Origin of the sequence: Oceanicola sp. 22II-s10i (genome assembly GCF_002210105.1) — a bacterium.
In the GTDB taxonomy this organism is placed as follows: Bacteria; Pseudomonadota; Alphaproteobacteria; order Rhodobacterales; family Rhodobacteraceae; genus Pseudooceanicola.
Genome location: NZ_AQQU01000017.1, coordinates 1 through 46,177, shown reverse-complemented (window position 1 = coordinate 46,177; position 46,177 = coordinate 1). Strand labels below are relative to the sequence as shown.

Sequence of the window (46,177 nt, the reverse complement as noted above, 5' to 3'; positions counted from 1 at the left end):
CAGGTGGGACATTTCTACTTTGCAGACCGGGTGACATTTCTACTTGGTTGCAACACGATATGCAGCCGCAAAGCTAGAGTGTCGCCCCTGAACAGAAGCGGAAGCGGCCTGTGCCCTGCCCGGCTGCGCTTGCGACAGCACCCGGAGTGACACGTCCACTCTGCAGAACCGGCGATATTTCTACTCGATTGCAACAGGAATCGTCATCCGGGCAAGTTCCATCCCGAAATACATAAACGGATAAAATAACCATGTAATTCAATATGATATGATGAAGCGCCCTTCCGTGGGTCGGACGCTGAACGAGCGTCGCGAGATAGCTCATGTGCTCTGGGCGAAGCTGCAAAAGGCCAAGCATCGCCCGATGCTTGGCCTTTACCGCCCACCGGACACCCCATCGGGTGCCCGGCGACCGTCATTCCGCCGGTTCGGGCACCATCTCCGCCGGGTCCGTATAGCCCGCCTCGCCCTCGAAGGGGCCGTCCACCACGCGCTGCAGGCTGTAATCGGTCAGCAGCTTCTCGCGGTGCCATTCCTCGGCCATCGGGACATGGGCGAATTCGTGGAAGCACGGCGTGCCCAGCGTCCAGTGCAGCAGCTTGGCCTGGCGGTTCTCGCCGAATTCGTCCGGCAGCCAGTTCCACACCTTCGGCAACTCGCCGATCTCGTCGTCCCTGAGCCAGGTGAACCGGTGCAGCTGCGCGCCGGTGCTGTTCATGACGAACTCGGGCGTGACACCGGCGTTCGACGGGTGGCCGCAGTTCCACAGCACGACGCTCGACCAGTTCTTGCGGGGATAGTTCTGGTTCTGCGCCCCGAGGTACTTCACCTCGCGCTTGGTCTTGTAGTCGTGGTGCACGCACATCACGGCCTTGGAGTCGTCGCACAGGGCGAACAGCTTGGCGACATCGTCGCGCAGCAGCATGTCCCCGTCCACGAACAGCGCCCAGCCCTTGTAGCCCATCAGGTGCGGCACGAGGAACCGGCTGTAGATGAACTGGTTCGAGCCGTCGGTATGGGTTTCGGCATAGGCGCCGAGGTTCTTCAGCGCGAGCGGCGAGATCGCGAGCGGCTGCGTCGCGTGCCGGATGAGACTGTTGGCGCAGACGTGATAGGCAATGGCCTCGCGCGGGTCGTATCCTATGAAAACGTTCAGCATGAAGGGCTCCCTGCAAATGATGCGGGAAGGTTCGCAGAGTCTGCGCTGCAACACGTTGATCTGAATCAAGCCGACAGGGCCGGCCGGATATGCGCATATCGACCTAGAGCCGGGCGCGGCCGTGCGTGAAGGTGGCGAGACAGACGGCCGGAATTTCGGCAGGAAGCGAGACGGGGAATGATCCATACCGGACAGGCCGTGACGGGACCGAAGGCCAGACTCAGCCGCAGGGGAGTCCTTGGCCTGATGGCCGGCGCCGCGTTTGCCGCGCCAGGCCTGCTCAGGGCCCGCGGGCCGCTCTTCGCCGAGGATTTCGGCACCAACCACCGGCCGGGCCTGACCGACATGTCCGCGACGCTCCAGCGCGGTCTGGACGCGCTGGCGGGCAGTGGCGAGGCGCTGCACCTGCGGCCGGGCGTGGATTATGCCCTCGGTGCCATGCTGAAACTGCCCGAGGGGACCGGCCTCGAGGGCAACGGGGCGACGCTGCTGCCGCGGATGTACACCACCGACATCACCGCCGACCGCGCCGCCGCAGGGGCGCTGATGATCGACGCCAGCGGCGGCCCAGACCCGGCCCGCCCGGCCGAGGGCCTGGTGCTGCGGAATTTCCGGGTGCGCTCGGACCTCGCGGATGGACAGGTCTGCGACGGGATCCGGGTCTTCAACAGCGCGCGTCCGCTGATCGAGGGCATCGATTTCGAGGGCCGCCTGTTCATCATGATCCGCACCGGCACCCTGAAGGGCGGGACGATCCGCCATGTGACGGCCAGAAACAGTCACTATTCAAGTGATTTCGGCGGGTCCATCACCCGCAAGAACGCGCAGATCACCGTGCTCGACGTGGACGAGATGAGGCGGAAGGGCATTTCGTCCGAAGGCCTGTCCATCCACGCGATCTCGGGCAGGGATCTCTACCAGAGCGGCGCGGCGCTGTCCGCCGTGGGGGTGTACCAGTCGGATGTGGTGAATTCCCGCGGTGTCGGCCACCGGATCACGGATATCTCGGGCTACAACCTGGGCGAGGTCGTCGATCATTTCGGCACGCGGGCCACAGGGGGGAATTTCCGGGGCGAACAGGTCGTCACCACGCTGAAGCTCGTTCACGGGGCTCAATTCAACACGTTTGAGGGTATTTGGGGGCGTGATGAGTTCTTTCAGACCCTCATCTTCGCGGGAACCGTCTCTGGAGAAACCTCGCACAACGTTGTCAGTGACGTGACCAGCCGCGGGCTCGACCCGGACGGGCGGTCCAGTGCGAGTTACGGGACAGCCTGCGTCCGGTTCGAAGGCAGCCGGGGGGGCTGTCGTGACAATCGGGTACTTGGGCTGCTCGCCGAACCGGGCCAGGCCAAGAACATCGTGATTGCCGCGGGCGAAGGCCTTGCCGATAATCTCGTCGAGGGAATTTCGCGTCTCCGTGACGCGCGGCTCACGAATTACGGCAATGTTCATGCGGGATGCCGCGTGTTCGAGACGGTTTCGACCGACCTGGAGGTGTTCAGGTCGGCAGATGCCGGGCCGATCCCTGAAGGCGTGGAGACGCCGGTGCGTTTCGACGCGGTGCAGAAGGACACGAAGTCAGAGTTCGATATCCGGAGCGGCGCCTGGGTTTGCAGCGTACCGGGACGCTATCTGGTCGAGACGGGAGTCGGGCTTGGCCCCGGGGTGAAGCATGTGCTGCGGATCGTGCTCTCGTCACCGGGCCGCCCTGCCCGAAAGCCGGTGGAATGGACCGCGGAGGGTCAAGACTCTCTAAGGCAGGTTATTGATGTCCGGGACGGGGACCGGCTGCATGTGGCGATCGTTCCCGACAGATCGGTGCGAATAGAGGGCGGGCAGACCACCTATCTGCGCATCTGGCGGGGGAGCTGATCGTTGCGGACATGGCCCGCCGCGCATCCCGGCGCGCGGCGGCCTCAGTCTGACCCGAAAAGATCGCGGGTGAAGACCCGGTCGGTCACCTCGCGGAGCTCGTCGGTCAGGCGATTGGCGATGATCACGTCCGCCTCGGCCTTCAGCCGGTCCAGATCGTGTGTCACTTCAGAGCCGAAATAGGGCTCTTTCGCCATGCCCGGCTCGTAGATCAGGATCCGCACGCCCTTGGCGTTGATCCGTTTCATGATCCCCTGCACGGAACTCTGGCGGAAATTGTCGGACCCGGCCTTCATCACCAGCCGGTAGATCCCCACCGTCTTCGGCCGCCGGGCGAGGACCTGTTCGGCGATGAAATCCTTGCGGGTGGAATTGGCGTCCACGATCGCCCGGATCAGGTTCTGCGGCACGGCGGAATAATTCGCCAGCAGCTGCTTGGTGTCCTTGGGCAGGCAGTAGCCGCCGTAGCCGAACGACGGGTTGTTGTAATGCGCGCCGATCCGCGGATCGAGCCCGATGCCCTCGATGATCTGGCGGCTGTCCATGCCATGCGCCAGCGCGTAGCTGTCCAGTTCGTTGAAGAAGGCAACCCGCATGGCAAGGTAGGTGTTGGCGAAGAGCTTGATCGCCTCGGCCTCGTCCGGCCCGGTGAACAGCACCGGCACATCCGGATCGAGCGCGCCCTCCTGCAGCAGCGCGGCAAAGCGCCGGGCGGGCTCGGTGTCGGATCCGACCACGATGCGCGAGGGGTGGAGGTTGTCGTAAAGCGCCCGGCCCTCGCGCAGGAACTCGGGGCTGAACAGGATCCGGTCGGTGCCGAGCCGTTCGGAAAGCTCCCGCGTGAACCCGACCGGGACCGTCGACTTGATCACGATCCGGGCGTTCCCCGGAGCGGCCAGCACCTGGGAGACCACCTGTTCGACCGAGGAGGTGTCAAAGAAATTGCTCCGCGGGTCGTAGTTGGTCGGGGTCGCCACGATGACGAAATCGGCCTCGCTCACCACGGAGGGATCCGTGGTGGCGGTCAGGTCGAGCGGCCTGTCGGCGAGGTAGGCCTCGATCTCCGGGTCGGCGATCGGGCTCCGGCGGGCATTGAGCGCCGCGACCCGCTCCGGGTTCACGTCGAGCGCGACGACACGGTTGCGCTGCGCAAGCAGCACCGCGTTCGACAGACCGACATAGCCGATCCCGGCGACGACGATGTTCAGTGCGGACACGGGCTCTCCTCTGGCCGGCGGGCGGCCATCATGTCTTGGACGGTTGCTTCGGTGCCGCGGCCGCCGCCTTCTTCTTTTCGGGCCCCGCCGCCTCGGCCGTTTTCGCTTCGGCCGCTTTCGCCTCGGCCCATTTCTCTGCAAAGCCGCTCATCGCGCTCAGCTTTTCGGAACGGACATCGTTGGGGATCAGGGTCAGGAAGCGTTCCACCATCTGCGAGATGACGATGTCCGGCTTTTCCTCCTCGATCAGGCGGAAGTCGAAATGCGGCTGCCAGAGCACGACGAGGCGCGAGAACCCCTGGGCGATGAAATCCGACACGGATCCGACGCCGCCGAAGGAATCGGCAAAGAACATGCCGCGCGGCAGCGACTTGTCCGCGCCCTCGAACACCAGGATGCTGCCGGTGTTGCTGATCTTGGTGCTGAAGACGACCTTGGCCTGACGCGACTTGACCCGCTTGAGGATCACCTCGGATTCCTGCGGCGGGGTCAGCTTGCGGCCGAGATCGCCGTAATGGCTCTGAGAGATGAGCTCTATGTCCATCGCCGAGAGCGGTCCGACCTCCACCCCCTGTTGGCGGCAGGCATCCAGCAGCATTTTGGCCTGGCGCTGGCCGCCGAGATCGTTCCAGTGGGTGTCGGTCTTGGAATAGGTCTCGGCGCCGCGGAACTTCTCGGGTCGATAGATCAGGTCGATGCCGGCGGATTGCAGCTGGCGCACCGGGCGGTTGTCGCTCAGGCGGATACCATCGGGCAGGTGGTCCTTGAACACCGCCTCCTTGTTGGGGGCGACGGCGAAGATGTAGCGGGATCCGATGGATTCGAGCCAGGCCCGGCGCAGCATCAGGGTGATGCGCCACGCCTCGACATCCTCGGGGGCGAGCGGCCTCTGCCCCGTCATCTGGTCGATGACGTGGTTGCTGTCATTGGTCAGGAAGAGCCAGTCATTCTTGCCCTTCAGCACCATGTGCGCCTTGCCCGGTTCAAGCGTCTCTGGTTTTGCCATCGTCGTCGTCCTCTTGTTCGTGCCCTGGATACCCTAGGTCCGGCCCAGAAGCTTGGAAAGCCGCCCGCCGCGGCCGGGGCCCGTGCCGCCCGCCGGCATCCGCGTGCCGCCCGATGCCAGGCTGCGGACCGGGCGGCATTGCAGGCCCGCCGGGGCGCTGATCTGCGAGACCGCACCACAGCGTCCGTCCGCGGTCAGGATCAGCAGCCTTGCGTGGCCCTCGGCCGGCAGCGCGATGCGGAACCCGGCCTGTTCGCCGTTCCGCGCCTCGGGATGGGCGGCCTGCACGTCGGGGCGGGACACGATGTCGTGCCGGAGTGCATGGACCCGGTCGCCGACCAGGGTGATGAGCGCGGCCGGTGGCGAGACGCTGCGGCGATCGAGGCACCATCCCTCCAGGCTTTGCCCGCCGTCGCGGGTCGTGATCCGTTCCAGCGATCCGAAGAACAGGGCGGGTTCCATCGTGTAACGGGTTTCCGGGGCGCTGGAAAACACCAGCGTGTCCCCGTCGATCCTGACCTGCTCGCCATGCACGGGCCCGGAGCCGCGGAACGGCGTCTGGCCCTCGGCCAGACCCGGTGCGGCCGCCCCGGACAGGGCCGGGGACCCGGCGGGGAAGCCGGGTGTCTCGAGGGGACGGACCCCGGCCGGGCTGTCGCCGGTCAGGTACCAGGGGCGGAAGTCGATATCCCGCGCCACGGCGCTGTTGCCCTGCGCCGCGTCGCGGAGGCGGCGCAGCAGGTAATCGGTGTCCTGCGCGACGGTCTGCGGCACGAACATGCGATCGAGATGCGCGGCGACCAGCCGGTCGAGGTCGCGGCCGTGGTCGGGCCGCGCGTCGGCCGGGGCCAGCGCGATCCGCTCCTGCAACCAGCCGCCACCGTCGTAGATCGCCTGTCCGCGCGCGATCACCGGCACCCCGAGCACCATGGATTCGAAGCCGACCGAACTGTTGATCGTGATCGTGTAGCGCGCGCGCGCCATGGCATGGACGGACAGCGCCGCGGCCGCGCTGCGCGGCAGGATCACCGCCTCGGGCCAGTGCGTCGCCGCATGGTCGAGCGCCTCGACCTCGCGCCGCAGGTTGTAATGGCGGCTGGTGGCGCCCGGATGCCCCTTGATCACGGCGGTATAGCCCATGTCCGACACCATCCGCATCGTGTCGTCCAGAAACGCCAGCGGGCTGTCGAAGCCGGAATGCATCAGCGTGTTCAGGTCGTCGGCAAGCTGAAGCGGAATGTAGACATAGGGCCGGTCGGGCAGCAGCCCGGCCGCGGCGGGCTGGTAGGTCAGCGGGATATCCAGCAGCGAGGGGGTGCGGGTCTCGTCGCCCGGCTGCCGTTCGCACCAGGCCAGCCAGGATTGCGCGGCAACCGGCGGATCGGTGTCCGCGTCCCCGGCCTCGAGCCGGTGCCGGACCTGCGCGCGGATCGCGGCATTGCCGTTGGTGCCGTCGGTGTCGAAATAGAATGTCGCGGGAAACGGCGCCCGCGTCGGGCCGAGCTCGCCATGCAGCACCCCGATGCCCTCGGCCGCGGCAAAGCTGCGCACGGCGCCGTTCTCTGACCACAGCAGGATGACGTCGATCGGCGCCTCGGCATGCAGCCGCTCCAGGATCGCGCGGTAGAACGCCGTGATCCTGCCGTCGCCGCGCACCAGCTTGAGCCATTGCGCGATCGTGTCGTCGTCCCAGCGACGGAAGTTGCGGGTGATCCCTTCGGATTCCGCGTCGGTCGGCGTGCAGACATGCGGCGCATAGACGGCGTTCTCGGCCCGGATCTGTGCGGCTGCCTCGGTGTTGCAGAACATGCGCAGGTCGATCTTTCCGGCCTCGGCCAGCCGGTGCAGGACCGGCCCGATCATCCGCGTCGGATGCACGTGTTCGGTGTAGGTGTTGCGGATCGGGCAGGGCTCGACCCAGTAGAGCACGTTCAATGCCCGGCGCTTCCAGGACGGTCTGTCCTCAGTCATTGCCGGTCCCCAGGAAGGTCGCTTCCCAGCGTCCCATCTCCACCGGCAGTCCGCAGAGGTCGACGATGGCCCGTGCGGCCTCGCTCCGGGTGGCCGCGTCGGGCAGGTCGGCGCGCAGCGCCGCGGCCCAGTCCTCGGGCGTGCGGCACTTGAACAGCAGCGGGCTGTCGAAGCGGTCGATGTCGGGGATCGGGGTGGCCGCGACCGGGATGCCCAGCACGGCGGCCTCGAAGAACTTCAGCCCGCTCTTGCACTGGGTGAAGCGGTTCCACAGCAGCGGGCCCAGCACCATGCGGCAGCGTATGAGGAGCTCCGGCATGGCATGGAACGGGCGCACCCTTTCCCGCACCACCCGGTCGGCGAAGGGCGCCAGCGCGGACGGCAGGCCGACCGGACCGACCAGCAGAAGCCGCGCGGCGGGCCGTTCGCGCAGGTAGTCCGCGATCTCGCCCGCGATCATCTCCAGATCCGCATTGTGCGAGGCGGTGCCCGAGAAATAGCCCAGTTCGAACACCGGATCCTGCCGTTGCCCGGCAGCACCATGCAGGCGGGCAATGTCCAGATAGATCGGGTCGAGCGCGTTGTGGATGACGGTGGTGGCGCCACCCAGATGCTCCTCGGCCTGCTGCGCCAGCGGCACGGTCGAGACCGAGCGCCGGGGGACCATCGTGCCGATCTCGGCATTCGAGGCGAGCGAGCGTGCGACATTGGCCAGCGGCTCGCCGCGGTCGAGCACGGCCGGCGTCTCGGCGGCGGCGGCGACGTTGAAGACCAGGTCGTCGTAATCGGCGATCAGCCGCTGCCGGTCCCGGTTGCGCAGCACGTAGCGCAGCATCGTCTCGGTGGTGTTCGGGCGGTGGAAGACGATGGTCCCCGCGGTCTCGAACGGCTCGGGATCGCGTTCGAAGACCTGCTGGGCCAGCAAGGCGACCCGGCGGCCGCGGCGGCGCAGGAACTCGGCGGGATTGAAGGCGCGGTAGCGTACGGAGGGATCGTAATAGGGGCGATCCACCCGTCCGGTGTTGGATACGAAAACGATGTCGAAACTCACGTTTCTACCTTATTTTTCAGTAACGAAACACATGGGCGCGGCGCCCTGGCGCGGGCGTCTGGGGGGGCGAATATCCGAATAGTCCATCGCATGAACATCTTCCCGAGGCAAGCGAGACAAAAGCTGTTCCCAAGTCTTGGCCTCGGGGATGGCGTGATGCTAAATCTTCCGCGTAACAATGCGGCAGGACGGAATGACAGCGAGAGGAACCGGGCTCAAGAGCGGCTTTGCCCGTCTGGCGGACCGCATGGCCCAGGCGATGCCGGTCGCGGGCCCCGAGGGGATCGTCATCGGTCCCTCGCATGTGGTGCGCTGGCGCCATGCGCATCGTCACGGCATTCTGCCGGGCCTGTTCACCACCACCCATTTCGTCGGCGAGGGCGGATTGCCGGTCTGGCACCGCGGCAGTCTCGACGCGGTCCTGCAACGGCACCGCCCCGGCCTGCCGATCTTCTTCATCCTGCCGGATTTCCGGTTCGGCAATTCCATCCGGGCGCAGGCGGCGGTGTCCTGCGGCCGGTTCTACGCCGGGCATTCGCTGATCCGGCACGAGCTGATCACGCCGGGCAACGATGCGCTGATGTACCGCCACCATGTCGAGAACCTGATGACATGGCGGGCGATGTTCGGAACCGACCTGCGGCTGTTCGACTGGACCTCGCTCGCCACCGCCGTGGTCCATCTGGAAGAGCAGCGCTATCTGGAACAGGGGCAATACGCCAATCCCCATTACCTTCAGTGGCGCGACGTGGATTGCGCCCGCACCGGGGCGGTGCCGCACCAGATGCAGAATCTTCAGCCGCAGCTGCCGCGCCTGCGGCGGCTGTTCACGGACCGCAGCCTGCACCCCTCGCCCCTGGGCTTTCTGCTGCTGCATCACATCGCCGCCGGAAATTCCTTCGCCAACGGGCTGAAACGCGCGGAGGACGATGTCTCGGACTGGATCGCGACATTGGCGGATCTGGTCGAGGGCGCCATCGGCAAGGCCGCGCCGGTGCGGGTGACCGGGACCTCGGTCTGGATGGACTGGGTCGGCCGGGTGCTGAGCCAGGATCACCTCGACCGGCTCGCCGCGGCGGGGCTCAGGCTGGAGCCCGGCGGCAAGCCGGGCGCAGGCGACGTGATCGTGACCGACGAGATCGGCGTCACCTCGGGTCTGAAGCGGGCCTCCGCGGTGATCCGCTGGGGCGCTTTCGCCCGGACCGTCACCGCCGACCGGCACAAGGCGAACCGGCACCTTGCCGTCGAGGGACTGGAGCCGCAGGCCGAAATCGAGCGGTTCCAGCGCGGCGAGGGGGACTGGCTGTCGCGCATGTTCGCCCTCCGGCGGGAGGAGGCGCTCGTCGATGCGGGGGGGGATCTCGCGCCGACCTACATGGGCTTCGGCACCGCCCTGCTGGCGATCGCGCTCGAGATGCGGCTGCTGGCCTCGGCGGCGGCCTGAGAACCGGAGCTCAGAGGCGCCCCAGGATGGCGGCCACCCAGAGCGCGAGATCGCTGAGCCTGCCCTGCCGGTAGACGCCGAGATCGCTGAGCCCGCGCAGCCGACGCGCCAGCGGCGCATCGAGGGCCGCGGCGAAATGTTCGAGCATGGCGCGGCGCTCGGGCCGGAACCGGTGGGCCGAGATGCGCAGCACCTGGATGTTGCGCCGGTTCCAGTCGCGGTAGGTGCCGTCGAGGATCATGCCGATCCGGCGCAGCTTGGCCCGCATCCCGTCGTTGGCGCCGACCTCGTTGGCATCGTGCTGGCGGTAGAACAGCGCGGGCCGGTCGTCATGCGCGATCCATCCGCCGCAGCCGGTGACGATCTGGTAGATCCACCAGTCGTGCGCCACCGGGAAACTGCCCGCCATGGTCGTTTCCTGCGCGGCGGCGCAGATCAGCTGGCCGCCCGCGGGATTGAGCAGGATGGTGTTGCCCGCGACGATGTTCTGAACCAGCGCATTCGAAAACCCCGGCTGGCGCGGGCGCGCGACCGACAGGCGGCGGTTCCCGAGCTGCGCGTCGGTGATCCAGGTCCGGCTGCAATGCAGCGCCGGGGTCTCTGCCGTGCCGGTCAGCAGGGTTTCCAGCCCGTTGCTGATCCGTTCCGGCAGCCAGACATCGTCCTGGTCGGAAAAGGCCAGCCAGGTTTCGTCCGTCATATACTGCGCCGCCGCGGCGGTCAGATGCATGAAGTTGCGCGCCGACCCGGCCTGCGGCCCTGCGATCCGGCGCACCGTGTGACCCCGCGGGGCCATCCGCGCGGCAAAGGCGTCGATGATCCGGTCGGATCCGTCCTTGGCCCCGTCGACCGAGACCAGCAGGCTCCAGTTCGGATGGCGCTGCGTGGACAGGCTCTCCAGCTGATCCTCCAGCGTGGCCGCGCCTTCGTGCACGGCCATCAGGATCATCACATGCACCGCCGCGTCTGCGGATGTCCGGTCCGGAGCGGCGGAGCGGTCCGCCGCGGCGCCGAATGGGGTGAGATGCGTATTCAACGAGGCTCCGCGGCTCGGTTTCTGGCTGGAGATCGGCCAAGTCTGTCAGCACCCTATCCGCACCGTGGCCCCGGCTCAATGGCGCGCGGCACGGCCGGACCGGGCCGGGTCAGCCGTCCTGTGCGAGACGGTAAAGGTAAAGACCGTATTCGTTCTTGGCGTAGCGCCCCGCACGTTCCAGCAGGGCGGCGCGGTCGATCCAGCCCGCCGCATAGGCGATCTCGTCGGGGCTGCCGGTCTGCATGCCCTGCCGCCGCTCCAGCGTGCGCACGAAATTGCCCGCGTCGAGCAGGCTGGCATGGGTCCCGGTGTCGAGCCAGGCATAGCCGCGCCCCATCCGCTGGACCTTGAGCAGGCCATCGGTGAGATACATCTCGAGCAGCGAGGTGATTTCCAGCTCGCCGCGCGGCGAGGGCTTGACCTGCCGCGCCCGTTCCGGGGCGGAGGCATCGAGGAAGTAGAGCCCGGTGACCGCGTAGTTCGAGGGCGGCACCTCGGGCTTCTCGATGATCGAGGCGGCGTTGCCCGCGTCGTCGAAGGCCACCACGCCGTAACGTTCGGGATCGGCCACGTGATAGCCGAAGACGGTGCCGCCTTCCGGTTCCGCATCGGCGGCGGCCAGCAGCGCCGGCAGCCCGTGGCCGAAGAAGATGTTGTCGCCCAGCACCATCGCCGAGGGCGCGCCGTCGAGGAAATCCTCGGCCAGGATATAGGCCTGCGCCAGCCCGTCGGGCGAGGGCTGCTCGATATAGGTCAGCCGGATCCCCCACTGGCTGCCGTTGCCGAGCGTACGCTCGAACTGGGCGCGGTCCTGCGGGGTGGTGATCATCGCGATCTCGCGGATCCCCGCCAGCATCAGCACGCTGAGCGGGTAGTAGATCATCGGCTTGTCGTAGACCGGCAGCAGCTGCTTCGACACGCCGAGCGTGATCGGGTAGAGCCGGGTGCCGGAGCCACCGGCCAGGATGATGCCCTTGCGCGCGCTCATGCCGCGTCTCCCTCGTAGGTGAAGGGGCTGTTCCAGTCCGCGAAGCGCGGCGCCGCCTCGTCCTTGCCCGACAGCACCACCGGCGCGTCCGGATCGAGGCCCCAGTCGATGCCGAGGTCGGGATCGTTCCACAGCACCCCGCCGTCGCAGTCGGGCGCGTAGATGTCCGAGCACTTGTAGAGCAGTTCGACATCCGGGCTCAGGGTGGCGAAGCCGTGCAGGAACCCCTTGGGGATCAGCAGCTGGTGGCCGTTCTCTGCCGAGAGCTCCGCGCCGACCCACTTGCCGTAATGCGGCGAGCCCTTCCGGGCATCCACCGCCACGTCCATCACCCGGCCGCGCGCCACCCGCACCAGCTTGTCCTGCGCATGCGGCGGCGATTGGTAGTGAAGCCCGCGCACGGTGCCGGGCATGGCGCTCATCGAGTGGTTGTCCTGCACGAAGTCGATGTCGATGCCCCGGGCCTTCAGGGCCTCGCGGTTCCAGCTTTCCATGAACCAGCCCCGGTCGTCGCCGAAGCGTTTCGGCGCGAGGAGCAGCACACCCGGAAGCGCGGTTTCGGTGATGTTCATGCGATTGTCCCTTTTTGATCTGTCGGGCCCTGAGGGGTCAGGTCGTGGCGGGCGGTGCAGCCTTCAGCTCGGCCAGAACCGCGTCGAGGCTTGTCCGCCAGTCCGGCCGCGCGATGCCGAAACGGTCCTGCAACGTGGTGCAGTCCATCCGGGAATTGGCCGGCCGGTGCGACGGCGGCGTCTTCTGCATCGCCGCGAACTCCGCGGTGGTGATCTCCTCCACCTGCGTGGTCATCCCGGCGCGGGCGAAGATCTCGCGCGCGAACCCGGCCCAGTGGGTGTCGGGCGCGCCGGAGAAATGGAAGGTGCCGCCCTCGGTCCCCCCGGCCATCGCGCGGGCCATCACCAGCAGGGCCGCGGCGATGTCGGCGGCGGCGGTCGGACCGCCGGTCTGGTCGGCCACCACGGTCAGGCTGTCGCGGGTCGCGCCGACCCGCAGCATGGTCTTCACGAAATTCCCGCCATGGGCCGAGAACACCCAGGAGGTGCGCAGGATCGCGTGGGGTCCGCCCGCGGCGCGCACGCCTTCCTCGCCCGCCAGCTTGGTGCGGCCGTAGGCCCCCAGCGGGCCGGTCGCATCGTCCGGCTTCCAGGGGGCGGTGCCGGTGCCGTCGAAGACGTAATCGGTCGAGACATGCAGGAAGGGCACCCCCTGCCCGCCCTTCGCGGCGGCGCAGATCCGCGCCATCTCGGCGGGCGCGAGGGCGTTGACCGCGTGGGCGGTCTCTTCCTCGGTCTCGGCGGCGTCGACGGCGGTCCAGGCGGTGGCGTTGATGACGGCGTCGGCGCCGTCGACCAGCGGCGTCAGCGCGGGGGCGATCTGCGCCGGGTCCGACAGGTCGGCGGCGGCCCGGTCGATCAGGGTCAGGGTCACGCCGGCGGCCGGGGCCTGCCGGGCGAGTTCGGTGGCGACCTGTCCGGTCCGGCCGAAGACGACGAAATGCATCAGGACGCTCCGGTCTCTTCCGGTTCGGCCACGGCGGAGGGCGCGGTGCCGAGCCGCTGGCCCACCCCTTCGCGCGCCTGGAGCGGACGCCACCAGTCTTCGTTGTCGAGATACCAGCGCACGGTCTTTTCCAGGCCCTCTTCCAGGGTGACCGAGGGGCGCCAGCCCAGTTCCTCGCGGATCCGGGTGGGGTCGATCGCGTAGCGCGCGTCGTGGCCCGGGCGGTCGGTGACATGGGTGATCAGCTCGGCATAGGGCTCCGCCGCAGGCTTCAGCCGGTCGAGGATGGCGCAGAGCATGTGCACGAGGTCGATGTTGCGCGCCTCGTTCTCGCCGCCGATGTTGTAGGAGCGCCCGATCTCGCCCTTTTCCAGCACCGTCAGCAGCGCGTCGGCGTGATCCTCGACGTAGAGCCAGTCGCGCACGTTCTCGCCCTTGCCGTAGATCGGCAGCGGCTTGCCCGACAGCGCGTTCAGGATCACCACCGGGATCAGCTTTTCCGGGAAGTGGAACGGCCCGTAATTGTTCGAGCAGTTCGTCATCACGATCGGCAGGCCGTAGGTCTCGTGCCAGGCCCGCACCAGGTGGTCGCTGGCCGCCTTCGAGGCCGAATAGGGCGAGTTCGGCGCATAGGGCGTCTCTTCGGTGAACTTGCCGGTCTCGCCCAGGGTGCCGAAGACCTCGTCGGTCGAGATGTGATGGAAGCGGAAGCCCTCGGGCCGTCCCTCGGCCATCCAGTAGGCGCGGGCGGCCTCCAGCAGGTGGTAGGTGCCGTTCACGTTGGTCTCGATGAAGGCGCCGGGGCCGTCGATCGAGCGGTCCACGTGGCTTTCGGCGGCGAGGTGCATGATCGCGTCGGGCCGGTGCCGGGCCAGGATCGCGTCCAGCGCCTCGCGGTCGCGGATGTCGGCATGTTCGAAGGCATAGGCCGGGCTGTTGCCGACCGAGGCCACGTTTTCCAGGCAGGCGGCGTAGGTCAGCGCGTCGAGATTGACGATCTCGTGCCCGGCGGCAATTGCCTGGCGCACCACGGCCGATCCGATAAATCCGGCGCCGCCGGTAACTAGAATCTTCATACGTAAATCCTCTCGCCTTCCTCTAAGCTGGCTTATCAGAGGCTTGCAAGGGAAGAGGGGAAAAATCTGCGCCGCCGGGGAATCCCGCCGGTCTAGCTGCTTGCAATATAGGAAATCGATCCCAGCAGGCTGCACGATCCGGTGGGCAGATCGTCCCAGAGCATGTCCGCGCCGTTGGTCGCGAAAAGCGTCATGTTGATGCCGCTCAGCCGGCCCATGGGGGCGCCCGATCCGGGGAAGGTGATGCCGGAGTGGCGGATGTCGGCGCTGTAGCAGGGGCTACCGGAAAAGGGAAAGCTCTCGATCCTGGCGTTGCCCGCCCCGCCGGTGCCCTTGGCGGTGATCGTGATCTCGAACGTGGCCAGCACGAAGCGGCCGATCTTCACGTAGCTGCCCGAGGCGCTGTAGCTCGCGCCGGACGGGGCGGTCCCCGAGGCGCCGAAACCGGGGCTCCAGCTGCCTTCGGCATAACAGTCGAGCGTGTTCGCCTCGGCCACCGGGGCGGGCGTGGCGGGAAACCGCAGCCCGGCGCCCGGCCGCATCGCGCCGGTGGCCGCATCGATCCGCAGCCCCTCGGTCCAGGCGCTGCCGTCGGCGCTGACCTTGACCGAGAAATCGTCGCCGCCGGCCAGTCCGAACTCGGCCCGGCCCGACCAGCCGGTCTGGAACACGACCGACGCGGTGTCGCCGGGGGCGGCCTTGTTCACCGTCAGCCGGTGGTCGCCGCCGTCGTGGCTGAACAGCGATCCCGCCGCCGCAACCGCCAGCCGGGTGGCGCTGTCGGCGGTGGCGTTCAGGCCCAGCAGGTCGGCCTGTTCGGCATTCGGCACCGGCGCGAAGACGCTGCCGGTCCAGACCCGCAGCCCGCCGCCGCCCGCAGGGGCGGCCAGCCAGCCGGGATGCGGCGCGACAAAGCTCCATGCCGCGCCCCGGAACACCGCCAGCATGCCGCCCTGCCCCGCCCAGGCCCCGGTCGGCGCGGCGCCGAGCGCGTGGATCTCGCCCTGCGCGGGGGCGCCGGGGGGCTCGGCCGCGTCGAACCCCGTCACGGCAAGCTGGACGATGGTGTCGAGCCGGGCCAGCGCCTCGTTGTGGGTGACGTGTTTCTGGGCCTGCGACGGCTGGATGAGAGGCAGGGAGAGCCGGGCGGTGCTGTCGGACATGGGATCCTCGCGTTCAGACGCGGCGCATCCTGTCCGAGGGCCGTTAACCGCCGGTGCGGAGAGCGACCGTTGCGCGCCCGCGCCGGCCCTCCGGCGCCTCCGGTTCGGGGGCTCGGCATAGTTTCGCCGCAACGCAGCACGGATCTCCAGATTGCGATTTGTCATGAATCGCTTATCAAAGTAGCATTTGATGCGTGCTGCGGCAGCGGTCGGGACTTGAGGTTGACGTCCACCCCCGTTTGGCCGATGTCCGTGGCAGGTCCCTGAATTATAAAAACGGTTGATTTGAAATGAATATCGCTTCCGACCTGACACGGCTGACAGAGGCGGCGACAGCCGCCGCGCAGCGGGTTCTCCAGATCGAGTCCGACGCGATCCGGGCGCTTGCCGCTGCCATACCAGAGGATTTCAGCCGGGTGATCGACGTGATCCTCGCCTCGCGCGGACGGGTGATTCTGTCCGGCATCGGCAAATCCGGCCATATCGCGCGCAAGATCTCCTCGACCCTCGCCTCGACCGGGACGCCGTCGTTCTTCGTCCATGCCGCCGAGGCCAGCCACGGCGACCTGGGCATGGTGACCGCCGACGACGTCTGTATCCTGATCTCGAATTCCGGCGAGACCTCGGAACTGGGCGACATCATCGCCCATACCCGGCGTTTCGCGATCCCGATGGCCGCGATCAGCAGCCGTCCCGACAGCACCCTGATGCGCGCGGCCGATTACCGGCTGCCGCTGCCCCCCGCGCCCGAGGCCTGCCTGATCGGCATGGCGCCGACCACCTCGACCGTGCTGACCATGGCGCTCGGCGACGCGCTGGCGGTGGCGCTGATGGAGCAGCGCGGCTTCGTGCGCGAACAGTTCCGCACCCTGCATCCCGGCGGCAAGCTGGGGGCGCAGCTGGCCACCGTCGGCCAGCTGATGCACGGCGCGGGCGAGATCCCGATCGTCAGCCCCGACACTTCGATGGGCGACACGCTGCTGTCGATGACCACCCGCGGCTTCGGCATCGCCTGCGTGGTCGAGGACGGCCGCCTCATGGGGGTGATCTCGGACGGCGACCTGCGGCGCGCGATGGACGGGCTGATGGACAAGACCGCGGGCCAGGTCGCCACGCGCACCCCCAAGGTGGTGCCGCCCGAGATGCTGGCCGCCGAGGCGATGCGGGTGATGAACCAGGGCAAGGTGACCACGCTGGTGGTGACCGACGCACAGGAGGCCCCCGTCGGCATCCTGCGGATCCACGACTGTCTGCGCGCCGGAGTCGCATGAACACCACCATACTGATCCCGGCACGCTACGCTTCGAGCCGCTTTCCCGGGAAACCCCTCGCCACCCTCACCGGGGCCGATGGCACCAAGACCCTCGTGCAGCGCAGCTGGGAGGCCGCCTGCGCGGTCTCGGGCGTCGACGCGGTTTATGTCGCCACCGACGACGACCGGATCCGCGACGCGGCCCGGGACTTCGGCGCCGAGGTGATCATGACCGCGCCCGAATGCGAGAACGGCACCGTGCGCTGCGCCGACGCGCTGGAGCGCGCGGGGCTGGAAAGCGATCTGATCGTCAACCTCCAGGGCGACGCGCCGCTGACGCCCGCGTGGTTCGTCGAGGATCTGATCGCCGCGATGAAGGCCGACCCCGCCGCCGAGGTCGCGACCCCGGTGGTGCGCTGCGACGCCCAGACCTACGGCCATTTCACCGAGGACCGGCAGGCGGGCCGGGTCGGCGGCACCACGGCGGTCTTCGATGCCGAGGGCTTCGCGCTCTACTTCTCGAAAGAGGTCATTCCCTACATCGACCCGGCCAAGCGCGGGGCGAACTTCGGCCGGGTGTTCCACCATGTCGGGCTCTACGCCTACCGGCCCGAGGCGCTCAGGGCCTATACCGGCTGGACTCCGGGCCCGCTCGAGGGCCTCGAGGGGCTGGAACAGCTCCGCTTCCTGGAAAACGGCCGCAAGGTCCGCTGCGTCGAGGTCGACGCGAAGGGCCGGGTGTTCTGGGAACTCAACAACCCCGAAGACGTGGCTCGCATAGAAAGCATCCTGACCGCATGACCGACCAGTCCAATCCGTCCCGCATCGTCGAAATCGGCGATATCCGCATCGGCGGCAGCGAGCCCTACGCCCTGATCTCGGGCCCCTGCCAGCTGGAAAGCCTCGACCACGCCCGGATGATGGCCGAGAAGATCGCCGAGGCCTGCGCGCCTTCGGGCACGAAGTTCATCTTCAAGTCGAGCTACGACAAGGCCAACCGGTCGTCGATCACCACCCAGCGGGGGCTGGGGATGGAGAAGGGGCTGGAGATCCTCGCGCGCATCCGCGAGGAATTCGGCTGCCCGGTGCTGACCGACGTGCACACCGCCGAGCAATGCGCCCCCGCGGCGCAGGCGGTGGACGTGCTGCAGATCCCCGCCTTCCTGTGCCGCCAGACCGACCTGCTGCTGGCGGCGGGCGAGACGGGCGCGGCGATCAACGTCAAGAAGGGCCAGTTCCTGGCGCCCTGGGACATGGGCAACGTGGCCGACAAGATCGCCTCGACCGGGAACGAGAAGATCATGCTCTGCGACCGCGGCACGTCGTTCGGCTACAACACGCTGGTGACCGATTTCCGCGGTCTGCCGGTGATGGCGCGGACCGGGTGGCCGGTGGTGTTCGACGCCACCCATTCGGTGCAGCAGCCCGGCGGACAGGGCACCACCAGCGGCGGCCAGCGGGAATTTGCCCCGGTGCTGGCGCGGGCGGCCTGCGCGGTCGGCGTCTCGGCGGTTTTCATCGAGACCCACGAGGATCCCGACAACGCCCCGAGCGACGGCCCGAACATGATTCCTGTCGCGGAAATGGGCGCTCTGATCAGCCGTTTGCGGCAATTTGACGATCTCGCCAAGATAGGGGGGTGACCCCGTCCGGAGAATTTGATTTCTCTGGCCCTGATCAGACATCGAGAGAACATTTTATCCTGCCGGAGACCGCCGCGTGTCGTCCGGAGACGCAGAGTTGAAATCATTGCTGATCGTGCCGGGGACCGGCGCGCGGAAGAAAGTTAAGGAGCCCGATGCATGGCTGACGGACTGGACGAGCAGCGCCTGCCGGATGATTTCGATCCGGAGTGGTATCGCAGGACTTATCCTGACGTGGCGGCCACCGGTCAGGATCCGATGCAGCATTACCTGAGGATCGGCCGGATCATCGGCCGCGCGCCGAACGCCGCCGCACTGAAGGCGAAACAGGAGAACCGCGTCGTTTCCCCGTCGACCGATCTGCTCGACACCGTTCTTTCGGCCGCCGCCGCACCGGCGATCGGGCATCCGCCCTCTGCCGAGGACAGCCCCCTGATCCCGGCTCCCGGCGGCTTTGTCCGGCCCGTGCCGGGGCCCGCGCCGACCGCGGCGCTCCCCCTGTCCGAAGGCGAGACGACGCCGCTGCTGCGGGCCATCACCTCCTCGGACGCCAAGGCGCTGTGCGGGCCGCTCAGGCTCTACGCCGCCCTGGTCGGCGCCGATCCGGCCGTGCTGCTCGACCGGACCGAGCCGCGGATTCAGGCGGGCGCGCTCGATCCGCTGGAGCCCGACGCCCTGCCCGCCTGCGCGACCCCGGCCCTGCGCACCGGACCCTCGGCGCTGGAGGACATATGGCTGGCGGATTCCGGCAGGCTGCGGATCCGGCTGGGAGATATCGAGGCGGACCGTGGCGAGGGGCTGTGCCTGAGCGCCTTTCAGGCCCCGGCTTCGGCCGCGGACCGGCCGGTGCAGGTGGACCGGCAAACGCTGGTGGCCCAGGGCGTGGCCTGGATCGACATCGAACTGCGCGATCCGCTGATGCCGGTTCTGCTGGAGCTGTCGGACCGCACCGGGGCGACGCTCGGCCTTGCGCTGTTGCCCTTCCCCTCGCTGGTGCGCGGCGGCCTGCATTATCCCGAGCTTGCCGGGCGGCTGACGGGCCGGGACGGCCTCATGCGCGGGTTCTGGGCGGTGTCGGACAGCTATCTGCGCGCGCGGTTCTCGGCCCCGCCCGCCCTGACCGACCTGCGGATCGACACGGCGGGCGCCATCGGGTCCGAACCGGCCTTCGATCCCGCCGTGCAGGCCTGGATCGAAAGGATCTTCGGCCTGAGGCTCGGCGCGCTCGGGGACACGGCCCGGCCGCAGAATCCCCGGCTGGCCGCCCAGCTCGGGGCGCGGCCGGACGACGAGGCGGGCGCCACGGAGGGAACCTGCCTGATCCTGCCGGGCGATGCCGTGCCCACCATCGCGGCGCTGCTGTCCCCCACGCTGTCGGTCGCGCCCGGAGCGCGGGCCGCGGGCGCCTTCCTCGTGGGCGACGCGGACACCCGGCGTCCGCGCTGGTCGGTCTCGCTGCCGCTGGCCGCCCTGCCCGTCCTGCCCGATCTGCAGCCGCAGACCGGGATCGCGCCGGCGCCGCTGCTGGTCGGACCCCGGACAGGACCCCGGACGGCTGCCGCGGCGGATCCGGTCGCGGCCCTGAAGCCGCTGCACCTGTCGATCGCCTGGCGGCCCGGCGGCACCGCTTCGATGCCGGAGATGGCGATGCCCGTCGCACCTGATGCGCCGACGCCGATCCTGCCGCTTTCCGACGCGCCCGCCCCCGGCGGCCTGACGCTGGCGCTGACCGCCAGCGACCCCGAGGAGACCGGCCGGTTCCTCGAGATGCTGGTCCGGCAAACCGGCCACGACCGGATCGACGTCATCGCCGGTTTCGACGATGACGCGCCGGCCACGGGCGACATGACGGCGTTCGAGCGGCGCGATGCGCTGCGCGCGGCGATCGCCGGTGCGGTGCGGGGCCGGATCGAGGTGCTGCGCGAGGGCCGCTGGCCGGATGTGAAACGGATCGCCGACTTCGCGGGCGGGGGCATCGTGCTGTTCGCGGGGGACGATATCCGGCTGCCGGACACGCGGACCTTCGCCACGCTGTCCGCGCTGCTCGGGGCCGACGGCACGATCGGATCCGCGGCCTGCGCGGTGCTGCGCGAATCCCAGAAGGGCAAGAAGACGATGCTGAGCATGGCGACCGGGGGGCTGTTTCCCTCGCATGTGTCGCTGATGACCGCGCCGCAGCTGATCTTTGCCGAACCCGACTGCCTGCCGGTGCTGCCGAACGCCACCTATCCGGTCGCGGCCAATGCCCTGCGCTTTGCGCTGGTGCGGCATGCGGCGCTGGTCGCCGCGCTGCCGCTGATGCAGGAAACCGCCGGCCCGAGCGCCGACATCGCCCTGGGCCTGGGGCTGGGGGCGGCGGGATATCACAGCCTGTGCTGCTCGGCGGTGCGGGTCGGAACGGAGCTGCCGGAAGGGCTGGCGCGGGACGAGATGGACCCGGTCGGACTGTCCGCCGTCCTGCCGCAGGCATGGGACCGGACGCTGGCCTCCGTCACGCTGCTGCGGCAGATCCTGTAGCGCGGGGGTCGGGCATGAAGATCGCGATATTCATCCCGAACGAGCAGTGGAGCGGTTCCGCCGGGGTCCGTATCCGCTATGACCGGATCCGCCCGCTGCTGGCCGCCGCCGGGCACGAGATGGAGCTTTTCGCCATCGACGCGGTGCGCGACGGCAAGGGGCTGGATGCCGACATCTGCCTGCTGTCGAAATGCAACGACGCGCGCGCGATCGCGCTGGCCGCCCGCCTGCAGGCCAGCGGCAAGCGGGTCGGGGTCGACATCTTCGACGATTACTTCAGCCAGACCGAGGACCCGCGCTTTGTCCACCTGCGGGTCTGGTTCCGGTCGCTGCTGCCGCATCTCGACTTCATCCTCTGCGCCACCGAGGCGATGCGCGGCCTGATGCACGATCTCGCGCCGGGCCTGCCCTGCCACGTGCTGAACGATCCGCACGGCGGCTACGATCCCGCCCTTCTGGCCGAACGGCTCGAGGCCAATGCCGCCCGCGCCCGCGCGACCCGGACTCTCGAGATCGGGTGGTTCGGGACCGGCGACAACCCGCATTTCAGCGTGGGTCTGCAGGATCTCGCCGCGATGAGCGGCGCGCTGGCCGGATTGCGCGGCGGCGGCTACCGGCCGCGGCTGTCGATCCTGACCAACAAGCGGGCGATGACCGTGGACCGGCTGGAGCTGCTGTCGCGGCTGCCCGTCCCCTATCGCCTGGAGGAATGGACCGAAGAACGCGAGACCGCGCTGATTTCGCGCAGCCTGGTCTGCTTCCTGCCGGTCAACGCCCAGAACTTCAGCGTGGTCAAGTCGCTCAACCGCGGGATCACCACGCTCACCAAGGGCGCGCAGGTCCTGTCGGCGGGATACCGGCTCTACGATCCGCTGGAGGAATTCGTCTATCGCGACGCCGCGGAAATCGTCGGCGATCTCGACCGCAACCGGCTGCGGCTGCGCAAGGACACCCTGTCCTCGTTCTCGCGGCTGATGCGCGATCTGGGGGATCCGGCGGGCGAGGCCGTGCGGCTGGCCGATTTCCTGTCCGCGCTGCCTGTCCGGGCGGTCCCGGGCGCGGCCCCGGTTCTGGCGGTGATCCACGGTGTGGCCAGCACCGGCGACATCCACAAGACGGTGCAGAAGCTGGACTGCCTGTCCGTGCCCTGCCCGGTCAACCGCGTCCGGCTGAATTTCGACGTCGATCCCGCCTTCGATCCGCGCGGCGGCCATGTCGATGTGGCGCTGTCGGAGCGCGCGATGGCGGCACTGGCGCCGCGCTGGCGCGACCGGGTCCGGCCGGGTCAGGACAAGGTCGCGGGCCGGCTCCGCCTGGATGCGGCCGATCTGCCGCAGCTCCGTCCCGTGCGGCCGCAGCTGCGGCGGTTCCGCCATCTTCTGGCGCTGGAGCGCTACCACGAGGATCTCGCGCTGGTCGGGGCCCTGCTGGACCTTCTGTTCGACGATGTCCGGGTCTTCCTGTCGGAACGCAATTCCCCCTATCTGACGCGGCTGCCGCACCCGGCCGGCCGCGTGCCCGAACGGATGGCCGCCGAATGACCGCACCCCGCCCCGTCATGGACCCGACCGCCGGACGCAGCGTCGTCTTCCTGATCAATCTGGTGCAGGACGTGAACATCGTGCGCGGGATCGCCTATCTGGCGGCGCGCGAGACCGATGCGCGCATCCGGTTCTTCGTGTCGCAGCGGTTCTTCGGCCGCGACGCCCAGGGCATCTGGCGGGATCAGATCGCGGCGATGGCGCAGGATCTCGGGGCGGACATCCATACCTACGGCGAGGCGGCCGAAGCCTTCGCCGCCCTGCAGGGCGGGGCCGGCATGATCTTTGCCGCCAGCGAGTCGAGCCTTTCGGCGCACAGCGACACCACCGATGTCTTCCGCGTCGCGCCCTCGTCCTACCTGACGGTGACGCTGCAGCACGGGTTCGAATGCGTGGGCTTCCTGCAGAACCGCGAACACGTGATCGCGCACGGGCGCAACATCACCTGGGGTGCGGACATCGTGTGCAGCTGGTCCGGCCGGGCCGAACTGACCACCTCGACCGCGGCCTCGCAGCGCTCGAAGCTCTATGTCACGGGGCCCTCGACCCTGTTGCAGCGCCCGACTCCCGGCGACGCGCACCCGCCCGTCGACGGCGGCATGATCTGCGAGAACCTGCATTCGGTCCGCCTGCGCGCCTCGGGCAACCACGGCGCCTCGTTCATGGAGATCTTCTCGGATTTCTGCGCCGACCTGGCCCGCCGCGACCGCCGGGTCACCCTGCGGCCGCATCCGGGCGGACAATACGTGCTGAAGAACAACGTGGCGCTGCCCGACAACGTCACGCTGAACAACCTGCCGATCTACAACGTCGATCTGGGCCGCTACCACTACGGCGTCTCGGCGCCCTCCACCATCGTCACCGACATGGTGCTGGCGGGCATCCCGACGGCGGTCTGGACCGATCCCGGCGGTGTGATGGATGCGGGCAATTACGGCGCGCTGACCCAGATCAGCACGCTCGAGGACTGGATCGCCTTCGAACGCGACGCCGAACTGCGCCCCGACATGATCCTCGCCCGGCAGAAACGCTATCTGGACGGGCTGGGGCTGGTGACCGACCGCGACGAGATCTACCGCCGCTTCGCCAGGCTGCTCATCAACGGGCTGGGCGCCGCGCCGCTGCCCGAGGTCTGGACCGAGGACAGCGCGCCGGTGCCGCCCGCGGCGACCCCCCCGTCGGTCCCGGCAACCGTTCCGGCGGTTGCGGCCCGCGCGCCCCGGCGGCGGCATATCCTGTTCGTGTCGAACGGGATGATACCGACGTTGCAGCTGTCGTTTCTCAAGCCGCTCTCGCCGCTGTTTTCGAATGGCACCTTCACCCACGAGATCCTCACCGAAACCGACATCATCGACCGGTTCGGGACCGAACGGCGCAGCGGCAGTGCCGGGGACTGGTTCGAGGCCCGCCTGCGCGAGGCGAAGCCGGACCTGATCGTCTGCTCGCGCTACAGCGGGCCGCATCCCGACCGGATCCTGAAGGTGGCGCGGGAGACCGGGGCGCCGGTGATCTACCATGTGGACGACGACCTGCTGAACATCCCGCCCGAGATCGGCGAGAAGAAGTATCGCATCCACAGCGATCCGAAGCGGACCGGCACGGTGGCCGAACTGCTCGGGAGCGCCGACCTGGTCTATTGCTCGACCCCGGCGCTGAAACAGCGCTTCCGCACGCTCGGGTTCACCGGGCCGATGGTGGCGGGGCGGATCTACTGCGCCTCGCGCCTGCTGCGGGAACCTTCCGAGGGCCCGACCCGGCGCATCGGCTACATGGGCTTCGACCACGCGCATGATTTCGAGATCGCCCTGCCCGCCCTGGTGTCCTACATGCACAGGCACCCGGAGGTGAACTTCGAGCTGTTCGGCTCGATCCCGATGCCGGACACGCTGGCGGCGTTTGGCGCGCGGGTGACGGTGGTGGAGCCGGTGCGCGACTATGCCGAGTTCCTGCTCAAGCTGGCCGAGCGGGCCTGGGACATCGGGATCGCCCCGCTGGTCCGCAGCCCGTTCAACGCGGTCAAGGCGAACACGAAATGGGTGGAATACACCTCGGCCGGGATGGCCACGATCGCCAGCCGCGGCCTCGTCTACGACGATTGCGCGGGCGGCGGCCGCGGGCTTCTGGTCGGGGACGAGGGCTGGGAGGCGGCGCTCGACCTGCTGACCGACCGGCCCGACCTGCGCCGCCGGATCGCCGGGGCGGCCCAGACCCATGTCCTGCTCGGATATTCCGACGCCGCGCTGCGCGCGCAGATCCTGTCGGTGTTCGACCACGCCGACGCCCTGAAGCGCAGCGGTGACGCCGGTGCCGCGCCGCCGGACCTGTCCGGGCTGCGGCGGGCGCTGACGCCGGAGGCGCTGCGCGATCACCTGATGCCATCCTGATGCCGGAGGCCCGATGACAGCCATGACCATGATTGCTTCTCGCCCCGCCTCCGCATGGGCACCGGAACGGCTTCTGGTCGTTGCCGACAGGGTCGGAGCCACACAGGAGATCAGCTTCGCCCAGCCTCTCGCCTCGCGACCCGGTGACATGCTGGTCTATTTCGACAAGAACCTCCGCCAGAAAGAGGCCATCCGCGCCCGGTTCGACTATGTGCAGCCCACGCTTCTGGTCCTGTCGCGCTATACCTACCAGAACGGTCTTTACTGGGCGCAACTGGCACGCCAGGCCGGGATCCCGGTGATCTTCCATATCGACGACGACCTGCTGCAGGTCCCGATGAGCCTCGGACCCGAGAAATACGCCGCCTACAACGATCCGGCCCGGCTCAAGGCCCTGCGCGACAACATGGAGGCCTGCGACCTGCTCTATGCCTCGACCGCGCCGCTGGCCGAGGATCTGCGCGGCCACGGCATCCGGGTGCCGATCGTGGCGGGCGATATCTATTGCTCGGTGGACCTGGACACGGCCCCGCCGCTGCCGCCGGCCACCGGGCCGGTGATCGGATACATGGGCAGCGGCGGCCATGCCGCGGATCTCGAGATGATCGAGGGGGCGATCGCCCGGCTGATGCTGCGGTTTCCGACGCTGCGGTTCGAGATCTTCGGCACCCTGCCGATCCCCCGGGCGCTGCAGCCGTTTTCCGACCGGGTCGGGCATGTGACACCGGGGATGCTGGACTACGACGATTTCATCGCCCTGCTGCGCCGGCTGGGCTGGTGGATCGGCCTCGCGCCGCTGGAGGACAACCGCTTCAACCGTTGCAAGGCGGATACGAAATGGGTCGAATACAGCCAGGCGGGTATTCCGGTGGTCGCCTCCGACCTTCCGGTCTATCATCGTGCCTGCGCGGGGGGCGCGGGCTTTCTGGCCGGGGACGAGGAGGCATGGTACGGGTACATGGAGCGGCTGATCCTCGATCCGGGCCGCCGCGCCGAGACCACAAGCAGGGCTGCACAGAGATTGAAAACCGTCTATCAGAGGGAAAACCTGACCCGACAGGTGCTCGAGATATTCGGACAGGTTCGCGATCTGACCCTGCACGATCAAGTGACGACACCCTGATAGCCCCGCAGGTGGATGACCAAAAGGAATACCCGTGAAAGACGAAACAGCCGACCTTATCAATTATGGCGTGCATGTCCTGAACGCTGCCCCCTGTCCCGAACAGGCGACTATCTTCGCCTTCGGGCTGGGCCGGTCGGGGACCACCATGCTGTCGCGGGCAATGGCCGAGCTGGGCATCTTCATGGGTGAGAAGATCACGCCGCAGACCCACGAGGACAAGGATATCCAGCTGGCCATCAAGGCGCGGGATATGAAGGCATTCAAGCAGATCTGCCGTCGCCGGGACGCGGACCACGACCGCTGGGGGTTCAAGTGTCCGGCCGCGCGCGGCGACGTCTCGGGCCTGGCGTCAAGGATGCGGAATCCGCGCGCCATCGTCGTCTTCCGCGATATCGTGGCCATTGCCCTGCGCAACAGCATCTCCGTCGATGCCGAGGTCATCCCCGGCCTTCAGGCCGCCGCGAAAGCCAATGTCGCCCTGATCGACGAGGTCATCAAGGCCGAGATCCCGACGCTCGTGGTCTCCTACGAAAAGGCGCTGCAGTATCCCGATCGTCTGGTGATGGCGATCGCGGCCCATTCCGGCATCGAGATCTCGGAGGAGCGGGCAAGGCAGATTGCCCGGGACCGGGTCGCCAACGGCGATCCGACCTATCTCTACGGGGCCAGCAATTGAGCGTTCGGACATGACCCGGCGACCTCTGATCAGGGCGTGACGGCGATGGATCAAGCCCCGTCCGAGAACCTCACCAATCCGGGTCTGCACATACTGAACCCGTCCCCCTGCCCGGCACAGGCGACGATTTTCGCCTTCGGGCTGGGCCGCTCGGGGACCACCATGCTGGCGCGTGTCATGCAGGACCTCGGTGTGTTCATGGGGGAAACCGTATCGCCGCAGTTTCTCGAGGACGCGGATATTCTGGCCGCCGTGAAATCCGGGGATCTGGAGGCGTTCGAGAGGATCTGCCGGGTCCGGGACGCGGACCACGACCGCTGGGGGTTCAAGTGCCCGGCCGCGCGCGGCGACGTCTCGGGCCTGGCGGCACGGATGCGGAACCCGCGCGCCATCGTCGTCTTCCGCGATATCGTGGCCATTGCCCTGCGCAACAGCATGGAAATCGATATAGCGACCGTCAAGGCCCTCAGGAAATCGGCCAAGTCCAATGTGCTGCTGCTCAAGCAGGTGACACGGAACGCGATACCTGTCCTCCTGATCTCCTACGAGAAGGCATTGCAGTTTCCGGAACAGATGGTCCTGGCCATTGCGGATCATTGCGGTCTTGAGGTGTCGTCCGGGTTGGTGGCAAAGATCGCTGCAGAGGCCGTTTCCAACGGCGACCCCAGATATCTGACCGATCAGGCATGACCCGGTCGCCGCCCGGGATACCGGCGGCAAAATTTCGGAACAGCGAACGTCTCGATGGCAAAGAAGAACGACAAGAAGAAATCAAGCAAGTCCCCGGAGAAGACGACGGCGCTGTCTGCGTCCCTGTCCGGCGCGCTGCCGGGCCGGGCGTCGGACACCACGCTGTTCAGCCTCTTCAGCCTGCCGACGATCCTGACCCGGCCGACCTATCTGGCCAAGTCCGCATGGCTCGAACACGTGCCCTTCGCCTTCTGGCTGATGGAGGCGCAGGCGCCGCGGATCTTCGTGGAACTGGGCACCCACTGGGGGGTGTCCTATTTCGCCTTCTGCCAGGCGGCCGAGCGCATGGGGCTCGACCTGCGGGCCTTTGCCGTCGACACCTGGGAAGGCGACGAGCACGCCGGGTTCTACGGCCCCGAGGTGTTCGAGAAGGTCAGCGAACACAACAACGCGCTATATTCCGAATTCTCCCGTCTGGTCCGGTCCGGGTTCGACGAGGCGCGTGAGCATTTCGAGGATGACAGCATCGACCTGCTGCATATCGACGGCTGCCACGATTACGATGCGGTGAAGGGCGATTTCGAGGGCTGGCTGCCCAAGCTGTCGGACCGGGCGATCGTGGTGCTGCACGACAGCAACGTGCGCGAGCGCGGCTTCGGGGTGCACCGGCTCGTCCGGGAACTGCGCGCGCGTTATCCCGTCTTCGAATTCACCCATGGCCACGGGCTGGCGGTGATCGGCGTCGGTGCGCAGCGCAACGCCAGCTTCGAGCGCCTGTTCGCGACCGAGGACGATCCGGTGGCGCGCAAGGCGATCCATGCCACGTTCAGCCGCCTGGGCCGCGCCTGCGCAGATTCCCAGATGGCCCGGCACAATGCCGAGGAACGTCGCGCCGCCGAGGCCGAGGCCGAATGGCTGGCCCGGCGCGTCGGGGAGCTCGAGGCCGTGCTGGGCGACCGCGCGCCCGCCGTCCAGGTGTCGGCCACGGCACCGGCGCGCATCGCCGCGCCCGACAGCGGGGCAGAGGCGGAGCTGAGGGCGGAGATCGCCCGGCTGTCCGCAGCCCTCGCCCAGTCCGAGGACCGCCTGGCGGCGACATCGGCGGAGACCGCCGCGACCCCGCCTGACCCCGCGGTGCCCGATGCGGACTACGAGCATCTGCGCGCCGAAAGCCGGGACGAGATCAACCGGCTCTCCGAGGCGCTGATCGCGGCGCAGGACGCGGAACGGGCTGCGCTGGAAAAGCTCGAGGCCCTGCGGGACGCGGGTCCGGTCCCCGCGCCGCACGATCCCGCGCCCGAGACCTTCAGGGCCCGCGAGATCGACCGGCTGACCACCGAGGCCGAGCAGTTCCGGGCCCGGATCGCGGAATTGCAGGGCGATCTTCACGACCGGCACGAGGAGATTTCGGCGCTGAGCCGCATCGTGATGACGCTGCAGGACAACGAAGCCTCCTCCGAGGCCCGCGTGAACCAGGCGCAGCGCGATGCACGCGCGGCAGAGCAGGCCGCGGAGCAGGCGGTGGAGCAGGCGCGGCGCGACCTGGCCGAGATGATCGGACGGAGCAAGACCGCACAGGAGAAAGAAACCGAGCTGCGGCGCGCCCTGACCGAGGCCGAGGATCAGCGGGAGATATCCGAGACGCGCCGTCAGGATCTGGCAAACGACCTTGAGACCATACGGGCCGAGAATACTCAGATCCGGGCGGCTCTGGCGAAGGCGCGCGAGGACGTCTCGACGCTGACGCAAAAGGCGCAATACTGGGAGTTCGAGAACGAGGCCCTGCGCAAGAGCACCTCGTGGCGGCTTTCCGCGCCGCTTCGGGCTGCTTCACAGGCAATTCGCCGCCCGAAAAAGGATTAGATGGCATCCGGCCGGAGAGAAGCGTGGCGTCCCCGAAACATTGGATTTATAAGAAAATCGGCCAGACCGTATGTGAGAACGGGACCACGCCAAACACAAGATCCCGCCACCGCGCGGTGGCGGAACACACCTCTAGCACAGATGGCGAAAGGCTATTGATATGACGAAGAAGCTGAAAGTTTTTGTCGGCTGGGATTCACGCGAGGACATCGCATGGCAGGTGTGCCGGCATTCCATGCTCCGCCACGCCTCGCAGGATCTCGAGATCTACCCGCTCAAGCAGCCGACCCTGCGCGAACTGGGGCTTTATACCCGGCCCAAGGACAAGGCCTCGACCGAATTTTCGATCACCCGCTTCCTGACCCCCTACATCGGCGCGCATGACGGCTGGTCGATCTTCGTCGACTGCGATTTCCTGATCACCGACGATATCTTCAAGATCCTCGACGAGGTGGACGAGGACAAGGCGCTCTACTGCGTCCAGCACGACTACACGCCCGCCAACATGGTCAAGATGGACGGCAAGGAACAGACGGTCTACCCGCGCAAGAACTGGTCGTCCTTCATGATGTTCAACGGCGCGCATCCGGACGTGAAGAAGCTGACGCCCGAACTGGTCAACGGCTCGGAGCCGGCGTTCCTGCACCGCTTCAGCTGGACCGACGACAGCCAGCTTGGCGCGCTCGACCTCAAGTGGAACTTCCTCGAGGGCGAATATCCGCAGCCCGACAAGACCCCGGTCTGCATCCACTACACCAACGGCGGCCCCTGGTTCGAGAACTGGCAGGACGTGATGTTCGGCGATCTGTGGACCGCCGAGCGTGACATGTATCTTGCCTCGGACGCCGCAGCACATGCCGCCGAGTGAGCGGGAAGCGGGCAGCGCGTTCCGGGCTGCCCGCTTCCGGACAAGGATCCCGTGGCCCCGCATCGCCGGGGCCGCGTGCAAGGGCCGGTTCCGCGCGAACCGGTGGCAGCAGCAACCAAGAGATATTTGATGAAAATTCTTGTAACCGGGGGTGCCGGCTTCATCGGGTCCCATCTCGTTCCCCTTCTGCGCGATCACGGTCACGAGGTCCGGATCCTCGACACCCTGTCGCCGCAGATCCACGGCGAGGTGCCGCAGGGGCTGGACTGGATGGCCCGGACGGGGGCTGAATTCCTGCGCGGATCCGTCACCTCCGCCGCCGATATCGAGAAGGCCCTCGACGGGATGGAGGCGGTGGTTCACCTCGCCTCCGAGACCGGCACCGGCCAGTCGATGTACGAGATCGCCCGCTATACGGATGCGAACGTCCAGGGCACCGCGCTGCTGATGGACCGTCTCGCCGCGGGCGGGCACGGCGTCACCCGCGTGCTTCTCGCCTCCTCGCGCTCGGTCTACGGCGAAGGCGCCTACATCCGCCGCGACACCACCGACGGGCCCGACGGGCCGCGGATCACGCCCCCCGCCCGCTCGGCCGAGGCGCTGCGGGCGCGCCAGTGGGATCCGGTCTGCCCCGAGACCGGCGCGCCCCTGACCGCCGTGCCGACCCGCGAGGACGACCGCACCGCGCCCTCGTCGATCTACGCCGCGACCAAGCTGATGCAGGAGGACCTGGTCCGTATCAGCTGCGACACGCTGGGCATCGGCTACGCGATCCTGCGGCTGCAGAACGTCTATGGCGAGGGCCAGTCGCTGAACAATCCCTACACCGGCATCCTGTCGATCTTCTCCACCCGGATCCGGCGCGGGCTGCAGCTGCCGATCTTCGAGGACGGGGCCGAAAGCCGCGACTTCGTGCATGTCTCGGACGTCGCCGCCGCCTTCGCCGCCGCGGCCGAGCGCGCGGATCCGGCCAACGCGGTGATCAACGTCGGCTCGGGCCGCGCCACCAGCGTGCGCGAGGTGGCCGAGAGCCTCTCCCGCGCCTTCGGGGCCGAACCGGACCTGACGGTCACCGGCCAGTACCGGCTGGGCGACATCCGCCACAACATGGCGGACGTGAGCCGGCTGAAGGAGATCCTCGGCCTGACCCCCGCGGTGTCTCTGGACGAGGGCCTCGGCCGCTTCGCCGGCTGGGTCGGCACGCAGCCGCTGCCCGAGGACCAGCTGGAAAAGGCGAACGCGGAGCTGGCGAAGCGGAAGATGATGGGGTGACGGACGTCATCCTGCATATCGGTCCTCACAAGACAGGGACATCGGCGATCCAGAGCTATCTGGACCGCCACCACGACCGGCTGCTGGCGGCCGGTGTGGATTTCCCGATGCTCGGACGCGCCGAGAACGGCTTTCCCTCGCACCGCCACTTCGCGGCGCTGTTCCGCATGGCCGGGAACGAGCTGCCTCCGCTCGGCTTCGCAGCTCGGGTCGCGGAAGGGGTCAGCACGGCGCCGCTCGCGATCCTGTCTTCCGAAGATTTCTACTACTGCTCGACCCGTATCGCCATGAAGCGGGTGCACAAGCGCATCGGCGTCCCGAAACAGGTCATCGCCTATCTGCGCCAGCCGACAGGGCATCTGCTGTCGCTCTGGCGCGAAGGGCTGAAACAGACCGTCACGACCTCCCTTCGCGGGTTCAGCAAGGCGCAGATGCGCGCGCTCTCCAACCCCAACCGGTTCGCCTATTTCCGCATGCAGGCCAATTTCGCCGTCTGGGACAGGCTGTGCCCGGTGACGGTGATCCCTTTCGGCGGGGACGATCTGGTCGGCGGCTTCTTCCAGGCCTGCGGCCTGTCCGATCTCTACCTGCAGGACGAGAGCGAAACCGAGAATGTCGGGGCCGAGGACAGCGTCGTCATCTGCCAGCTCATGGCGAACCGGGCACTTGCCGGCGACAAGCTGAGCCGGAACGACTACAAATGGCTCAAGCAGCGCCTGCGCGATCCCCGCGCCGCCGAGGCCCTGCGGCCGATCGAGCCGCATATAGAGCGGCGAGAGGAGGATCTTTCGACGTTCCTGGCGCGCTGCCGCGCCCACAATCCTGCCTTCGCCGAGGCCTGGGAGGGAAGCGCGGAGTCCCTGACGGTGCCCGTCGGGATCGATGGCGTCATACTGAAGGATGTCACGGCCCTGCTGCAAAACCTGGAACCGGCGCCTGCCGTTTGGCCCACGGAAAGTGTCTCATGAGAACGCGACGAGCCATGCGCCGTCTCGGAGCGCTCTAGTCGTGTTCGTGGAAGCCGCCTTCCACCGACCCGGCACTGTCATCTGTGCGCTCCGCTTCAGGAATGACCGACGTGGTGCGTAGCGTGCTGCTGCATATCGGAGACGGCAAATGTGGCAGCACGTCGATCCAGGCAGCCCTCTTTGACGCCGGTGCGGAACTGTCGAAAGAAGGGGTTCTTTATCACGCGGAAAAACGGGTGGGAGGACAGGCCCCTCTGGCGACCTTGATCGGCGTCACGGCCCGGGCCGAAAACATGGAAAGGCTTCGCGCCAGGTCCCGCGAGACCCTGAGAGAGATCGGAAGACGCGCCACCGAACATGATGCCGCAATACTGTCCGGTGAAAAGTTCATCCGGGCCAATCCCGGTGATTTCATCGGGATGCTCGGCGAGGTTTTTCCCGAACTCGAAACGATCACGGTTCTGGCCTATGTTCGCGATCCGCTGAGCATGTATCTTTCGGTCGAGCAGCAGCGGCTGAAAGCGTCCGCCTGGTTCGCCCCGCCGACACAGGTAAGAGACATGAGCAAGGCCCTCTCGCGATGGCGCAGGTCTCCACGCGTCAACCGGATGGAGGTGCGCGCCTTCGACCCGCAGCGGTTCCCAGAGGGTAGCGTCGTTCGGGATTTTGAAACGGTCCTGCAAGGTTGGCGCCCCGGCCTGAAAACCCGGTTGCCGGACATCCGGGAAAACGCCTCCGTAACGGCAGAGCAACTGGTCCTCCTGCAAAGGTTCCGGGCCAAGTTCTTTCCCGAAGTGACAACCTTCGGGCGCGAGACCGAGGGCCTCCTGCTGTTCTTTCACGACCTTAACCGGGGCGGGTCGCTTCTCAACAAGCCCACGCTCAGTCAGGATGCCGCCGATGTCCTGACAGTTTGCTCGACCGACATGGTTCGGCGCCTCAATGCGACCTATCCCAGCCTCGATCTTCCGGTCAGGACGCCGGAATCGACGCCGGTTGAACGGTCCTGGGATCGGATCGAGGACGTGCTTGAGACTGTGGACTGGCCGGTGGTCGATGCTCTGATTGCCCTGATTCCAAAGTGGACCCCTGCGCTGTCCGATGGACCGACCGAGGAGGCGAGATCAGCTCTTTCACTGTTGAGCGATCTGCAACCCGAGAACCCCGGCCATGCTGCGGCAGCGACCGGGCGGTACTGGCGGAACTCAGGTCTTGTCAAGGGAGCCGACGCCCTTGATCTTCTCGAGATATGACGGCCCGAACAGGGAGAGCCACCTCCCGTTGCCTGTGGCGTTTTCGGGCCATGCGGCACGTTCAGTTATAGAGCCGCTTGAATGCACTTCCTTTTTTCAATTACTTCGATGGTGGATCACTGCATCCGCGACAAAAACGCCCGGGAGGCAGGCGACTGCGACCCCGGCAAGGCACAGGAATGCATATGACATCGCGTAAGATCCTCGTCGTCGGCAACAGCCATACCCAGATGGTTGCAAAGGCAGAAGCCTTGAGAAAGGAGGGGCCCGATTACGTGAGCAAAGGTGATGTCACTGTCCGCTGGCTCAAGACCCAGCGTCATGGCGACACGCCGATCGAGCAGGCAATGGAGGAAATCGCGGCGCTCGGCCCGGATGACCTGCTTGTGCTGACCAGATTGGGCACGCTGCATAATGTGCTAGGCCTTTTCGTGCATGACCGGCCCTACGTGATCCTGAGGGCCGGCCAGAAGCCACAAGACGACATGGAAGGCTACGAGGTCCTGCCGGTTGCCACGCTGCGCAGCAGTCTTGCGGAGGCGATCTCGAAAGAAACGCTCCTTCGGGAGATGCGCGATGCCGCCCCCTGTCGGACGATCCATTACTCCTCGCCTCCGCCGAAACGCGAGCTGCGGAGTGATGGAAAGCTCCGCACCCTCGACTCGGGCGAGCAGGTTCGCATGAAATTCAGCGATATCTGGACCAGGCTGGCCTTCTGGAACATCGAGACAGAGGTAGCAAACGAGTTTCTCACGGAGATCGGGATCGAGATCTGTCCGGTTCCCCCGAAGGCGTTCGACCCGGACGGCTTCCTTGCCGAACCCTTCTGCGGGTCCGACGCCACCCATGCGAACCAGCGTTACGGAGCGAGACTGCTGGATTATTTCGAGTCGCTTTGAGGGCCCGCGCTTCGATGGGATCGCCGGTCTCGATTGGGGAGAGTGGACGAAAATATCCGCATTCGCGGCATCAGGGCGCCGAAGTGAAAGAGTGAAGCCCGGCATTCGTTGCAACACAAGCCCGACTTGAATAGGTTTGAAGGGGAGAGACTTCCGGTCTGTTCAAAAGGAATTTTTATCATGACCGACCATCCCTACAAATCCCTTCCCGACAAGGCCTTCTGGCGCCGCTCCGTCTCCGCCCCCGAGATCGGCGATGTCGATCCGGTCGGCGTCTTCGATCTGAAGATCACCCCCGAGACCAAGGTGGCCACCGCCGGCAGCTGCTTTGCCCAGCACATCGCGCGGCACCTCAAGTCCTCGGGGTTCGACTATTACGTGGCCGAGCAGGGGCATCCGCTGATCTCGCCCGGCGTGCTGTCGGCGCATAACTACGGCACCTTCTCGGCCCGCTACGGCAACCTCTATACCGCGCGCCAGCTGCTGCAGCTGATGGACCGTGCCTATGGCCGCTTCACCCCCGCCGAGGGGCCGTGGATCGATCCCGACGGCACCGTCCGCGATCCGTTCCGCCCGGCGATCCAGCCCGGCAACTTCGTCTCGGTCGAGGAAATGGAGGCCGACCGGAAACAGCACCTCGCCGCCGTGCGCGAGATGTTCGAGACGCTCGACGTCTTCGTCTTCACCCTCGGCCTGACCGAATGCTACCGCAGCAAGGAGGACGGCGCCGTCTTCCCGCTCTGCCCCGGTGTCGAGGGCGGCGAATTCGACCCTGACAAGTACGAATTCTACAACCAGGGCGTCGAGGACGTGGTGGGCGACATGACCGAGTTCCTCGCCAGGCTGCGCGAGGTGAACCCGAAGGCGCAGGTGATCCTGACCGTCTCGCCGGTGCCGCTGATGGCCACGGCCGAGCCGGGCGCGCATGTGCTGTCGGCCACGACCTATTCGAAATCGGTGCTGCGGGTCTCAGCCGAGATGCTGCGCAAGGCGCATGATTTCGTGCATTACTTCCCGTCCTACGAGGTGATCACCGGCGCCTACAACCGCGGTGCCTATTACGCCCGCGACCTGCGCAACGTCACCGAGAACGGGGTCGGCCACGTGATGGGGCTGTTCCTGAAATACGCCACCGGGGGCACGCCCGCCGCCGCCCCGCGCAAGGCCGAGGCGCCGCAGGAGGACAGTTTCCTCAAGATGTCGCAGAGCTTCGTCGAGGTGGAATGCGAGGAGGCCGCGCTCGACCGCGGGTGAGGTAACGGCAAATCGATCACGATCCGACCCGCGGGCTGACGGAGCAGCGGAATTGCCTGGCGGACTCCCGGGCGAGAGGCGTGATGAAGACGCCTCTCCGCCCGCAGGGAAGGTGTGCTGGCTGGCATCTTACCCCAAGAGCGGAAATACTTGGCTGAGATACATCCTAAACGAAATCTTTGGCTATGATGATGAGGGCAAATCCCGGGTCATCTCCTTTCTGAAGGCATACCCGGCGAACGCTCCGCTCGTGTCCCTGCGCGGTCAGCAGTCAAAGCTGCTCAAGACCCATCTCCATCCTGTCCACCAGCGCATGTCGCTTGTCCCGGATGAGTCCATAGCGGCCATACTCATTCGGCGTCATCCTCTCGATATTCTTCTGTCAGCGCTAAATTATGCGAAGTTGCGGGACCAGAGCAAATTTTTCCTGAAGGGCAATGTAAAATCCGTCGAAGCCATCATTGCCGATGGAGAATTCCCGCATTACATAGATTTGTTTTCGAGAAATGACGGATTCCCATTGTTTTCGGGATCATCCGGCGCGATGTCGAAGTACCTGGGTCGGTGGCGCCAATTGGGCGTGAAGGTTCCGATACTCGAACTCCGGTACGAAGATTTCACCGCCGATCCGAAATCCGGTCTCCGAGAGGTGGCAGCTTTCCTGCAAATCGATCTCAGCTGCGCGGAAATCAAGAGAATCGTCGAAACGGTGGACCAGATGACCCAGAAGAATGACCGGTTCTTCTGGAAACGGAGAGCTTACAATTTTACCCATATGCTGCCGCAGGAATTGGTGGAATTGTTCACAGACACATGCAAACCCCAGTTGGCAGGTTTCGGCTATTGAGTCAGCGCAGGGCTTGACTTTGTCAGGCGTCGTGGGTCTGCTTGAAATTTCCCTGACTACGTCCACACTATCCCACATCCAATTATTTGACCTAGTCAGCTGAAAATTTCTCAAAGGTGGACGTTCAATGACAGCAAATGTTCTTCACATTGGCACACATAAGACCGGCTCGTCGTCCATCCAGGCTTTTCTGACTAACAATCGATCCGCTCTGGCGGCCCGCGGACTTGACGTGCCGGTGTTCCGGGGAGACGAGACGTCCAAAGGGCACCAACATATGGCCGCCGAGTTTAGGGGCCTCAGTTCGGGGCCTCCGCCCGAAGCCCCCGCCCGGACAATCGAGAGCCTCTCCACGCGGCTCTCGCCGCAGCCGGCAGGCACGAACGTACGGCTCTTCTCCGCCGAGAACTTTTATCTTTGCAGGCCTCCCCGCATAGAACTCATCCGGGACTGCCTCGGCGATCAGACGCGGATCCTGTGCTACTTGCGCGAACCCGTGTCCCATCTGCGTTCCATGTGGATGCAGCACATTAAACGCAAGCGCCTTCCTCAGTCCTTTCAGGACTATGTTGAATCCGCCCAGTCGCATTTTGCCAGCGGCATGTCCTACTATGATTACGACGCCCGGATGTACTTGTGGCGGAGGTATTTCCCCGACGTCGTTGAGGCGATCTTCGAGCCGATGGAGAATGCTCTCTTCTTGCGAAAATTCCTCGATCTCTGTGGACTCGGTACGGTGGACAGTGCCGGACTGGCGATACGCACCCCAGGGAATGTCGCGCTGCCTGATGGCTGCTCCAGCCTCTTGCAGCGGCTCAATGCAATGGTGGCGGCGGGCCAGCTCGATACCGCGACCCGGGATTTCTATGTCGGGTGCGTCCGGCGCAATGCCAAGCATTTCAACGATCTGTTCGAACCTGCACTATCCATGGCCGAATACGACTTTTCAGATTTCATGGACCTTTTCAGGCAGCATAACCCGCGCCTTGCCCCCCGTTTCGAGTCCTCGAAGACGGTCCTGACTTTTGCGGAGCTGGGCGGCATGACCGATGGCGAGATTCTCGATATCATGGCCAGCGAGCACGCCAAAACCGAGGCTTAGCGCGCTCGCGCCTGGATCCTAGCCTGGCTCGGTGCGTTCATTTCCGCCGCATCGTGTAACTCATCCCCGGCGCCAGTGGCCCCTCGACCACCGTCTCGGCGCCGTCGGCCCAGCGGACCCGCAGCTCCGTCGCTGCCCCGGCATCGCCCATGCCGAAATGCGCGACCGGGGCGTCGAAGGACATGAAGCCGCCGCCCAGCTGGATCTCGCGGGTCTGGGTGCGGCCGGTGTCGTCGGTCAGGGCAATCAGCGCGCCGATCCCGTCGCGGTTGCCGGCGTGATCCTCGAGCCTGACCATCAGCGCGGGCGCCTGCGTGTTGTTGCGGAACAGCACGACCGGTCCGTTCACCGGGTGGGTCACCATGTCCAGATCCCCGTCCCCGTCCATATCGAAGGCGGTGGCGGCGGCGGTCATCAGGTAATCTTCCAGCCCGAAGGGGCCCGAGGCCTCGTCGAAGGTGCCGTCGCCCCTGTTGTGGAAGAACAGGTTCGAGGGCGAGACCTCGTTCGGGACCCATGTGCCGTTGACGATATAGACGTCCTGCAGCCCGTCGTTGTCGAAATCGGCGATCTTGGTGTCCCAGCTCCAGCCGCCGACGTCCAGTCCGCGGGCCACCGCCTTGTCGTCCCAGGCGTCGCCGTTCCAGTCCAGGAGCACGTTGGAGCGCTGGACCTGCTCGATCCCCGCCGCCGCCTCGGCCTCGGTGAAGGCGCGGGCGGGCCGGAAATGCACCTCGCAATAGGCGCGCGGCACCGGCTGGCTGTCGGGGATCAGGGCGCAGATCGAGGGATCGCGCTTCTGGATCGCGAGGTCCTTGATCAGCATCGCCTTGCATTCCGCCTGGTAGCGCCCCTCGAGCTGCTGGCAGCGCGAGGCGTAGGTCGGGTCGAAATTGTTGCCCGACTTGTACCAGGTCTTGATCTCCATGTTCTGTTCGCAGGTCGCCTTTGCCGCCGCATCCGCGATGCCGTCGCAATAGCGCCGGAGCGGCTGCATCTTCAGCTTCTTCGACACGCCGGATGAGCGCCCGGCGATCTGCGCGAGGTAGATCTCGGGCGTGCCGTCGTTCATCAGATCCGCCGTCTTGACCGCCATCGTGGTGTTGGTGACATGCGGGATCAGCGCCTCGCCATGGGTGATCATGGAAAACCCGCCCGCCCCGTCGCCGCGGTAGAAGTAATCGGGGATCTCGAAATCGTTGCCGACGATCAGGTCGCCGGTGCCGTCGCCGTCGAAATCGGTGAACAGGATCGACAGCGTCTCGCCCGGAATGCCGGGCAGTTCGGTGAAGCGCTCGCCCGACAGCCGCCCGTCATCGTTCCAGATCACCCGGTTGCGGCTTTCCTCGCCGGGGATGCGGCGATACCAGCCCGCCGCCCAGTTGCCCAGGGCCAGGTCGAGATAGCCGTCGCGGTCCGCATCCGCCAGCGTCAGCGCGATCGACAGCACCGCGTCCTCGCGGTTGGCGATCGGGCGCGGCGGCTCGGCGCCGAAGGCCCCGTCCACGTTCCGCCACAGCCAGTTGCCCTGCATGTAGGTCGCGATGACGAGGTCGGGAAAGCCGTCGTTGTCGATATCGGCGAGCGCGGCGTTGAAGACCGGCATCCCGGCCAGCGGGCCGAGCGGCGCGTCGATCCGGGCGAACTGCCCTGTGCCGTCGTTGTCGTAGAGATAGAGCCCCGCCTCGGTCGAGGCGATGACGAGGTCCGGGTCGCCGTCGCCGTCGATGTCGCCGGTGGCGACGCTGCGGCCCTCCCAGAACGGCGGCCACATGTCACGGAACGAGAACTCCAGCGGCTTGTCGATCCCGGCGGCGGCGGCCTCGATCCGGGTAAAGCCGGTGTCGGCCGCGGGCGAGGCCGGGGCGAAGGGCGTCGCGGTGACCGCGATCCGGTCCGCATCCGCGCTGGTCACCCTGCCCTGCGGCATGTCCGAGGCGGCGGCGCGGGTGACGAACAGCCCGGCGAGGTCGCTCAGCAGGCCCGGCTCCGCCGGCGCCTCGAGGCGGCTTTCCTGCAGCATCCTGAGCGCCCGCTCGGTCTGCCAGTCCTGATAGGTCTGCGCGCCGAAACCGGCCAGCATGCCCAGCACAGCGATGGTGCCGCCCAGCATCCACGCCGCGCGCTGGCCGATCGCCTGCGCCACGATGAAGAAGGAATAGACCGAGAAGCTGCCGAGCGTGAACAGCAGCCCCATGACATAGCCATGCGCCAGCCCCGCCGACAGCATCACGCCGGCAAAGACCACATCATAGGAAATCGGACAGGGCAGGAAGACCCCGACGAGGCAGATCAGCACCAGCGCCCCCATCCCGAAGGCGAGCCCGGTCACCAGGTCCTGCGGCAGGAGCACCGTGACCACCGCCCCGAGGAACCCCGCCAGCAGCATCAGGGGCACGGTCAGCAGGATGATGTAGCCGAGGTTGCGCGCATAGGTCACCGCCACGCCCAGAACGGCGGCGAAGATCGACTCGCTCTGCGGCGGATCGGCGGCCAGTTCCGCCGCGCTCCAGGGCATCGGCTTGATGTCGGGGCCCTTGATCTGGGTGACCGGCAGGAACCGGCAGATCAGCGGCACCGCGACGAGGATCACCAGCAGCGACAGCGCGATCTTGGTCACCGCCATGTAGAACGGCATCAGCGAGAACAGCATCGTCAGCACGATCACGTTCAGCGTCGGCGAGGCGATCATCGCCGAGAGCGTCGTCTCGGCCCTCATCCCGGCGGAATACATCCCCTTGGCGATCGGCGCGGCGCAGTTCACGCAGACGCCGAGCGGCGTGCCGATGGCGAGCCCCAGGAAGGAATTGGAGAAAGACCCGCGAAAGCTCTTCTGCCTGAGGTAGGCCGCCGCCGTCAGGAAGGCCGCGGCGAAGAGCACCCCGAAGGTCATCCCCTTCTTGTTGGTGAAGATCCAGTTCAGCGTGGAATAATAGATGTGCTCCCACGTGCCCATGTCCGGAGTGATCGGGTATTTCGCCTCGAAGCTCAGCCCGTCCTCGAGCTGGATCGCCCCGGACATCAGCAGCTTCTCGTTCAGCGCCGGATAGCGCGAGCCGGTCCAGAACATGTAGGCCAGCACGGCGACGATGATGAGGGCGAGGAAAAAACGTTTTTCGTAGGGTTTGAGGATCAAAGAGTTCATCGGAATACCTCCGGCGTGGAATACTGGCAGACTAGCAGCCTATGCCCTGTAATGGGAGACTTATGCGACGTCCGCGGCTACGAGGCGTCGAACCGGTCGTCGAACAGCGGTCGCCCTGTTCCCATTGCCTGGATCTGGGTCTCGTCCAGCATCGATCCGTCGAGCGTGGCACGGTACCAGGTCTGCCGCGGATGAAACCATGGCAGGCGTTGAGCCGTGAAGCCGAAGCGTTGACAGAACTTCAGGACCGACTCCTCCTTGAACGTGACGACACCCGGATAGATCCAGCCTGTCGCCCGTTCGCCGGGCGGTACCTTCTTCTTCTGTTCTTCCGGGGACACGACGGTAAACAGAAGCTGCCCACCCGGATTGATAACCTTGGCGAGCCGTTTCAGCGAGCGCAGAAACAGGTCCTTGCCGGTGTGGGAATAAATCGACTGGGCGACGACGAAATCCACCGGCCCGCCGATGGCGGCGGAGGTCACGTCCGGATCGCTCAGGAACAGCGGTTCCTTCAATCGCAGGATGTCCTCACCGATCTCGTCTGCAAGGGCAGCCTGCCAGAGCCAGCTGTTCGGCTCCACCCCGACATAGCGCCCCGGCAGGAGGTACTGGATCAGGAACCGTCCCGCCCGCAGCGATCCGCAGCCCAGATCCATCAGGCGGTGATCCTCGCGCAGCCCCAGGCCGGTCAGCAGGCGGAACTGCGTGGCCCCCATGAAATCGTATTGGGCCACGGGTCCGACATAGGTGCGATGGTGTTCGCTGCTGCCGCCCGGCAGGTTCCGTACGGCAGCCAGGCGTGCCTCGTAGTCTTCACGTGTCATGGCCGATCTCTCCGAGGTAGGCCAGGTCTTCGGGGCGGAAGTCCGACAGCGACCCGGCCATGTGTCGTCCCACCGTTTCCGGAAGGCGAACCCGCGCGGCGAGCTCTGCCAGCTTGTTTGCCGTCACCGGCCGCTTCAGAAAATGCATCGTCTCGGACAGGACAGCCTCCGGGTCGCGGATCAGCCGGTCGAAATCGAGATGGTGCACCCGGTCCGGAAATCTCTCGGACACCCGTTCCATACGCCTGTGTACGGCGCACCAGAAGGCCAGCGCATCCGCGGGCGATTTCGTAACGTCCCGGTTCAGGAACACCGGCCCCCATGTGATCAGCTGCTTCTGATTGGCGCTATAGGCCATGTCCAGCGCGTGCCGGGTCATATGCACGTATCGCAACTCCGGATGCCACTCCAGCAGACGCTCGATCAGGATATACGTGTATGGCACCTTCCAGCCCCAGTTCGGGGCCGGCGCTCCCTGCGCGGCATGGGCCCGAAATCCCCGGGACCATGCGTCCAGTTTCTTGCGCGGATGCTGGAGCCGCTCGAGCGACACCGCGTCCAGCATTGCGATTTCGGCGGCGCTCAGTGGCCGGGGATCCGACATCTGGCGGAAGAAGAGCGCGATCAACCTGTCCGTTTCGGCGGAATCGGAAACGAAGATGTCGCGCCGTCCGAACAGGAACGCGTACCAGAGGTTGTCCAGCGCAACGCTCAGGTCGCTTCCGATAAAGACCCCGGCCCGCTGCAGGACATCGGCCAGGACACGGGTTCCACTGCCCCCGAGACCTCCGACGGCGATAGGTATCGGGCCGTCGGAGAGAGTCGGAGATTTATCGCTGTGCGGCAAGGTCGCGCGTGATCGCTTCGAGACGTGTCAGGCGCGCCTGGAGATCGGTATTCTGCTCGTGCAGCTGCGCGATGTACAGATGCGCCTTCTCCAGCTCGTTCAGCATGCCGCCGGTCATCGCGGTGATGTTGAACGGCCCGTCCTCGGGCGTCGGGCCCACGTTCGGCAGGTGCTTCTTCTCGCGCATCATCGCCGCCTGCTGGGCGATCGTCGGCAGGGGGTAATCCGCGTCGAACACCCGGTCGCAGCCCGCGGTGCAGGATCCTGCGGTGAAGAGCTGGCCCTTGAGATACATGTTCCCCGATGGCGTCAGCCGCATCTCGATATCGGACGGACCGCCCGGCTCGGTCGTCGCCCGGAACTCGCCCGACTGGTTCTGGAAGTTCCACACCCGGCCGGTGCCCGATCCCGCCGCCAGCGAGGTGTCCTCGAGGCTGAAAAAGGCGACCCCGTTGTTCTTCAGCGCCATCAGCTCCCGCGCCGCCGTCGTGCCGCTGTTGTTCTCCGCCACCAGCTTGGCCCCGTCGCCGATCGAGTTCAGCGCCCCCTCCAGCGTCATGTTCCCGCCGGGGTCGAGTTGCATCTCGATGTCGTTGGCGCCGCCGGGTTCGGTTGTCACCCGGAAGGTGCCACCCTGGTTCTGGACGTTCCAGATCCGCCCGGTATCGCTGCCCGCAGCGATCGAGAGGTCCTCCATCGACATGTACACCGTGCCCGCGTTCTGCATTGCCAGCATCTCGCGCGCGCCCACGGTGGCGGTGGAGTTCTCCAGCAGCAGACGGGCCGCATCGGACCGCCTCACATGCAGCGCGGCCTCCGGATTGGACGTACCCAGCCCGATGTCGTTGGTGTCCTCGATATAAATCGCGTCGTCATCCGCCCCCGGCTCGATCCGGAACGGCAGTTCGCTGCCATTGGTGACATCGCGGATGAAGAAGTTCGATTCGTTGCCCGCTACGTCCCAAGTCTGTGACGCGAAGCCGTCCGATCCGTCCTGCTGCAGGCGCAGGGTCGGGGTGTTGCCCTCGACCACGTGAATATCGACCACCGGGTTGAGGGTCTTGATCCCGATGTCCCCGTCATTGTCCACGACCAGCGAATTGGTGTTGGCGCCGGCCTTCACGCGAAAGGGGATACCATTGGAGGTCGCATCCTGGATCGCGAAGTAATTGTCGCCGCCGTTGACGGTGTCATTCGCGATCAGCCGCCAGTCATTGGCCGGGAAGCTGCCACTGTTCGACGTGTCGTCGAAATGGATGCGAAGGTTGTTTTCCTTCAGCCGGATCGTGTCGGCGCCGAAGTTCTCGCTCGAGGCGCAGTCGACCCCGACGCAGAGCGAGTCCTGGATGATCACGTCGCTGGTGAAGACCTGCGCCTGAACCGCGCTGCCGGCGGAGGCCGCCAGCAGACCGGCAGCCAGTGCCACGCGGGTGTGTTTGAATGCCATCATGGGACCGCTCCTCGAATACTGGCTGCACCCTAGAGACTTTTTCACGGCTTGTCCGCGCAAAAGAACAGAAAACAGGATTTTGCCTGTGACGTGGGAAAGCACGTCACAGGGCGCATGTCGGGCGGCGGGGATCACATGGTGCGGGTGGCTTCAGCCCTTCTCTTCCTCGACTGCCTCGGGGGTGATGATGATCCCGTCCTTCACCACGAAATGGCCGGTGGTGTAGAACGGCTTGGCCATGGTGGTTTCCTGGTTGTCGCCGCGGCCGTTGTTCTGCGGATTGACGATCTCGACGCGCTCCTCGGTCGCGGCCCGCAGCTCGTAGCGGTAGACGCCGTCGATCGCCTCGGCGGGGTTCAGTTCGAACACCGGGGTGCCGGTCGCCGCGCTGATCGTGGTGATCTTGCCGTTCGGGGCGGCCACGACCATCATCCCGTTCGACAGGCCGACCCAGTTGTCGAACCAGACGGCGTTGGAATTGTGCTGCTGCACCGGCTCGGGTGTCGCGGCCAGCGCCAGCGGCGCGGCGGTGCAGGACAGGACGAGGGCGGTCAGGGCGGATTTCATAAAGTGATGCATGATCGAAGTGCTCCGGATGGTATGCGCGCGCCCGGCCCGCCGAGGGGCCGAAGTCGGGAGCAGCCTAGGCGACAGGCCGCCCCCGCACAACCAAAGCAAACGTTACCGTTGCGCCTCGACCCGCTCCAGCCGTTCGGTCAGCTGCGCGACGGTGGCCTCGAGCCCCGCCATCCGCGCGATCTCGCGGTCCTGGTCGGCGATCCGGTCGTTCAGCTGCGCGATATAGAGATGCGCCTTCTCCAGCTCGTTCAGCATGCCGCCGGTCATCGCGGTGATGTTGAACGGCCCGTCCTCGGAGGTCGGACCCACGTTCGGCAGGTGCTTCCTCTCGCGCATCATCGCCGCCTGCTCCGCGATCGTCGGCAGCGGGTAGTCTTCGTCGAACACCCGGTCGCAGCCCGCAGAACAGGATCCGGCGGTGAACAGCTCGCCTTCGATCGTCAGGTTGCCGGAGACATCCAACCGCATCTCAATGTCGCCCGCGCCACCCGGTGCGGTGGTCACCCGGAACTCACCCGATTGGTTCTGGACGTTCCAAATCTGACCAGTGTCGTCGCCTGCCGCGATCGAGCTGTCCTGCAACGTAAAGAAGACAATTCCGTTGTTCTTGAGCGTCATCAATTCGCGCGCGTCCACAATGCCACTGGTCTCTTCGATCAACAGCCGCGTCGTGCCGTCGCTGCTTTTGACGTGCAGTGACGCGTCAGACGTCAGCGTGCCGACCCCGACGTCACCATCGGTATCGATGACCAGCGCGTTCGACGGCGCGCTCGGGCGGATGCGGAAGGGCAGCGTGCTGCCGTTGCTGGCGTCACGGATGAAGAAGCTCGTCTCGTTGCCTGCCAGGTCCCATGTCTGCGCCGCGAACCCCGAGGAGGTGTCCTGCTGAAGCCGCAGCGTCGGCGTATCGCCGTCGACCGTATGCAGTTCGACCGACGGCGAGGAGGTCCCCATACCGATCCGGCCTCCGTCGTCCACGTAAAGCGAATGGCTTGGTGCCCCGGCCTCGATGGTGAAAGGGGTCCGGGCTCCGTCGATGTCGTCGATCGAGAACTTGTTCAGACCGCCACTGGCGGTGTCGTTCGCGGTCAGCTGCCAGTCGCGGGAGGGAAAGCTGCCCGTCGATGTGTCCTGGAACTTGATCCGGACGTTGTTCTCCTTCAGCCGGATCGTGTCGAAACCGAAGCTTTCGTTGTTGACACAGTCGAACCCGACGCAGAGCGAACCGTCGATGATCACATCGTCGAGGTGAACGACATCCGCGAGGGCCGGAGCAGCCAACCCGCCGGTCATCAGCGCGGCGGATGAAAAAACTGAAATGTAGGCAATTTTTCTAAACATGGTAATCTCCGAGACCTTCGAGGGAGGCCGGTCAGGAGCCTCCCGAAATCAAGTGAAAATCTGACATCAACTGCGATGCAGGCGCGCAATCAGAGGTAGTTTAGTATACTACCTGCATTTTGATAAGATGTGAGTTGACCCCAGGTCAATCTTGTTCTGCGTGCCCCCGGATCAACGTGCGGCCAGCACGGCCTCGAGCGTGGCAAGCCGGGCCTCGAGCACGGCGGTCCGAGCCTTGTCCGCCTCCAGTTCGTCGATGCGCGTGTTCAGCTCGGCGATATAGAGATGCGCCTTCTCCAGCTCGTTCAGCATGCCCCCGGTCATCGCGG

37 protein-coding genes are annotated in these 46,177 nt (G+C 66.5%); 20 read left to right on the top strand and 17 right to left on the bottom strand.

Annotated elements, in window-relative coordinates; genetic code table 11:
- Positions 1 to 415 precede the first annotated feature (415 nt).
- Positions 416 to 1,159, bottom strand: a complete 744-nt coding sequence (locus tag ATO6_RS22905; RefSeq protein WP_088626307.1) for a glycosyltransferase — start codon at positions 1,157 to 1,159, stop codon at positions 416 to 418.
- A 177-nt stretch (positions 1,160 to 1,336) separates the two neighbouring features.
- Between ATO6_RS22905 and ATO6_RS22900 the strand changes: the two genes are divergently transcribed.
- The gene (locus ATO6_RS22900) at positions 1,337 to 3,034 is read left to right on the top strand and encodes a hypothetical protein (protein WP_141102062.1); all 1,698 of its coding nucleotides are present in this window, start codon (positions 1,337 to 1,339) and stop codon (positions 3,032 to 3,034) included.
- A 44-nt stretch (positions 3,035 to 3,078) separates the two neighbouring features.
- Here ATO6_RS22900 and ATO6_RS22895 read toward each other — a convergent pair whose 3' ends face one another.
- From ATO6_RS22895 to ATO6_RS22880, 4 genes are read right to left on the bottom strand one after another with little or no spacing between them, the layout of a single operon-like run.
- Complete coding sequence (locus tag ATO6_RS22895; protein WP_088626308.1) at positions 3,079 to 4,242, bottom strand: nucleotide sugar dehydrogenase; 1,164 nt, start codon at positions 4,240 to 4,242, stop codon at positions 3,079 to 3,081.
- A 37-nt stretch (positions 4,243 to 4,279) separates the two neighbouring features.
- Positions 4,280 to 5,257 carry a hypothetical protein gene (locus tag ATO6_RS22890; RefSeq protein WP_088626305.1) on the bottom strand — a complete coding sequence of 326 codons (978 nt, stop codon included), beginning with the start codon at positions 5,255 to 5,257 and terminating at the stop codon, positions 4,280 to 4,282.
- A gap of 33 nt (positions 5,258 to 5,290) precedes the next feature.
- Positions 5,291 to 7,228, bottom strand: a complete 1,938-nt coding sequence (locus ATO6_RS22885; RefSeq protein ID WP_088626304.1) for a hypothetical protein — start codon at positions 7,226 to 7,228, stop codon at positions 5,291 to 5,293.
- Positions 7,221 to 8,279 (bottom strand): glycosyltransferase, encoded by a 1,059-nt coding sequence (locus ATO6_RS22880; protein ID WP_088626303.1) that lies wholly within the window; start codon positions 8,277 to 8,279, stop codon positions 7,221 to 7,223. The genes ATO6_RS22885 and ATO6_RS22880 overlap by 8 nt, the downstream gene beginning before the upstream one ends.
- A gap of 193 nt (positions 8,280 to 8,472) precedes the next feature.
- Between ATO6_RS22880 and ATO6_RS22875 the strand changes: the two genes are divergently transcribed.
- The gene (locus ATO6_RS22875) at positions 8,473 to 9,723 is read left to right on the top strand and encodes a hypothetical protein (RefSeq protein ID WP_141102061.1); all 1,251 of its coding nucleotides are present in this window, start codon (positions 8,473 to 8,475) and stop codon (positions 9,721 to 9,723) included.
- Between the two features lie 10 nt (positions 9,724 to 9,733).
- Here the strand turns inward: ATO6_RS22875 and ATO6_RS22870 are convergent, their stop codons facing one another.
- From ATO6_RS22870 to ATO6_RS22845, 6 genes are all read right to left on the bottom strand, one after another.
- A complete protein-coding gene (locus ATO6_RS22870; RefSeq protein WP_254919249.1) occupies positions 9,734 to 10,759 on the bottom strand; it encodes a glycosyltransferase in 1,026 nt (341 codons plus the stop codon).
- Positions 10,760 to 10,868: 109 nt separating this feature from the next.
- Positions 10,869 to 11,747, bottom strand: a complete 879-nt coding sequence (gene rfbA / locus ATO6_RS22865; protein ID WP_088626300.1) for a glucose-1-phosphate thymidylyltransferase RfbA — start codon at positions 11,745 to 11,747, stop codon at positions 10,869 to 10,871.
- Positions 11,744 to 12,319, bottom strand: coding sequence for a dTDP-4-dehydrorhamnose 3,5-epimerase (gene rfbC / locus ATO6_RS22860; protein WP_088626299.1), 576 nt, complete (start codon positions 12,317 to 12,319; stop codon positions 11,744 to 11,746). Before rfbC ends, rfbA begins: the two co-directional genes overlap by 4 nt.
- 37 nt (positions 12,320 to 12,356) lie before the next feature.
- Positions 12,357 to 13,265: a dTDP-4-dehydrorhamnose reductase gene (gene rfbD / locus ATO6_RS22855; RefSeq protein ID WP_088626298.1), complete on the bottom strand. Its 909-nt coding sequence runs from the start codon at positions 13,263 to 13,265 to the stop codon at positions 12,357 to 12,359.
- Positions 13,265 to 14,341, bottom strand: a complete 1,077-nt coding sequence (rfbB, locus tag ATO6_RS22850; protein ID WP_088626297.1) for a dTDP-glucose 4,6-dehydratase — start codon at positions 14,339 to 14,341, stop codon at positions 13,265 to 13,267. Before rfbB ends, rfbD begins: the two co-directional genes overlap by 1 nt.
- A 92-nt stretch (positions 14,342 to 14,433) precedes the next feature.
- On the bottom strand, positions 14,434 to 15,504 hold the full coding sequence (locus ATO6_RS22845) for a DUF2793 domain-containing protein (RefSeq protein ID WP_176441068.1): 1,071 nt from the start codon (positions 15,502 to 15,504) through the stop codon (positions 14,434 to 14,436).
- A gap of 290 nt (positions 15,505 to 15,794) precedes the next feature.
- Here ATO6_RS22845 and ATO6_RS22840 point away from each other — a divergent pair, with 290 nt between their 5' ends.
- The 18 genes from ATO6_RS22840 to ATO6_RS22755 all read left to right on the top strand — a co-directional run bounded on the left by ATO6_RS22840 (position 15,795) and on the right by ATO6_RS22755 (position 37,659).
- Positions 15,795 to 16,775, top strand: coding sequence for an SIS domain-containing protein (locus tag ATO6_RS22840; protein ID WP_088626295.1), 981 nt, complete (start codon positions 15,795 to 15,797; stop codon positions 16,773 to 16,775).
- On the top strand, positions 16,772 to 17,557 hold the full coding sequence (gene kdsB / locus ATO6_RS22835) for a 3-deoxy-manno-octulosonate cytidylyltransferase (protein WP_088626294.1): 786 nt from the start codon (positions 16,772 to 16,774) through the stop codon (positions 17,555 to 17,557). Before ATO6_RS22840 ends, kdsB begins: the two co-directional genes overlap by 4 nt.
- Positions 17,554 to 18,399 (top strand): 3-deoxy-8-phosphooctulonate synthase, encoded by an 846-nt coding sequence (gene kdsA / locus ATO6_RS22830; protein WP_088626293.1) that lies wholly within the window; start codon positions 17,554 to 17,556, stop codon positions 18,397 to 18,399. Before kdsB ends, kdsA begins: the two co-directional genes overlap by 4 nt.
- A 159-nt stretch (positions 18,400 to 18,558) precedes the next feature.
- Entirely contained in the window at positions 18,559 to 20,916 is a 2,358-nt protein-coding gene (locus ATO6_RS22825) for a hypothetical protein (protein ID WP_088626292.1), read from the top strand.
- Positions 20,917 to 20,930: 14 nt separating this feature from the next.
- Positions 20,931 to 22,457 carry a hypothetical protein gene (locus ATO6_RS22820; protein WP_088626291.1) on the top strand — a complete coding sequence of 509 codons (1,527 nt, stop codon included), beginning with the start codon at positions 20,931 to 20,933 and terminating at the stop codon, positions 22,455 to 22,457.
- Positions 22,454 to 24,841 (top strand): hypothetical protein, encoded by a 2,388-nt coding sequence (locus tag ATO6_RS22815; protein WP_088626290.1) that lies wholly within the window; start codon positions 22,454 to 22,456, stop codon positions 24,839 to 24,841. Before ATO6_RS22820 ends, ATO6_RS22815 begins: the two co-directional genes overlap by 4 nt.
- A gap of 13 nt (positions 24,842 to 24,854) precedes the next feature.
- Entirely contained in the window at positions 24,855 to 25,964 is a 1,110-nt protein-coding gene (locus tag ATO6_RS22810) for a hypothetical protein (protein WP_088626289.1), read from the top strand.
- Positions 25,965 to 25,998: 34 nt separating this feature from the next.
- Positions 25,999 to 26,643 carry a hypothetical protein gene (locus ATO6_RS22805; RefSeq protein WP_088626288.1) on the top strand — a complete coding sequence of 215 codons (645 nt, stop codon included), beginning with the start codon at positions 25,999 to 26,001 and terminating at the stop codon, positions 26,641 to 26,643.
- 45 nt (positions 26,644 to 26,688) lie between these two features.
- Positions 26,689 to 27,333, top strand: coding sequence for a hypothetical protein (locus tag ATO6_RS22800; RefSeq protein ID WP_088626287.1), 645 nt, complete (start codon positions 26,689 to 26,691; stop codon positions 27,331 to 27,333).
- 54 nt (positions 27,334 to 27,387) lie between these two features.
- Positions 27,388 to 29,196, top strand: a complete 1,809-nt coding sequence (locus ATO6_RS22795; RefSeq protein ID WP_088626286.1) for a class I SAM-dependent methyltransferase — start codon at positions 27,388 to 27,390, stop codon at positions 29,194 to 29,196.
- A gap of 160 nt (positions 29,197 to 29,356) precedes the next feature.
- Complete coding sequence (locus ATO6_RS22790) at positions 29,357 to 30,064, top strand: glycosyltransferase (protein WP_088626285.1); 708 nt, start codon at positions 29,357 to 29,359, stop codon at positions 30,062 to 30,064.
- Positions 30,065 to 30,193: 129 nt separating this feature from the next.
- Positions 30,194 to 31,336 (top strand): NAD(P)-dependent oxidoreductase, encoded by a 1,143-nt coding sequence (locus ATO6_RS22785; protein WP_088626284.1) that lies wholly within the window; start codon positions 30,194 to 30,196, stop codon positions 31,334 to 31,336.
- A complete protein-coding gene (locus ATO6_RS22780) occupies positions 31,333 to 32,304 on the top strand; it encodes a hypothetical protein (protein WP_088626283.1) in 972 nt (323 codons plus the stop codon). The genes ATO6_RS22785 and ATO6_RS22780 overlap by 4 nt, the downstream gene beginning before the upstream one ends.
- A gap of 101 nt (positions 32,305 to 32,405) precedes the next feature.
- The gene (locus ATO6_RS22775; protein ID WP_088626282.1) at positions 32,406 to 33,557 is read left to right on the top strand and encodes a hypothetical protein; all 1,152 of its coding nucleotides are present in this window, start codon (positions 32,406 to 32,408) and stop codon (positions 33,555 to 33,557) included.
- A 185-nt stretch (positions 33,558 to 33,742) separates the two neighbouring features.
- Positions 33,743 to 34,456: a hypothetical protein gene (locus ATO6_RS22770; protein WP_088626281.1), complete on the top strand. Its 714-nt coding sequence runs from the start codon at positions 33,743 to 33,745 to the stop codon at positions 34,454 to 34,456.
- Positions 34,457 to 34,636: 180 nt separating this feature from the next.
- Complete coding sequence (locus ATO6_RS22765; RefSeq protein WP_088626280.1) at positions 34,637 to 35,710, top strand: GSCFA domain-containing protein; 1,074 nt, start codon at positions 34,637 to 34,639, stop codon at positions 35,708 to 35,710.
- Between the two features lie 52 nt (positions 35,711 to 35,762).
- Positions 35,763 to 36,557 (top strand): sulfotransferase domain-containing protein, encoded by a 795-nt coding sequence (locus tag ATO6_RS22760; protein ID WP_088626279.1) that lies wholly within the window; start codon positions 35,763 to 35,765, stop codon positions 36,555 to 36,557.
- 127 nt (positions 36,558 to 36,684) lie between these two features.
- Positions 36,685 to 37,659 (top strand): hypothetical protein, encoded by a 975-nt coding sequence (locus ATO6_RS22755; RefSeq protein WP_141102060.1) that lies wholly within the window; start codon positions 36,685 to 36,687, stop codon positions 37,657 to 37,659.
- A gap of 37 nt (positions 37,660 to 37,696) precedes the next feature.
- Here ATO6_RS22755 and ATO6_RS22750 read toward each other — a convergent pair whose 3' ends face one another.
- From ATO6_RS22750 to ATO6_RS22725, 6 genes are all read right to left on the bottom strand, one after another.
- On the bottom strand, positions 37,697 to 40,804 hold the full coding sequence (locus tag ATO6_RS22750) for an FG-GAP-like repeat-containing protein (RefSeq protein WP_254919248.1): 3,108 nt from the start codon (positions 40,802 to 40,804) through the stop codon (positions 37,697 to 37,699).
- 77 nt (positions 40,805 to 40,881) lie between these two features.
- Positions 40,882 to 41,631, bottom strand: coding sequence for a cyclopropane-fatty-acyl-phospholipid synthase family protein (locus ATO6_RS22745; RefSeq protein WP_088626276.1), 750 nt, complete (start codon positions 41,629 to 41,631; stop codon positions 40,882 to 40,884).
- Entirely contained in the window at positions 41,621 to 42,478 is an 858-nt protein-coding gene (locus tag ATO6_RS22740; protein ID WP_088626275.1) for a sulfotransferase, read from the bottom strand. The genes ATO6_RS22745 and ATO6_RS22740 overlap by 11 nt, the downstream gene beginning before the upstream one ends.
- On the bottom strand, positions 42,462 to 43,928 hold the full coding sequence (locus ATO6_RS22735; protein WP_088626274.1) for a hypothetical protein: 1,467 nt from the start codon (positions 43,926 to 43,928) through the stop codon (positions 42,462 to 42,464). The genes ATO6_RS22740 and ATO6_RS22735 overlap by 17 nt, the downstream gene beginning before the upstream one ends.
- A 150-nt stretch (positions 43,929 to 44,078) precedes the next feature.
- On the bottom strand, positions 44,079 to 44,507 hold the full coding sequence (locus ATO6_RS22730) for a hypothetical protein (protein ID WP_088626273.1): 429 nt from the start codon (positions 44,505 to 44,507) through the stop codon (positions 44,079 to 44,081).
- A 102-nt stretch (positions 44,508 to 44,609) separates the two neighbouring features.
- Positions 44,610 to 45,848 carry a SlyX family protein gene (locus ATO6_RS22725; RefSeq protein ID WP_141102059.1) on the bottom strand — a complete coding sequence of 413 codons (1,239 nt, stop codon included), beginning with the start codon at positions 45,846 to 45,848 and terminating at the stop codon, positions 44,610 to 44,612.
- Positions 45,849 to 46,177 lie beyond the last annotated feature (329 nt).

Excerpts from the sequence above, each read along its gene's own strand:
- ATO6_RS22905 (WP_088626307.1), bottom strand. The coding sequence starts at position 1,159 with ATGCTGAACGTTTTCATAGGATACGACCCGCGCGAGGCCATTGCCTAT.
- ATO6_RS22900 (WP_141102062.1), top strand. The coding sequence starts at position 1,337 with ATGATCCATACCGGACAGGCCGTGACGGGACCGAAGGCCAGACTCAGC.
- ATO6_RS22890 (WP_088626305.1), bottom strand. The coding sequence starts at position 5,257 with ATGGCAAAACCAGAGACGCTTGAACCGGGCAAGGCGCACATGGTGCTG.
- ATO6_RS22885 (WP_088626304.1), bottom strand. The coding sequence starts at position 7,228 with ATGACTGAGGACAGACCGTCCTGGAAGCGCCGGGCATTGAACGTGCTC.
- ATO6_RS22875 (WP_141102061.1), top strand. The coding sequence starts at position 8,473 with ATGACAGCGAGAGGAACCGGGCTCAAGAGCGGCTTTGCCCGTCTGGCG.
- rfbA (WP_088626300.1), bottom strand. The coding sequence starts at position 11,747 with ATGAGCGCGCGCAAGGGCATCATCCTGGCCGGTGGCTCCGGCACCCGG.
- rfbC (WP_088626299.1), bottom strand. The coding sequence starts at position 12,319 with ATGAACATCACCGAAACCGCGCTTCCGGGTGTGCTGCTCCTCGCGCCG.
- rfbD (WP_088626298.1), bottom strand. The coding sequence starts at position 13,265 with ATGCATTTCGTCGTCTTCGGCCGGACCGGACAGGTCGCCACCGAACTC.
- rfbB (WP_088626297.1), bottom strand. The coding sequence starts at position 14,341 with ATGAAGATTCTAGTTACCGGCGGCGCCGGATTTATCGGATCGGCCGTG.
- ATO6_RS22845 (WP_176441068.1), bottom strand. The coding sequence starts at position 15,504 with ATGTCCGACAGCACCGCCCGGCTCTCCCTGCCTCTCATCCAGCCGTCG.
- ATO6_RS22840 (WP_088626295.1), top strand. The coding sequence starts at position 15,795 with ATGAATATCGCTTCCGACCTGACACGGCTGACAGAGGCGGCGACAGCC.
- kdsB (WP_088626294.1), top strand. The coding sequence starts at position 16,772 with ATGAACACCACCATACTGATCCCGGCACGCTACGCTTCGAGCCGCTTT.
- kdsA (WP_088626293.1), top strand. The coding sequence starts at position 17,554 with ATGACCGACCAGTCCAATCCGTCCCGCATCGTCGAAATCGGCGATATC.
- ATO6_RS22825 (WP_088626292.1), top strand. The coding sequence starts at position 18,559 with ATGGCTGACGGACTGGACGAGCAGCGCCTGCCGGATGATTTCGATCCG.
- ATO6_RS22820 (WP_088626291.1), top strand. The coding sequence starts at position 20,931 with ATGAAGATCGCGATATTCATCCCGAACGAGCAGTGGAGCGGTTCCGCC.
- ATO6_RS22815 (WP_088626290.1), top strand. The coding sequence starts at position 22,454 with ATGACCGCACCCCGCCCCGTCATGGACCCGACCGCCGGACGCAGCGTC.
- ATO6_RS22810 (WP_088626289.1), top strand. The coding sequence starts at position 24,855 with ATGACAGCCATGACCATGATTGCTTCTCGCCCCGCCTCCGCATGGGCA.
- ATO6_RS22800 (WP_088626287.1), top strand. The coding sequence starts at position 26,689 with ATGGATCAAGCCCCGTCCGAGAACCTCACCAATCCGGGTCTGCACATA.
- ATO6_RS22795 (WP_088626286.1), top strand. The coding sequence starts at position 27,388 with ATGGCAAAGAAGAACGACAAGAAGAAATCAAGCAAGTCCCCGGAGAAG.
- ATO6_RS22790 (WP_088626285.1), top strand. The coding sequence starts at position 29,357 with ATGACGAAGAAGCTGAAAGTTTTTGTCGGCTGGGATTCACGCGAGGAC.
- ATO6_RS22785 (WP_088626284.1), top strand. The coding sequence starts at position 30,194 with ATGAAAATTCTTGTAACCGGGGGTGCCGGCTTCATCGGGTCCCATCTC.
- ATO6_RS22775 (WP_088626282.1), top strand. The coding sequence starts at position 32,406 with ATGACCGACGTGGTGCGTAGCGTGCTGCTGCATATCGGAGACGGCAAA.
- ATO6_RS22770 (WP_088626281.1), top strand. The coding sequence starts at position 33,743 with ATGACATCGCGTAAGATCCTCGTCGTCGGCAACAGCCATACCCAGATG.
- ATO6_RS22765 (WP_088626280.1), top strand. The coding sequence starts at position 34,637 with ATGACCGACCATCCCTACAAATCCCTTCCCGACAAGGCCTTCTGGCGC.
- ATO6_RS22755 (WP_141102060.1), top strand. The coding sequence starts at position 36,685 with ATGACAGCAAATGTTCTTCACATTGGCACACATAAGACCGGCTCGTCG.
- ATO6_RS22750 (WP_254919248.1), bottom strand. The coding sequence starts at position 40,804 with ATGAACTCTTTGATCCTCAAACCCTACGAAAAACGTTTTTTCCTCGCC.
- ATO6_RS22745 (WP_088626276.1), bottom strand. The coding sequence starts at position 41,631 with ATGACACGTGAAGACTACGAGGCACGCCTGGCTGCCGTACGGAACCTG.
- ATO6_RS22735 (WP_088626274.1), bottom strand. The coding sequence starts at position 43,928 with ATGATGGCATTCAAACACACCCGCGTGGCACTGGCTGCCGGTCTGCTG.
- ATO6_RS22730 (WP_088626273.1), bottom strand. The coding sequence starts at position 44,507 with ATGCATCACTTTATGAAATCCGCCCTGACCGCCCTCGTCCTGTCCTGC.
- ATO6_RS22725 (WP_141102059.1), bottom strand. The coding sequence starts at position 45,848 with ATGTTTAGAAAAATTGCCTACATTTCAGTTTTTTCATCCGCCGCGCTG.